The following is a 57,671-nucleotide window of genomic DNA, read 5'->3' as shown; positions in this document are numbered from 1 at the left end:
GTGTCCAGTGCACTGAAATTAATGCATGAAATTCAACAAACCCGCTACCCCGCCGATGAGTGGAATATTTACGCAGCCCAAGCATCCGACGGTGATAACTGGGCCGACGATTCACCTACCTGTAGGCAATTGTTAGAACAAAAAATATTGCCACTGGTGCGCTACTACAGCTATATCGAAATCACCAATCGCGCCCATCAAACCCTGTGGCGCGAATATGAATCCCTGCAACAGCATTACGACAACATCGCCGTGCAGCATATACGTCAAGCCGAAGATATTTACCCTGTCTTTAGGGAGCTATTCAAGAAACAAGCGGTTTAAGGGGGCACTATGGGGATAACTAAATCAACACCTTGGACACCACTGAGCGATGGTCCCGACTGGAGCTTCGAGCTACTTCAGGACTACCTCAAGGAAATTGAGCGGGTGGCAGCGCTCTATAAACTCAGCACTTACCCAAATCAAATTGAAGTCATCACAGCTGAACAGATGATGGATGCGTATGCTGGCATAGGCATGCCCATAGGTTACACCCATTGGTCTTTCGGCAAACGTTTTATCGAAACCGAGCAAGGTTACAAACGTGGCCAAATGGGGCTCGCCTATGAAATTGTGATTAACTCTAACCCCTGTATCGCTTACTTAATGGAAGAAAATACCATCACAATGCAGGCGCTGGTGATAGCTCACGCCTGTTTCGGACATAACAGCTTTTTTAAAAACAATTACTTATTTAAGACATGGACAGATGCGAGCTCGATTATTGACTACCTTGTCTTTGCTAAAAACTACATCAGTGACTGCGAGCAAAAATACGGTGTAGAACAAGTCGAAAGCGTCATAGACTCCTGTCATGCGCTAATGAACTATGGTGTCGATCGTTATAAACGTCCCTCTGAAATCTCATTCAGGGAAGAACAAGCAAGACAAAAGGATCGCGAGGCTTACCTTCAAAGCCAAGTAAATGATTTATGGCGCACCATTCCTACCCATCAACATGAGCAGTCTCAATCTAAAAAACGTCGTTTCCCCGCCGAACCGCAGGAAAATATTTTATATTTCATCGAGAAAAACGCTCCTTTGCTTGAACCATGGCAAAGGGAAATAATCCGTATTGTGCGTAAAATGGCGCAATATTTTTATCCGCAAAAACAAACTCAAGTGATGAATGAAGGCTGGGCAACCTTCTGGCATTACACTATCTTGAATCACTTATACGACGATGGCGTGGTTACTGACCGCTTCATGATCGAGTTTTTGCAAAGTCATACAGGCGTTGTGGCTCAACCCGATTACAACAGTCGTTATTACAGTGGCATCAACCCATACGCCTTAGGTTTTGCCATGTTCACCGATATTCGGCGTATTTGTGAAAATCCAACCGATGAAGATAAAGCTTGGTTTCCCGACATTGCTGGCAGCGATTGGATTGAAACCTTACACTTTGCGATGCAAAACTTTAAAGATGAAAGTTTTATTAGCCAATATCTCTCACCTAAAGTTATCCGCCAATTTAAATTGTTTGGTATCCATGATGATGAGAAACGCAATTATCTTTCGGTATCCGCGATCCACGATGAACGGGGCTATCAAGATATTCGCCAGTTACTATCACAACAATATAACCTGTCTAATATTGAGCCAAATATCCAAGTACATAATGTGGAAATCAACGGTGATCGATCCTTAACCTTACATTATGTGCCAAATAACGATATTCCCTTAGCCAACAGCCATAAAGAAGTATTAAAGCATTTACATCGATTATGGGGTTTCACTGTCACCTTAGAGCAAAAAAATGCAGATGCGAGTATTAGCGTCTTAGCATCCTGCCCTGAAGCCAATAAACCAGAATAATAAGCACAATAAAAAGGCCGTTTCCAATTGAAACGGCCTTTTTGTTTATTTAGCGCTATCTTAACGCGATATCACTCACAGAGATTAATGATCTTGAGCAATAGAAGCTGGCATATCTTCGCGTAATTGTAACCACATCTTACCGCTATTCATGCCATAGGTACGCATTAGCGCAGAGACATCGAGGTAATTTTTCGCCTGAGCCAACAGTTCTAATTCTTTGTAAAAGTTCAATGCTAATAAACGCGCATCTGAGCTGGTAAAGTAATAACGACCAACTCGACTATACAAACCTTTAAATCCGTTTAATATCAAAACGTAAAGTGGATTTCCAGACGAAAACGCTAAGGTGTGATGCAGTAAGTAGTCAAATTCAGCATAGGATTCAGCCGTATCTTCAAGCTGGTGAATCTTTGCAAGTACCTCCACAGCGGTATCCGGGTTATAACGCAAAGCACCGCGAAAATAGATAGCACTGACGTTCGTTCTAGCTGACAAGAGTTGGTCAACCAATACCGGAAAACCCTCGGGATTCAAATCAGCAATAGTCTCAAGGATGTTTAAGCCTGAGGTTTCCCAAAAGTTGTTAACCCGTGTTGGTTTGCCATGCTGAATTTTCAGCCAACCGTCACGCGCCAAGCGCTGTAACACCTCACGCAGAGTGGTGCGAGTCACACCAATCAATTCTGAAAGCTCACGTTCAGCCGGTAAAATGGACCCTGGAGGAAATTTGTTTTCCCAAATTGATCTCACAATATACTTCTCTGCAAAACTTGCAGGTCCTTTGGCATTGATAATCATCAGCCCACTTATCCAGTTGTTGTGCGTCGTAATGGTCACTGATCATACCAGAGCGGTAAAAAATGGAAACCATTCACTTAAAATCACTGTGTTATCGCCGTGTAAATGTCACAGAATCGTTCAAAAAAACGACCAAGGTCAATACAGGATGGGCCAATTTTGCCGCTTAGCTCCGCTTTTTGAAATGTCGGTATCAGTAACTCATTACATTAGCTTTCTCTTTAGGCTAGACTCATTTAACTAACGCAGGTATTGATAATAATCACGTGCAATTTTTAACATAATTAGAAGAGAGGCTGCCATGCCGGCGACAATGAGTCAGGCGTTTATTGGGAACTTCTTAGGAAATTCTCCTAAGTGGTACAAAACCGCAATACTGTCATTTTTAATTATCAATCCAATACTCTTTTTCTATGTCGACCCCTTTGTGGCTGGTTGGGTATTGGTGCTTGAATTTATTTTTACCTTAGCAATGGCATTAAAATGCTATCCATTACAGCCTGGCGGATTATTGGCAATTGAAGCCGTCGCGATCGGAATGACATCGGCAAGCCAAGTCTTACATGAAATAGAAGCCAACCTCGAAGTATTATTACTCTTGGTATTTATGGTCGCTGGTATATATTTCATGAAGCAATTGCTGCTATTTGGCTTCACGAAAATCATTACTAAAGTGCGCTCTAAAATTTTAGTGTCATTAATGTTTTGTTTGGCTTCAGCCTTTTTATCAGCCTTCTTAGATGCGTTAACGGTTATTGCCGTCATTATCGCGGTCGCTGTGGGTTTCTATTCTATTTACCACAAGGTCGCTTCTGGAAAAGATTTCGGCGCCGATCACGATCATACCTCTGAAGGTAAAAATGATGATGGTGAAGATCAGTTAAACGAAGAAGAACTCAGTGCATTCCGTGGTTTCCTACGTAATCTGTTAATGCATGCGGGTGTGGGTACTGCGCTGGGCGGCGTGTGTACTATGGTCGGTGAACCACAAAACCTTATTATCGCCGCGCAAGCAAATTGGCAATTTGGTGAATTCGCCGTGCGTATGTCACCCGTTACTGTTCCAGTATTAATCTCGGGTATCTTAACTTGTTACTTAGTTGAAAAATTTGGCATTTTTGGTTATGGCGCTAAGTTGCCAACGGCCGTTCATCGGATCTTATGTGAATATGCCGCCCATGAAGATGCGCGCCGTACCAATAAAGACAACATGAAGTTAATCGTCCAAGCCTTAGTAGGTGTCTGGTTGATCGCAGGACTTGCATTGCACTTAGCCTCAGTGGGCTTAATTGGTCTTTCTGTGATTATTTTAACCACAGCCTTTAACGGCGTTACCGATGAGCATGCCCTCGGTAAAGCTTTCGAAGAAGCACTGCCTTTTACCGCGTTATTAGCTGTCTTCTTTGCGGTTGTTGGCGTGATTATCGACCAGCACTTATTCGCACCAGTGATCCAATGGGCACTGAGTTATCAAGGCAATACTCAGTTGGTGATTTTCTATATCGCCAACGGATTGCTGTCTATGGTGAGTGATAACGTGTTCGTCGGCACTGTGTACATTAACGAAGTGAAAGCGGCATTGATTAACGGTCAAATCAGCCGTGATCAATTCGACTTGCTGGCCGTTGCGATTAATACTGGAACTAACTTACCTTCGGTTGCCACGCCCAATGGTCAAGCGGCGTTCTTATTCCTACTAACCTCAGCCCTAGCGCCACTTATCCGCTTATCCTATGGCAGAATGGTATGGATGGCATTGCCTTACACTATCGTGCTGTCTATCGTAGGTGTCATGGCGATTCAAACGGGTTTCTTAGAACAAGCCACCCAATATTTCTATGATTCCCAGATAATCATCCATCACAGCGCTAGTGAAGTTTTAGAGCCGATGACTGGACATTAATCTTCTTTATTGACTGAACTTTATTTAATAAGTAGAGTCCAAAAAACGCCCCATGTCTGAGGGCGTTTTTTGTTGATATGGAGCTCACTTTGACTGTAATGACTCGCTTTGCCCATTCCCGTCCATCTTGGTTTATTCTCGCAGGCACAGCCCTTGGGTTAGAAGCAGCCGCCCTGTATTTTCAATATGTCATGAAACTGGAACCTTGTGTCATGTGTATTTACCAAAGACTCGCTATTTTTGGTTTATTGGCAGCAGGCCTCATTGGCATGACAGCCCCCAAATATCGAATCGTCAGGATCTTAGCTGCCTTGCTCTGGGCCATCAGTGCAACTTGGGGATTAAAACTGGCCTTATCGCTCGTAGATATGCAAGCCAACCCATCCCCTTTTTCAACCTGTTCATTCTTACCTGAATTTCCAGCTTGGATGCCATTACACGAATGGTTCCCTGCCGTTATGATGCCTACTGGCATGTGTACTGATGTACCTTGGGTCTTTATGGGTGTAACGATGCCCGAATGGATGGTAGTGGCTTTCAGTGGCTTCTTAGTCGCTTGGTTACTCTTTATTGTGCCTGTCCTAAGTGGTTCAAATAAACCGTCTCTTTATAAATAACAAGTTTGAGATAAGGCAGGCATAAAACCTGCCTTTTTATTGACGATTGTATTCCACTTATCCCATTCAATCCTCGCAACTTAAACATATGCCAATAGCAAAACAGTGAGAAAGCGCTACACTGGCTCAATGAAAAGTGGTGATTTGGAAACTGGGGATTATGGGAAAAAGTTCGACATCTGAGCCACACACGCCATTGACCCAATGGCAGAACAGTTTGCCATTCAAATTTAGCCTTATTCAGCTCGTCATTGCCGCTATTTTGATTTGTAGTACAGCTTGGGTGATGCTAAGCATTCAACGCCAACAAGTTCTTGATCAGCAAGCCGTGTTAAACCAAAACTATGGCCAGTTGATTATCGCCAAACTGCAAGAAATGACTTCACAGGTTGAAACCGTAGTCGACTCTATTTCCAGTATTGCCAAACTTTACCACTATGATCATGAGCAACTGGTGAAAACCATTCCCACCTTGCTGAAACTTGATAGTCAACAACGCATCATCTCTGGCGGTGGCGTCTGGCCGGAACCCGGCGCGTTTAATCAGCAAAAATTTCGAGATAGCCTGTTTTGGGCACACAATGTAAACGATGAATTAGTCGCCATTGATTCCTATAACAAAGACACATTCCCAAGCTACCACACCGAAGAATGGTATCGCCCGACGCGCTATTTTCCTGCTGGTAAAATTTTCTGGTCAAAATCTTATTTCGATCCGACAACCCATGAGTCAATGATCACAGCCTCAGGCGCTATGTGGATGGACCATCAGTTTATTGGTGCCGCCACTGTGGATATCAGTTTAGAAAAGCTCAATGTGCTATTACGCAATACTATGATTAATGTCAGAGGCTATGTCATAGCCTTAGATCATCAAAACCAAGTACTCGCCTATCCAGATGCCAATAACGATCTTAAGCATCAAACCAATACCAATCATTCTTTCGTCACCTTCAATCATCTCGCCAGCCAACAGCCAGATTTCAGCCCCGTCGAAGTCGCATTGCAGAGTGCAGATAAAGCCTTTATAGAAGCGGCGATTGCCGAGCGCGTTTTTACCCAAGAACAGATGCAGCATCTAACGAGACTAAGTCATCAAAATGAGCGTGACATGTTAGCGGCCATCGTAAATAACAATGCCTTAAATCATTTTACTGCCCCGAAATTACTGACGTCGGTAACTTTGACCCATGATCCAATCCTTAAAACGGCATCTCTCGTTTCGGTATTTCTCATGCCAAATACCTATTGGAAGGTACTTGTCGTCACCCCAATTTCACCGCTGCAGGATACCGCTAAACATTTAATCGAAAAGGTCGGCGTTTATTTAGTCTGTATTCAACTATTAGGCTTAATTCTATTATTCTTACTCCAGCACCGACTATTTATTACCCCCATTATTGAAATCGTCCAAGCCTTAAAACGTAATGATTCCGCCTCTATCGAACTCAAAGCCAATAACAGCCATGACGAAATTGGTTTATTGGCAAAAACATTCCTGTCGCGTACTCGACAACTTGAAGTGGCAATGGCGAGCTTAGATGCGAGTAACCTGGCACTAGAACAGCAATTGCAGAGCCAAAACCTGTTTCAACTGGAGTTAAAGCGCCATAAAGAACAATTGAGGGCTTTACTTAAATTTTCTCAAAATCTCATCTATATCAAAGATCTTCACGGTAAATATATTCTCGTCAATGACAAATATTGTGAAATCTTAGGTATAGAACGCAGACGCATTATTGGCACTTCTGATTTTGAGATATTTCCCAGCCAATTTGCCCACGAGTATCAACAAAATGATCGACGCGTTCTGCATAATCATGAAGCCATAAACTTCGAAGAAGCTATTCCATCGCCCCTAGGCAATCTTATTTATATCGTGACTAAATTTAAGATCAAAGATGATGACGATACCGTTATTGCAGTCGGTGCTATTGCCTTTGATATCACCTTACAAAAAATTAAAGAGCAAGAACAAGAAAAGTTACTTTTAGGGCAAGTCGAGGCGCTTAATCACCTACAAGAACAAGTTCGCCTCAGTAATCAACATAACCATGAACTCCATCTGCTCCAAGACAAATCAACCCAATTACTTGAGAAGCATCATCAACTCAATCTCAGTCGTGAACAAAGCCAACAGCTAATGCAAAATTTTCTAGCTGAAATGATGACGCAAATTATGCATGAGCAAGATCAGCTACTCGCCAAAGTGTGCCAACTTCAGCCAATAGATAATGCTAACGACCAAAATCAGATCACCGAAATCATGGTGACTCAGGCAGATAAATTGCGACATATTGCCCAGTTATTAACGAATCATCAAAATGACATTCGGCCACTGCATCTCGCACAATTTATGCGCCATCTCTTAGGGTTGCTAAAGGTACAATTAGCTAAAACAAATGTGGAAATAGCGTTAAATTGCGAAGAAAACATCATTATTGATGGCCCTTCATGGCAATATTTGCAGCTGTTTTATCGTCTAATCACCAACACGTTGAATCATGCATTTAAAGCTCACAATGAACAGCGTGAAATAACCATTAATATCGACAAGTCGAGCGAAGAGTTACACATCAGTATTATCGATAATGGGATAGGTATGACAGAGCCGCAACTCGCACAGTTACGGCAAGAACTAGCGCAAGAACTCTGCCTTGGAACGCTGACCTGTATAAATCTGTGGCTTAAAAATGATCTCAATGGCAGCCTTAGCATAAGTAGCCACTTGAACCAAGGCACACACATTCAATGTCGTTGGCCACTGAGTACAGATTTAGAACCGTAATAAATAAAGGTGCGTTATTGATCTAACCATGCCTTGGCTTGGCTATGTTCATCGGCGGTAAATACCTTTACCGGACATGGCAGCATGCAGGCTAGCGCATTAACCATAGCATTTGTTTGAGTGGCATTGGCAATCATCACGACCCTTGAAAAATCACTTAAATGAAATAAACCTAAGACCGCATCATCCCACAGGGCCCCAACGGATATACCTTCAAATTCAGGGGAAAACTCGTACCAAAGGCGAATACTGGCGTGGTCTTGCAGCTTGGCTTCTATGGCGGGAACCAAATAGCCTTCAACATCCCCATGGTTAACACGGCCAGATGCGACCACAGCCAATATATCATCAGCATGACCCGAAGAAATCGTTAGCATTGAACACTCCTTATCAATACATGAAGGGAAAAATAGTTAAAGCTCATACACTAAAGATACACAGACAATGACATAAATGCGGGAAAGATGGGCTTTTTATTTTAAGCTAACACCATTTAATACATACACATCAGCAATGCAAATAACACTAAAAGGAGCTAATCCACAGCGATGACTCGCATAACCCAGCAACAAAACTTAGTCGCAGAACTCGATGAAAAATGGTGACCATACGAAATAACATGAAGTGAAGCAAAGAGCAGATATTTACCTCACACTCAAGGCTGCTACTGCTCGAGCTTAACAATAAGAGTGAGGAAACACATGGTACTCAAACGATGATGATTTACGCTGCTAAAAATTAGTATTAGTCCTGACTTACCTGAAATCACGCATTAATAGATAATCTAATTGCTATTCTGACTAAGCACTCACTTGAAGTTTAGCGATTTCTTGATCGAACAAATTCTTAATCAAACTAGAAAACTCGGTAATAAATAAAGTTTGTGCGGGAGTCGCTTTATGGTTGGCAACTGAAGCTAAAATCTCTTCTAAATCATACACAATTGCATCCACTTCACGGATAATCACATTACGTTGCGTAAAAGACAACGATGGATTTTGGCCACACACCATAATGATCTGTGCCGACAATTGCTCTTCAAATAATTCCATCACAGTATCGTCTGAAACTACCTCTGAACCTGGTGTTTCAAATAAGCCAAGATGTTCAGTTAAATACTGGACCAAATGCATGTAACCATCTTTATCTGTGACCATTTTTTACCCTTTAAACTCATTAACTTAATATTTATTGTGATGCTATTAATAGCACATCAGAAAATATCAAAGAAGCCAAAAGCTCGGCTTCTTATCAAGATCTCGCATACGCCACTTATTTAACTCTAGCCTATCTTCGATAACAGACGTATTGATCTATACCAATCTTATTGAAGTTACTGAGTTAAGGTTAGTACAAATGACACAGGAACAGCTTGACTAATGCTCGATAAACCCGCAATTTCACGTAATTTATCAATCCCAGCCACAAGATCAAACTCATTGGCATTAACAATTACCGGTTGAAAACTGTTCACTAAAAGTTTGTTATCAGAAACTTTAGTGATAATCACCGAAAAAGCCTTAGTTTGCGATTTGCCGTGTAACGCAATTTTTCCATCAATATCAAAAACTTTACTCTCACCGACGCCAAGATTTTTTAGTATCTTAGGGTCTACTTGTGATGACAGTTTCAGCTCTGGATACAAAGACACTTCAAATAACAAATTTTGCATCCGCTCATCGCGGACATCAATACCCGTTGCCACACCGATTAGTGGAATTGTTAATTCAAATTGACCGTTATCTTTTAGCGTACCTTTGAGTTGTTTAAAGTGATGGACTTCACCTATATCACCTTTCTTTACCGAAATAAAACTGACTCGCGAATCTTGTTCCATCACTTGCCATTGCGCGGCACAGCTAAAACTGGCCATAGCAGATAAGGCGACAATTCCCATCCATTTTTTCATCGTATCCGTCCTTAAATAGTGAGTTTAAAAGCCATGTCGTAAAGAAAATCGACATCCGCAACAGGCTAAAATCCTGCCCAGTTAAACGTGATCAACATCACCTAACTTAAGCTAAAGATACTCTGTTTATCCATTAGCGACCAGTAAACTATGATTCATACGCGCACTAACCATTTATCTAAGCTATTGGCAAAAGCCTGTTTATCTGCTTGAGAAAACGAATCAGGCCCGCCGGTGTGCACGCCAGAACCGCGCAAATCCTCCATAAAATCGCGCATCGTCAGCTTTTGTTTTATGTTATCGACGGTATAAAGCTCGCCACGGGGATTGAGCGCCAAGGCGCCCTTTTCAATGATTAAAGCCGCTAAGGGAATATCCGCGGTGATCACTAAATGCGTCGGTTCCACATGATCGACAATATATTGATCGGCCACATCAAATCCCGCACCGACTCGAATTTGGCTGATATAGGGAGATGGCGGTACGCGGATCATTTGATTAGCCACCAGCACCAGCGGCAGGGCTTTGCGCTCCGCCGCCCGGAACAGGATTTCTTTGATAGGATTGGGACACGCGTCCGCATCAACCCAAATTTTATAATCACTCAATGTCTTTTAACTCTGTTGTTAGGTTCACAAGCTCAGTTTTATGCCAAGCTATCGAACTATGCACCGTACTAAGGCGCTAAACGATCGATTTCCCACTCTGCATCATGGCGAGAATAAATAAAACGATCATGCAGCCTGTGTTCTCCACCCTGCCAAAATTCGATACTCGAAGGTCTCACTAAGTAACCGCCCCAAAAACTGGGTAAAGGCACATCGCCCTTGGCGAACTTTGCTTTCATTTCGAAGAATTTGCCTTCAAGTACTTGTCTAGCGCTGAGTTTACTCGACTGCTGCGATACCCAAGCCGCAATTTGGCTGTCCTTAGGACGGGTCATAAAGTATTTAAGCACTTCAGCGGTGGACAGTGCCTGCGCTTCACCGAGCACCGATACTTGACGCTCTAGAGGATGCCAAGGAAAATGCAAACTGACTTTATTATTAGCAGCAATTTGCTGTGCTTTGCGGCTGCCAAGGTTAGTAAAAAATACGAAACCTGTGTCATCAAAACGCTTAAGTAATACTATACGTTGAAAAGGTTGGCCGTGCTCATCCACCGTCGCCACACACATAGCGGTGGGATCGCTAAGCTCTGCATCCCTTGCCTGCGTCATCCACAGTTCAAACAAATCCATCGGGTTTTGCGGTAAGTCGGCACGTCTTAAGCCGCCTTTGGCATACTCGCGGCGGATATCACTGAGATCTGTCATAGGGTTTCCTTAAGCAAACGCCAAAAATTCACATGAGTTCAGGGATCAGCACTTCAGCCTGAAGCTGCTGATAGTGGCTAAAACCAATGTCATAACCTTGCTCGGTCGTTAATGAACACCGCCCTAAGCATAAATGGGCAGGAAATCCCTGCGTTGAGTCGTCGGTATTAAAGCGGATTGTGTCCCAACTGACAGGAGCAAACAAGGTTAATAGACGCGCTAATAGATCTTGCGGATACTGCGCTAAATCCAGATTCGTTTCAAAGCTCACATAGGAGCTAGCGCACGCATTCTCGCTTTGAGGCGTAATATGCAAAGTAACATAATATTTGCCCCAAAGACCGTTCATCGAAAAGCCTGACGGATCAAATAAATGGGCGTCAATCTCAAATTCAGGGAGTAAATCGTTAAGCTCGAGTGCGGCGCAAATCTCATCTTTACTCTGCGAGCCGCCATTAAGATAGTCGGCAAATTCGCCACGAATGTGGTACATCAACAGCTCACTGGTTTAATCATCATTTGGTGCTCGATAATCACTGTCAGAGCAGAAAAAATAGTGATGATGGCTGTCGAGATGGCCTACTCGAAAGGCTTTACCGGTGATACGTTGGCGCAGTTTGCCAATATCCTCGGCAAAGCTCGTGGTTTGCAGATGAGCTTGGTATTCGTTTTTACGCTGATAACTCACCAATGCCATGGCAGGCACGCCAAGCGCGCCGATAAAGTAACAAGCGGCGTCCACTAAGGTACTGTTACCACAGGTGAGCATGACAAATCTGTCGTGCCATACAAACAAGCTGGATTCACTCAACAGATAGGCATCACAGTCCGCATTACTTAACTGCGACAGTATCTCGGCGTGGGCACAGTTGACTAAGGCAGACCAAAAACTCACATCGAGTTCGCGTAAATTCGGCGCAGACGCCGTCACGATAATCTCGAGTTTTTTTTCTGAACCTTCAAAAAACATCAACCCTTTGACCTCATGATCGTCACTCATCCTTTACTTGATCCTAGAACAACGCGATTTTACACGACTAAAACGGCAATAAAAGCGAAAAATCTGTCCTTATAAAAACAAAAATCAGCCGAGGTTACCCAAGGCTGATTTATTTTAACACGCTATAAATTAAGAAAAATCTTCTAAATAGGTATAGCCTTTCAGCCCTAGTTGCAATTCTTCTAAAATTTGTGCGCGTTCACCTTCGGCGATATGCAGATTCACTAACTCTTCATAAGTGCGCATAAAGGCCACCGCATCTAAGTTAACGTAACGCAATACGTCAGCAACCGTGTCACCCGCCAATACCGATTCGATGTTAGTCACACCATTATCTTCGATGCGAACCACTGCTGAGTTTGTATCACCAAACAGGTTATGCATATCACCCAAGATTTCTTGGTATGCACCCACAAGGAAGAAACCAATCAGGTACGGGCTATCCGCACTCCATGCTGGCACTGGCAGCGTGGTTTCAATCCCTTGACCATCAACGTATTGATCGACAATACCGTCAGAGTCACAGGTGATATCGAGCATGACAGCACGGCGCTCAGGGGCTTTATCTAAGCCCGATAATGGCAATACTGGGAACACTTGGTCAATACCCCAAGCATCCGGTAATGACTGGAATAATGAGAAGTTAACAAAGAACTTATCGGCTAACTTTTCATTGAGTTCATCAATGATAGGTCTGTGATAACGGTTTTTCGCACTCAATAGCCCTTGCACTTCATGACACACGCGCAGGTTAGCTTGCTCAGCCCACGCACGCTCCGCTAAGGTCAATTGACCTAAAGCAAATAGCGAATGCGCTTCTTGTAAGTCACTTTGGCTATCGTGGTAAATCTCAATCAAAGCACGTTGATCGGCGCGGCCGCTGATCTCAGACCATGAATGCCACATGTTATGCAATAACTGTGGTGAATCTTCCGCTGGCGGTTGAATATCTTCAGGCTGATAAGCTTCAGTACCGATAACATCGGTGATAAGCACAGCATGGTGCGCCGTTAAGTAACGACCCGATTCTGAAATAATACGTGGCATAGGTTGCTCGTATTCATTACAGATGTCAGTCAATACGTTAACTATGTTGTTGGCGTATTCGGTCAGGCCATAGTTCATCGAGTTATTACTTTGGCTACGAGTGCCATCGTAATCCACCGCTAAACCACCACCGACGTCGAAGCAGTTAACGCTTGCGCCTAATTCACGTAATTCACAGTAGAAACGACCCGCTTCACTCACACCTTGGCGAATATCACGGATATTAGCGATTTGCGAACCTAAGTGGAAATGCAGCAATTGCAGCGAATCCAGCATATCGTGTTGCTTAAGTTGCTCTACAACCAACAAAATTTGCGCAGCAGATAAACCGAACTTAGATTTCTCACCGCCGCTCGCCTGCCACTTGCCTTTGCCTTGGAACGCTAAACGTGCACGTAGACCTAAACGCGGTGTCACACCCAGACGTTTAGATTCAGCTAACACCATTTTCAGTTCAGACAGTTTTTCTAAAACGATGTAAACCTTGTGGCCTAACTTTTCACCAATCAGTGCTAAACGGATATATTCATTATCTTTATAACCATTACATACAATGACTGAACTGGCTTTTTGCGCCATGGCTAACACAGCCATCAGCTCAGGCTTACTGCCCGCTTCTAAACCCAGTTGTGGTACTTCTTTTGATGCCTGACTCGCCAGAATCTCTTCCACCACAGTTTGCTGTTGGTTTACTTTAATCGGGTAAACCAGCAAATAGTCCGCCTGATACTCGTACTTCTGTATCGCTTGGTCGAATGCTTGGCACAAACTGTTCACTCTGTGGTGCAGGATCTGCGGAAAACGAACTAGTACAGGTAAAGCGACTCCCGCCTTAACCATGTCTTTGGCTAGCTCATTTAAGCCAATCTTGTAATCAGGATTTTTGGGGTCCGGTGACACAGTCACCTCACCTTGATCGCTAATCCCGTAAAAACCTTGGCTCCAGTGAGTAACATTGTACCCAGCACGAGCATCATCAATAGACCAATCATTCATTATTATTTAGCCCGTCTATTAAAAAATGGGTTAAACGGTTATGGCTTAATAGCACAACCGCCCGTTCGACAAACCCAGGCAAAGGGACACCTTACCTGACATACACGAAGGTAGATTTTACCTTCTCCTTAATGCCGCAACGTCACGCTAGTGTATGTGACATTGCTGCGATTTTCATTAATAGCGCAAGAGACAACGCATCTTAGCGCAATACATCGTATCATATTGAAGGGAAAGCTTATTCCCTTACCTCAGTAAAGCTATCTTTACTTGCCTCGCTTGCATTTATCCTCAGGCTAAAGGGCGCAAATACCGCCAAAAAGCCAAATAAGATCCTGAGTCGCATCCTTAAAACATCAAGCTAATAAGTAGCTTAAAGACGTTTGAAAGAGGTTAAGACCTTCAGAAACCGATAACACAAGTAGAAAACGAAAACCGATAACACTGAACTAGCGAAAACGCCAAACCAGCTTATCGCTAGGCAAGATTATTTTAACAGGGGACTATTGGCTTCTTCGCGGCCAGAATTGATGCGGATCAACGTGAGATGCTTAAGGCCAGTATCATCGTATGGTACGACAATCGAGCGTTGGCATTGTGACACTTTTAGGCAAAGTGCAAAAAATGGATGCTTGTGCATTAGCTAATAAAAACCCTCTTAACCCCATGTAAATCGATATGTTGTCAATTACACGGTTAATGACTGGTGAACCATAAAACCTTTATTACTCACGTAATATTTGTAATGTCTGCAACGAGCAAAGTCGTTGAACGGCGCAATTAAACCGCGCAATGTCACAGAATGCAAGCAAGAATCTCATTTAATCTTTTGCATTAAAATATAATAAACACTTGCTTAACAACCACCCGCCACCCATTGGTTTTAAATAGAGTAATATTAGTTAGTTAACTCATAAACGTCGTACAAGTCTGTTCAATATTTTTTATATCACCTTTGTCACTTTTATTGACATTTACCCCTGCAAATATCCCTGATTTTTGTGTGTCACTCAAGTGATGCACATTTGCCAATATTAAGTGAAGCCAAACAACCAATTATCACGGCGCCAAACCCGCCACAAATCAGTGGTTCCTCCGAGACACAATACGTGGTCAAGCCTGCGCTAAGTGACGACTCACACACGCTAAAATAAAGCTCAAAGACAATAATGCTGCAGTTTCAGCACCGAAGTGTATAATCGCAATCGAATCACATTCCATTATGCACAGAGAGATCCATGGTACAGATAGGTAAAACCTGCAAACTTGAGGTTGTAAAACAAGTCAGCTTTGGCGTGTATTTAAACGCCCACGAATTAGGGCAAGTACTGCTGCCAAACAAAGTCACCCCAAAAGACTGCCAAGTCGGTGATCTGCTTGACGTGTTTCTGTATCTAGATTCTGAAGATATCGTGATTGCTACCACTCGCCGTCCATTGGCACAGGTAGGCGAATTCGCCTACTTAAAAGCCGTTGCAACCGGCCCTTATGGCGCCTTTTTAGACTGGGGCTTAGATAAAGATTTATTACTGCCCTTCGGTGAGCAACATAAGCCTATCGAAGAAGGCCGCTCATATCTGGTCTATGTACACGCTAACCGCGCCGATGAACGCATCATGGCCTCATCAAAAATCGATAAGTTCCTCGATAAGACAGAGCCGGACTACACAGTCGGTGAGCAGGTCGATTTATATATCGGCGGCACCACAGATTTAGGCTACAAAGCCATTATTAATCATGCCCATTGGGGAGTGATTTACGAAAACGAAGTGTTCCAAAAACTGCGTTTCGGCCAAAGACTCAAAGGTTTCATCAAACAAGTGCGCCGAGATGGCAAAATCGATCTTGTGCTGCAACAAGGCAGTAAACAAGAGTTAGATAAGCACGCCCACATCATTCTGATCAAACTCAAACAGGCTGGCGGCTTCTTAGCCCTGACCGATAAAACCGATGCTGAAATCATTTACGATCAGCTTGGTATGAGTAAAAAAGCCTTCAAAAAAGCCATTGGTGGCTTGTTTAAGAATGGTCAACTGAGCATAGATAATGATGGTTTGCGTTTAACTGAAACCGCAGAATAATCAACTCTATTCAGGACTTAGCCTTAAAATTGTACAGTTTACCGCCACTAAGGCAGAGTTTGACTGACAACTCCTAGGATATTAAGCATGGCTCTGTTATAAACAAAGCCATGCTTTTTTCTTTGGAGCTTATATGGAACTCACGTTACACGAAGCCAGAGTCATCGGATGCCTGCTTGAGAAAGAAATCACCACCCCTGAGCAATATCCACTCTCGCTAAACTCTTTGACCTTAGCCTGCAATCAAAAAACCAGCCGCGAGCCGGTACTCGAACTCAGCGAAACCCAAGTGCAAATCGCCGTTGATTCCCTTAATCGGAAACGTTTAATCAGCGAACAGTCGGGATTTGGCAGCCGCGTCGTTAAATACAAGCACAGATTCTGCAATACCGAATTCAGCGAACTGCAACTGTCCCCCGCCGCACTCGCCATCGTCTGTTTGTTGCTATTACGTGGCCCACAAACGCCGGGAGAATTGCGCACCCGCAGCAATCGCCTACACGAGTTTAAAGACGTGATCGACGTGGAAGATTGCATCCGCCAATTGATGAACCGCGAAAAGCCTTTCTTAAAACAATTGCCCAGAGAAGCCGGCCGCCGCGAATCCCGTTATGTGGAATTATTCTCTGCAGCGTCATCGCACGAAAGTGCTAGCCAATCCCATAGAACAAGTCATACCTTAGCCCATGTCGCTGTGTCTGTAGACGCAGAGCCGCTTGAATTAGTGAACAGAGTGACAGAGCTTGAACAACAAGTCGCCGAACTGACGCAAAAGCTCGATGAATTAATCGCCTCATTGAGCTAATTAGCGATAGATAATGACTGATAAATACCGATGGATAATAAGTGCTATGTGAGCAACATGGCACTTATGGACCAATCCACTGTCTACCCAAGGGTGAGAAACTGAACCGCACCAACATAGTCGCGCCAAGCACCATAGCCCCTGAACCTAGCGCAAAAAAGAATAGAGACAGCACATGACCAATAATCCACCCAGCAGCTTCAACAACGTGTTTATTATCGCCATGTTTGAACTGCGCAAATTTTTATTTAATACCCGCGGGATCATCGCCTTGGTCGCCTTTGGTTTAGTTTGGGGTGTACTTCTGCTTTACCCCATTCAAAGTGCATCGGCCATGTTATTGCAGCCCAATGTAAAAGACATCATTGACAGTTTATTTGGCGCCAATACCCTCAATGTGCTCTTTGAGTGGCCCGTGGCCGAAATGGCGGTGTTTTGGTGCTTTGCGCTGTATTTGTTTCCACTGTTCAGTATTCTTATCGCCGCCGATCAGTTCTCATCGGATAAAACCCGCGGCACGCTGCGCTTTTTAACCATACGCACTAGCCGTGACAGCTTATTGTTCGGGCGTTTTCTCGGCCAAATTCTGATCCAAGGTTTACTGATCCTATTAACGATTATCGCCACTGTCGCCCTCGCGCTCAGCCGCGACAGCCAACTGATTTTATCTGCGTTAACGTCTGGCGCCTTAGTGGGCCTTAACCTCGTCATAGTGATCTTGCCCTACACGGCTGTGATGACTTTATTGTCCCTGTATGCGCGCACGGCACGCCAAGCTATGGTGTTTGCCACCATTTTATGGACAGTGATTTCCATCACTATCGTGGTGTTAGCGAATCAATCTAGCCTACTAGCACAACTCCAGTGGGTATTACCCGGTGCTCAACTGTCGGACATGCTCAATACCAATGGACTCAATAGCTTAGTCTATGCCCCTATTCCACTGTTACAAACCGCTGTGGCCCTCTTGCTCGGCAGAATTTATATGCAAAGGAGCTCGCTATGAGTCTGATCCAATGCCAAGGGCTGTCGAAGCTTTACGGCAGCAAAAAGGCGCTAAATGATGTGAGTTTCAGCCTTGAAGCGGGTGCCCCCATCGCCCTTGTCGGTCCCAATGGCGCGGGTAAAACCACACTTTTTAGCCTGTTATGCGGCTATTTATCACCCAGCTCTGGAACCATAACCCTACTCGGTGAAGCCCCCAATAGCCCTAAGCTCTTAGGCAAGATTGCCGCTTTGCCCCAGGATGCAGTACTCGATCCCAACTTGACGATTGTCAGTCAGTTAATATTTTTCGCTCGCCTGCAGGGCATGAATCTAGAGCAAGCAAAGCAAGAGGCACTGCGCGTGTTGGCCTTGGTCGATCTAATTGATGTTGCCGAGCAAAAACCGCCTAGCCTTAGCCACGGTATGAGTAAACGTGTATCGATTGCGCAGGCGCTGATTGGCTCGCCAGAATTAGTATTATTAGATGAACCGACGGCGGGACTCGATCCTGCCAATGCGAAAAAAGTCCGTGAACTGGTCAAAGCCTTATCACCCACCACGACCTTTATGATCAGCTCCCATAATCTCGATGAGCTCGAAAAGTTGTGCGATCAAGTGTTGTATTTAGATAAAGGCCAACTGAGTCAAGCAGTGTCAATGCATGCGTCGACCGACAGCGATTACCTGACGTTAACCATGCAAAACTGTGACAGCGATGCATTGCAAGCGGAAGTGGCAAAACTGGCGGGAGTGGTGAACATCAGCTCAAAACAAAGCAATGTGTTTATTATCCAGCTAGACGACACAAATACAGAAAAAGCGCACAACAATGATATTGAGATGCGCCTATTCGCCCTCTTCAATCAGCATCAATGGCAATACAAGATGCTGCTGAAAGGTCGCACTCTGGAAGAAACGCTCTTTTCATAGGCAAGCGTTAAAAGGGATTTCTCATCATCCAACGGTTGATTAGTGTTCAATCCATAGCTTAAGCGCAATACAGCTTGCGCTTAAGCCTTTTAACTAAGGTTTTTAACTAAACCTTTCAATAAGCCTTTAAATTAAGTCAGTCACTTCGCCCAGTAAAATCAGCCCACCACTCAATCCGACAAACTTGTTCTTACTTTAGCAACACACAATCACCAAAAGCTTCACAAGCCTGTCAATAAAACACCAATCAACCGCACTGAGCTTGCTATGGCTTTCAATCTCGGGACGAGCTTGTTATAACTCCCCTTCGATTGAACCTAAGCTGACTTCAGAGGTTTCTATGAACAAAGCACAACTTATCCAACGTATTGCCGCCGAGCTCAATGCATCGCAAGCGAGCACTAAACCTGTGGTTGAGCAGATACTGCAACAGATCCACGCCGCCTTGAGCGAAGGCGAGAAAATTTTCCTGCCACAATTTGGCACCTTTGAACTCAGATACCATGTCGCTAAAACAGGGCGTAATCCACAAACGGGCGAAGCCATAGAAATCGACGGTTACAATCAGCCCAGCTTTAAAGCCTCAACCGCATTGAAGCAGCAAATCAATCGCGGCGCTTAGCTTTAATGTGCAGTCACTCATTTGCGAGCATTAATCAGCAGCCTTGATATAAATAAGCCTCAACGTAATGTGAGGCTTATTTTTTTGTCTAAAGACATTAGCGGTAACGCTTAGATGAAAGCATTAAGCCGCTCAGCGGCTAAACATTAGTTAGGCACTGCCTATGCATTAGTCTCAACGCTTTGAAAAAGCGGTGAAGTATTAAGATAATCGGCGGCATTTTCTGCACTGGGATCATCAAGAAAAGGCACACTGCCGAGGAAAGGCGCTGACATCATCTCTTTAAGGCTCGTCAGATTCTCCGCAAACATACTCATATTCGGGTCGACACAATTGGCGACCCAACCTGCAATCTTAAGCCCATCGGCCAGTATTGCCTCTTGAGTGAGCAGCGCGTGATTTAAGCAACCGAGCTTCATGCCTACCACGAGTATCACTGGCAGTTCTAATCTCTGTACCACTTCCGATAAATATCGGCCCTCGCCTAAGGGCAAACGCCAGCCACCCGCACCCTCAATCAGACAAAAATCCGCTTGAGCAAATGCCGCTAAATCCAAACTTTCGATAATGGCTTCAGGTGCTAAACTCACGCCCACTTGGGCGGCAGCAATATGCGGCGCAATCGCAGGTTCAAAGGTAAAAGGATTAATGACAGGATAAGTAAGTTTCAGCGACGATGAAGTCATCAACTGCAGTGCATCGGCATTACGCAAGCCTTCGGAGGTTTGTGCGCAGCCCGAGGCGATGGGCTTAACACCTAAAGTCAACATAGTGTTAGCCGCAAGAATACTCACAGCAGAGTCAGCATTGGCTATGAGCCCTAAACGATTCACAGCGGTTAATAATGCCGCCGAAACCAAAGTCTTACCGCTATCGGTATCTGTACCTGTTACAAAATACATATTAGATCCTTATCTGTTGCTATGAGTTGTGCTTTGTTAAGCCCACTCTCCATAAGCTAAATGTCCATATAGCTAACGATCTCTATACGTAATGTTAAAAATCCAACGTTTTCTAGATATTAGTGCTAATTGATAATGCCATGACTAAAGGCATAATATGTGAACTTTAAAACCTACGCCGAGCACGTATTTGAACTATCTGGTAGGTTAAAGGCAAACCTTGGGGTAAACGTAGCGATTCAGCTTTGGCCTGCATGGCCTGCCAATCTTGACGACCACGCAGCCGTGGAGTGAATTCTGAAGCACTCACTGTTGAACCTGAAACCCGAGTTGTTGAACTGGCGACATGTACAGAAGCCCCCACACCTTTAATTGAATAGAGTAGTGCCTTAAGAGTGTCAAAATACACTGTCATAGGGACGAGTTGCACTTCAAGTAATTGCCATGTATCGAGTTTAAATGCAGCCTTGAGTGCTTGCATCGTCGAAAAGTCATTCACTCTTAACCCTAATTCAGCTAATTGATTCAAACTCCCCTGCGCTACGAGGCTCAAATGACACTCACCGTTCGGCTTAAGTACCCGCGCCATTTCGGCTACCGCAGCAGGAAAATCAGCACACCATTGCAGGGCTAGATTAGAGTAAATAACATCCATGCAGCCATTGGTAAAAGGTAAACACTGCGCATCGGCACATACGCCGAGATAATCGGGATAAGACTGTTTTAGCTTTTGTAGCATGCCAAGGGCAATATCCACGGCAAATACAGTTGTGGATGAATTTTGCGTAGAGAGATCCGCTGGTTGAGAGACACTGTGGTACCCAGAAAAATCCGTCCCAGGGCCAGCCCCTATGTCTAACAGATAACCTGCTGCCAAAAACTCACTGAGTAAACTGGCAGCGCTCAGGCGTTGTAATTGATTATGATCTTGGTAACTATGGGCCGCTGCGGAAAAACGTTCAGCAATTTGAGTCCCGTGCACATTGGACACAGTCCCCGCGAGAACGCCCCCATAAGAAACGCCCGCATTAAGCTCACTCAGCTTAAGATCGCAAGAAATAAACTTGTTTGACTCATGAGCAAACTCACTACAGCTTGGATCACTAGACTTTATCAGGCTTGGCATTTTAACTAACACTCAACCATAAAAACTTAACATTCAATAAAATAACGCGATCTATAGGGTACATTTATCTGTACTCATAGGCAGATTCTCGTTCACTGACAAGCGGGATACCAACACGACTGAGCACTTGGGCTAATTGCTCAACACAAACAGCAATATCTTCAGGGCTATGGGTCGCCGTTAAGGTAATGCGTAACCGCGCCGACCCTACAGGCACCGTTGGCGGGCGAATCGCCCCAACCCAAATGCCCGCGGCTCTTAACGCTTCGGCGACTTGCAGGGTTTGCTGCGCATCGCCAATGATCAACGGCTGAATTGCGGTATCCGAACCTAAAAGGGGCACGGCAGCATCGAGGCATAACTGTTTGAATAGCGAAATATTCTCAAGCAGCTTTTGCTGTAACTCAGGATGTGCAGTACAGTACCGAGTCGCAGCTAACGCTAATGCGGCATTGGCGGGCGATAAGGCGGTCGAATAAATATATTCACGGGCATTACTGACCAAAAAGTCGATCAGCGCCTGACTCCCCAAAACCGCTGCGCCTTGGCAACCTAATGCCTTACCAAAGGTCACCACTTGCACATCGATAAGCTTGGCGGCTTTATCTCTTACATCACTATTTTGATAGCCATCGAGCACCGCAAAACCATGGGCATCATCAACAATCAACCAAGTATTCTGTTGACGACAAAGCGCCGATAACTGCGTGATCGGCGCACAATCCCCGTCCATGCTAAACACGCTTTCTGTGATTAACGCCGATGCGTGATTTCGAGTCAGAAGCCGCTCAGCGCTCTCAAGCGAATTGTGTAAAAAACGTTTAAGCTGCGCGCCACTATCTTGTAAACCATCGATAATTGAGGCGTGCACAAGTTTATCGGCAATCACAGTATCTTGCTGATCAAACAAGGTTTTCATTAACGCAGTATTGGCACTAAAGCCCGAACAGAATAGTAATCCCGCTTCATGCCCCGTTAAGGCGCAGAGTTCACGTTCAAGTGTGACATGCGCATCACTGTACCCTGTCACTAAGGGCGATGCGCCGCTACCCACACCGTAGGTCTGCGCCCCAAGGTGCAGCGCTTCAACCAACTCAGGAACGCGGGATAAGCCTAAATAATCATTACTGCTAAAATTAACATAGGATCGCCCTTCGAACACAAAGCGCGGGCTCGAAGTGGGTGCATTAACATCAAAGCTGTGATCAACACTCAGCATTTTACGTTGCCGTAATAAACCTTGCTCACGTAAGGCTTGCTGACGGGCGGCAATTTTCATCTCGAGCAGAGAACTCATCGATTTAGCCTCAAGAATGATTGTCTTAAAAATGCTGCTTGAAAAATGGAGTGCGGCCAATAAAGCTATCGGCCGCAATCAAAATAGGCTGCAGCCAACAAGGTTTACAGGCTATTCGACCTGTTTGTCGGACAACATGCACTCAGTGATATTACAAAGCACCCGCGTCATAGAATTGTGCCGATGACTTATCTTGATAGGCCGCCGCTTTTGCTAAAACAGCACTTTCTTCTTCCAGTTTTGCCGCTGCGCCCTGCTCGGGACGTAAGCCTAAACGTCGAAATAGCCCCATATCATCGCTTTCTTCTGGGTTTGGTGTGGTCAGCAATTTACAACCATAGAAAATCGAGTTAGCGCCGGCAAAGAAACACATGGCCTGCAGCTCATCACTCATATTTTCGCGGCCTGCCGATAACCGCACGCGGGAAAGCGGCATTAAGATACGCGCCACGGCGATAGTACGCACAAATTCGAGTGGGTCTAGGTCGTCAAGCTTCTCAAACGGCGTGCCCGCCACTTTAACTAACATATTGATCGGCACTGAATCAGGATGCTGCGGTAAATTAGTCAGCTGTTGTAGTAAACCTGCGCGATCCGTCGCCTTTTCACCCATGCCGACAATCCCGCCCGAGCACACTTTCATGCCAGAAGCGCGCACATGTGTCAGTGTATCTAAACGATTTTGATAGGTACGTGTCGTGATCACATCGCCGTAATATTCAGGCGAAGTATCTAAATTATGGTTGTAATAATCTAAGCCAGCACTGGCTAAATCGTTCGCTTGATCTTCAGACAGCATGCCAAGCGTCATACAGGTTTCCATACCTAAGGCTTTAACTTCTTGCACCATTTGTTTAAGGTACGGCATGTCTTTTTCTTTTGGATTACGCCAAGCAGCGCCCATGCAAAAACGAGAGGCACCCGCAGCTTTAGCACTGCGTGCCTCGGTCAGCACAGTTTCCATTGCCAGCAAACGCTCTTTCTCTAGACCTGTGTCATAGCGAGCACTCTGCGGGCAATATTTACAATCCTCAGGGCAAGCACCGGTTTTAATCGATAATAAACGGCTAATTTGCACTTCATTAGGATCGTATACCTCACGGTGAATACTGTGGGCTTTAAATAATAAGTCATTCATCGGCAGCGCAAATAAGGCTTCGATTTCTTCCCGCTTCCAATCATGACGAACTTGCAACTGCGACATTGAACACCCTTTTTATTCTGTTTTTTATCTTGGCTAGGATAACCTCAGCCCTTAAACTGTCAACGCCAACCAGTGAACCCAGTTTACTAATGGCTACTTTATCACCAAAAAGTGAGCTTTTATGCGCAATTTACTCGATTTTGACTTTGATAGCGCCCATATTTGGCATCCTTACACCTCAATGACCCGATCTCTTCCTGTTTTTGGTGTACATAGTGCAAAGGGCTGCGAGCTTGAACTCGTCGATGGCCGCAAGTTGGTCGATGGTACTAGCTCGTGGTGGGCCTGTGTGCACGGCTATGCACATCCCAAGATATTAACCGCGATGGAAAAACAGTTGCATCAACTGAGCCATGTGATGTTTGGCGGTATCACCCATGAACCCGCCATTGAACTGTGTAAAAAACTTATCGCTATGACCTGCGAACCGCTGACAAAGGTCTTTTTGTGCGACTCTGGATCTATCTCAGTCGAAGTGGCAATTAAAATGGCGCTGCAATATTGGCAAGGTCAGAGTTGGCAAGGGCAAAGTGTACATGGAGAAGAGCGACCGCTAAAACAACGCATTCTTACCGTTAAGAAGGGTTACCACGGCGATACCTTTGCCGCGATGAGCGTATGCGATCCCGAAGGCGGCATGCACACTATGTTTGGCGATGCAGTAACCAAGCAATCATTTGTGCCCGCGCCACAAACCGCCTTTGGCAAAGCCTTACAAGCCGATGATTTAACCGCAATGCGCGACATATTAAGCATTAATCACCATAATATTGCCGCAGTGATTATAGAGCCGATAATGCAAGGCGCTGGCGGTATGCGTTTCTACAGCGCAGATTATTTAACGGGTCTTCGTGCCCTATGTGATGAATTTGATGTCCTGCTGATCTTAGATGAAATAGCCACTGGCTTTGGTCGAACAGGCAAGCTTTTTGCCTATGAACACGCCCATATTACCCCTGATATCTTATGTTTAGGCAAAGCGCTGACTGGCGGTTATATCAGCCTAGCGGCAACGCTATGTACCGATAAAGTTGCCCAAGGAATCAGCCAATCTCCCGCTGGCGTGTTTATGCATGGTCCGACATTTATGGGCAACCCGCTGGCCTGCGCGGCGGCGTGTGCGAGCTTAGACTTAATCAATCGCAATGAATGGCAAGCGCAAGTGGCCGCTATCGAGCAGCAAATGCGCGTTGAACTTAAGGATGCGATTGACTTACCCAGTGTTAAAGACGTGCGAGTGCTCGGCGCAGTGGGCGTGTTAGAGATGCACGAACCCGTCAATACCGCTGATTTACAGCAGCAATTTGTCGATTTAGGCGTCTGGGTGCGTCCCTTCGCCAACCTTATCTATATCATGCCGCCCTATATCATTAGCTCAGCACAATTAAGCCAACTCACCAGTGCGATGAAGCAAGTCGCAGCAGGTATTAGCGCGGTATCAAAAAATCTCGAGCCGCAACTTATCAGCCACGGTTGATGCTTTAACACTTGACCATCTTTTAGCTTAACGCTCTTTCAACTCAATAAGCCTTTAACGTCGAATAAACGAACCCCTGCGCACTGTGCGCTAAGGGTTCGAACGGCTTGGCTTATATCAGACTCAGCAGCCCTTCCCTTGTTCGAATCTCGCATCCTCTCGATAGATAAACGCGCTAAGGTTGCAATTGCAATATTGCTCACAATTTCCATTAAAACTCTGTAATTTAGCGCATTTATTTAATCCGCCAACTGGAAATTTTATCAAAGCCAACGATGCTTATATCACTCACTTTACACAACATATCTTTCGCCAAAAGCTGACAACAACTTGAGCAGAGGGAATGGCTTAAATCGCTACACAAAGAAAAGGAGATCATATGTTCAAACTCGCTGACATCCCCGTTAATCGAAAACTCGCACTACAGCTCATTATCGCCCTCGCAGGTGCCTTAATTTTACTCACTATTTCCGTCACAGCCCTCAAGCACAACCTGATGGCAGAGCGTGAAGCACGACTTAATGCCGTATTGTCCCTCGCCAGCAGCCGTATCCAAGCGTTGTCGCAATCACTGCCCCTAGAGCAAGCACAGCAAGCCGCTAAAGACATGTTGAACGACATGCGTTTTGATGGTGATAACTACTTGTTTGTGATTGATGAATCGAGGCACGTTATCGTTCATCCCATCAAAAAAGAACTGGTTGGCCAACAAATGGGTAATCGAGGCGAAGAGAATTATTGGTTCGAAATGGTCGAACTCGGCCGTGATGGCAAACAAGGATTAGTCGAATACCGCTGGACGACGGCGAATGGCAAATCAGCGCAGAAAATCTCACTTGTCATGGGATTTAAACCTTGGGGCTGGATCTTAGGCTCAGGTATGTTACTCCAAGATATCGAAGCCACCATTTGGAATGAATACCTCACCATGGGAGGCATTACATTTGTCATTATTGTGCTTATGGCTTGGCTAGGTTATGCCATTAGCCGCTCTATTACTCAGCCATTGGATGATGTGAATCTGGCTATGCTCGCCATCACAAAAGGTGATTTAACGACTCAGCTAAAAATCTATGGTAAAGATGAACTTGGCATCTTAGCCCACAATATAAACCAAAGCATAGACTCCATTCGTAGCACTTTACTTCAAGCGAGTCATAGCGCTGACAATGTTGCACAGGCCTCGGCTCGTATCGCCTCAACTGCAGAGGAAACTAATCAAGCGGTAAATAATCAGCGGGATCAACTCGCCCAACTTGCCACCGCCATGAATGAAATGAGCGCCACTATCGCCGATGTCGCGAATAATGCGGAGAGCACAGCCAAAGATACCAAAGAAGCCACTTGGGAAGCTGGCCTTGGCGACCAAGATGTTCACGCCAGCGTAGATGGTATTCATGCACTTGCCAAAGAAGTGGAGCAAGCGACGGATCAAGTAAATATGCTTAAAGAGGAAGTCATGCAGATCAGCGAGGTCACCTCTGTTATCAGCGCGATTTCAGACCAAACCAACTTGCTGGCACTGAATGCGGCAATTGAAGCCGCCCGCGCTGGCGAGCAAGGGCGAGGGTTCGCTGTAGTCGCCGATGAAGTGAGGCAACTTGCCAGTCGCACTAGGCAATCGACCGAAGAAATTCAAAACACGATTTCATTATTGCAACAACGGGCCGTGAGCGCCGCTAAGGCAATGGATGCAAGCCGTGCACTGGCAGAAAACAGTGTGAGTCAATCAGCAAAAGCGGGTAAGGATTTATCGCTTATCGTTGCTCATATAAAACATGTGAGTGACATGGCAACCCATATCGCCACCGCCGCAGAAGAACAAAGTGTGGTCGCAGAAGACATGAACAGAAACGTGTGCGGGATTAATAACTCAGCGCTCGAAGTCTCTGAATCGGCGACTTATTTGGCTCAAGAAAGTGAAAGTTTGGCCGAATTATCACTGAATTTAAACAATAAACTGGCCGTATTCAAACTCTAGTCATGTATTTAGTTACACCCACAAACCTGTGTCAAACCGTTTAGCCAAGATAAGCCGCATAAAAAATTGCGCGATTATCTTGGCATTTCGATAAACGTACCGACGTCACTAAACTCATGTTACCTAGCACGTATACCAAGCTTATTTTACCAAGCTAGAAATCAAGGCACGTAGCGCGGCAGGTTTTATCATTTTCGCCATATAGTGATAGCCGCGGCGTTGCACATCTTCCACCAACTCTTTGCGGGTATTAGCGGTGATCAAAATACCGGGTAAATCTTGTCCATAAAGCGCGCGAATACCGTCCATCGCATCGACGCCATTTTGGCCATCATCTAAATGGTAATCCGCGAGCACAATATCAGGCGCGACGCCTTTCAGTCCTAGTTTAATGCGTGCATCGGATAAATCTTTTGCACAGATAACCTCACACTGCCAGCGGCTTAATAGGCTTTCTAATCCAGCTAAAATGGCCTCTTCGTTGTCGATACACAACACTTTGATACCCGATAACGGCTGCAGCAGCGACGGTAACGCCTTCACTTGTGGCTGACGCACAGTTTCTCCAAGCGGTACACAAATGGAGAAGACCGAGCCGCGCCCTAAATGGGACGAAACCTGAATACCGTGTTCTAACACTTTACTGATGCGATCAGCAATCGCCAGACCTAAGCCCAAGCCGCTAACATTGTTGCTCTTAGGATTATTCAACCGCTTAAATTCTTTGAAAATTTCTTGGGTTTCTTTCTCATCAATACCACAACCCGTGTCTAACACTTGGATCTCAAGGTAATGACCGCGATAGCGACAACCAAACAAGACTCTGCCACCGCGAGCATAACGGTAAGCATTAGTTAAAAAGTTTTGCAGGACACGCCTTAACAGCGAAGGATCAGAATTAACGGTTGCGCTGCATGGGACCATCTTAAAACGAATTTGGTTATCCGCCGCCATCGCTTCAAATTCAACGGATAAGCCATTGATCAGTTCTGAAATCGCAAAGTCACGGCGATTGACATCCACCATACCTGAGTCGAGTTTAGAAATATCCAATAGGTCGGTGAGCAACTCGCCGGCAATTTTTAGCGAGCTATTCACATGGGATAAGGTGGTTCTGGCCTCACGATCTAGATTGGGATACTGAGATAACGACGCAGTAAACAGCCGCGCGGCATTAAGCGGCTGCATTAAATCATGGCCGACGGCGGCCAAGAAGCGACTCTTAGAAGCATTAGCGATTTCTTCCTGCGCTTTAGCCTCCAGTAACTCACTGTTCAACATGGCTAATTCATAGGTTCGCTCATTAACGCGGCTTTCTAAGGTTTCATTGGCTTCGAGCAGCGCGCGCTCCTGTTCGCGATACTGAGTAATGTCGGTAAAGGTCATCACAAAGCCGCCATCTGGCATAGGATTGCCTTGAATTTTAATCACTTTGCCGTCTCTGCGATGGCGCTCAGAAGTGTGCGGTGTGCCATTACGCATATGCTGCACCCGCTGCTCAACCTGCTGTTCTATTTCCCCTTCACCACAATAACCCCGCGCCGCATTAAAGCGGATCACTTCACTGATGGGCATGCCCTGCTGCAAAAATCCATCGGGATATTGATACAACTCCACATATTTGTAATTCCATGCCACAAGATTGAGATCGTTATCGATAACACTCATACCTTCATAGGCATGCTCAATCGCGCCGCGCAACATGTCTTGACTGAGCATGATTTTCGATGAGGCTTCATCGACCAGACTAAAGACTTCATCCAGCGCTAAATCGCGCCCTTGCAGCACGGAATCCATCACCAGCGCTGCGCTTGAAGCGCCAAGCACCCCCGCCAATAAACGTTCAGTGTGGGAAATCAATTCCGGCGGCGCCGCTTTATGCCAACTATCACTTTTTACCGCATCAATCGAGAAACGGCTAAAACTCTCATAGGCGCGTGTTGGGCTAACGAAACGACTCGCCAGTATCAGTAAGTCCTGCTGTGAAATCGGACCATTTTTCTTATTGGCGCTGTTTTTCAATTTGCCAGGGCTCACAAAAGCACTGGCCTGAATACGCTCAGCCACACCCGCTCTAAACCAAATAGAACCCAAAATATAACAGGCAATATTGGCAAAAAGAGCCGTCAGCGCATCACGCACATTAGGCGTTATCGCATCTAGCAGGCCTTTCTCGCTCGCGACACTAGACAAGAACGCCGATGAACTTTGCACATCTGTCATGCCCTGCAACATGATGTAGAACCACAGCGAAAAGCCCACGCCGAGCCCTAAAAATACCCCAGCACGATTGCCGTGTTTCCAATAGAGTCCACCGACTAAAGCTGGCGCGAGTTGGGCAAACGCACCAAAAGACAACATGCCTAAATGGGACAAGGAATCACTGTCTGATAATGCCAAATAGCTGCCATAGCCTAAGCCCAGAATAATCACGATGGCTAAGCGGCGGGCATTAAGTAACAGGTGCGAGAACTGACTGAAGTTTTTCTCGCGGATATGGCCTGTGCGCAGCATCACTGGCACCAGCCATTCGTTACTTACCATCACACTGATAGTCACCACCGCCACTATCACCATGCCAGTTGCCGCCGAAAGTGTGCCAAGTAATGCAATCACCGCCAGCAAAGGTTGATCTAACGCCAGCGGTAAATTAATCACATAGGTATCGGCCGACACTGAATCGCCGAGGATGATCTTCCCCGCCAAGGCGAGCGGTCCAACGAATAAACCGAAAAGTGCTAAATAAATGGGAAACAGCCAACGCCCTTTTGACAACACGGACTCATCGGCGCATTCCACCACCATTACATGGAACTGCCTTGGCATACATAAAAAGGCCGCCATTCCGACGAGTAACTCAGGCATTAAAGCTTCAATACGTGGATTGGGATAATTAATTAGTGACTGCGCATTGGCCTGCTGCCAAATATCCCCAAAACCATCGAACACTCCGAAACTGATGACGATGCCGACCAACAAAAATGCGGCAAGTTTCACCAGAGACTCAAAGGCAATCGCAAGCATCATGCCGGGATTATGCTCAGTCGCATCGAGTTTGCGAGTACCAAATAAAATGGCAAATATGGCTAACAGCGAAGTGATCAGTAACGGAATCGTCACGCCATCGAGGGGATCGTCTGCGGGTTGAAACAAATTAAGGCTGAACACCATCGCCTTAAGCTGCAGGGCGATATAGGGCATGATACCAAACAAGGCGATTAAGGTGACTAAGGCGGCTAAAGTTTGAGATTTGCCATAACGGGCAGCAATAAAGTCGGCCACAGAGGTGATATTTTGCGCCTTAGACACTAATACCATCTTGCGTAACATGCCAAAACCTAAAGTAAAAATCAGAATAGGGCCGATAAAAATCGGTAAGAAAGACCAAAAATCCTTAGCCGATTGCCCAACTGTGCCTAAAAAACTCCACGAGGAGCAATAAACCGCTAAGCTCAGACCATAGATCACGACCTGAAGCTTTTTAGTGATCTGAGTAAACCAACGCTCCGCCCCCCAAGCCAATAGGAATAAAAGCGAGACATAACAGACGGCAATAACGGCGACGACTAAGGTTAAATTCATACTTTGCTCTTTTTTCTGATTATTGTGCGATAAAACCTGTCTAAAATCTAGCCGGATTTTTAATGCAACAGACTAAATATAAAGGAAAATTTAACACTAGACCAAGGTCTAATGGAGTTGCCGCCCCCTTGCATACCATACTCAGTCCACGCAATTTTTCAAAAGGGAAGCCCTATGAGCTCGCAGTCTCTCTACAAAGTCTCCGGCAATATCGCTGCCAATGCACTTGTAAACAACGATAAATATAAAACAATGTACCAAGAGTCGATTGTCAATCCTGAAGGTTTCTGGAGAGAACACGGCAAGCGTATTGATTGGATTAAACCTTATACCAAAATTAAAAAAACCTCTTTTGATGACCATAACTTATCGATCAATTGGTTTTACGATGGCACCCTGAATGCTTCAGCCAACTGTTTAGACCGTCACTTAGCCGAGCACAGTGATCGCGTGGCGATTATTTGGGAAGGCGATAACGCCAGCGAACAACGCAAAATCACCTACGGTGAATTACATGCAGATGTGTGTAAGTTTGCCAACGCACTGCGCAGCCAAGGCGTGCGCCGCGGGGATATAGTCACAATTTACATGCCTATGGTGCCAGAAGCCGCAGTCGCTATGCTTGCCTGTGCCCGTATCGGCGCTGTGCACTCTGTGGTCTTCGGTGGTTTCTCACCGGATTCAATCGCCTCTCGCGTCATTGACGGTAAATCCAAAGTCATCATTACCTCCGATGAAGGTATGCGCGGTGGCCGTGCAATTCCATTAAAGCGCAATATCGATGATGCCTTAAAGCACCCTGATGTCACTACTATTGAAAAAGTTATAGTGCTGAAGCGTACTGGTGGCAAAGTAGATTGGGTAGAAGACCGTGATGTGTGGTGGCATTCACTGATGGAAACCGCATCAGAGCACTGCCAACCAGAAGAAATGGACGCCGAAGCACCGTTATTCTTGCTTTATACCTCAGGTTCAACTGGTAATCCCAAGGGCGTATTGCACACCACTGGCGGCTACATGGTTTATGCGTCTATGACCCATGAATATGTGTTCGACTACAAAGCGGGTGAAGTGTACTGGTGTACCGCAGATGTGGGTTGGATCACTGGCCACTCTTACATGGTTTACGGCCCCCTCGCCAATGGTGCGACTGTGCTTATCCATGAAGGTGTGCCGAATCATCCAAGCCCTGCCCGTTTAGGCGAAATGATTGACCGCCATAAAGTGAACATTCTATATACAGCGCCAACCTTAATTCGCGCGCTGATGGCCGAAGGTAAACAACACTTCGATAAGTTCGATGGTAGCAGCTTGAGGATCATGGGCTCGGTAGGCGAACCTATCAACCCAGAAGCATGGCGTTGGTACCATGAAGTCATAGGTCATGAGCATTGCCCTATCGTCGATACTTGGTGGCAAACTGAAACGGGCGGCATTTTGATCACGCCACTGCCAGGCGCGACCGATACTAAACCCGGCTCAGCTACCCGTCCGTTCTTTGGCGTTCAACCCGCCTTAGTGGATAACATGGGGAATATTTTAGAAGGTGAGAACGAAGGTAACTTAGTGTTACTCGATTCTTGGCCGGGCCAAATGCGTACTGTGTATGGCGACCATGAACGATTTGTACTGACCTACTTTAAAACCTTCCGTGGCATGTATTTTACCGGTGACGGCGCACGCCGTGATGAAGATGGCTACTACTGGATCACTGGCCGCGTCGATGACGTAATCAACGTATCCGGCCACAGATTAGGTACAGCAGAGGTTGAAAGTGCGCTGGTATCACACGAACTGGTTGCCGAGGCTGCAGTAGTTGGCTACCCACATGATATTAAAGGCCAAGGTATTTATGCGTATGTCACGCTAACCCGCGGCACTGAAGAAACCGAAGAGCTACGTCAAGAGCTGCGTCAATGGGTTCGTAAAGAAATTGGTGCGCTGGCAACGCCAGATCTCATCCAATGGGCGACGGGCTTACCTAAGACTCGTTCGGGCAAGATCATGCGCCGCTTCCTGCGTAAGATTGCCGCTAACGAAGTGACTAACTTAGGGGATGCATCAACCTTGGCAGATCCAGCTGTGATCGAGACCTTGATTGAATCACGCTTAAATCGTACTGAGTAATATCCGAGTTAAGAATAACGTCCACAACGCTTAGTCTATGCCCAATAGGCTAAGCGTAACCTGAACCTCCCTTTTTAAACCTCAGGTTAAAAGTGAACCCTGTTGAGAGAGTGTGTGTGATTGCTCCTTTCTCTAGCTTGCCCCTCCAACCAGGGGCATTTTTTTTGCCTGTTATGTTAAGCTTGCAGCCTCACTTTTATTCAGCATAGATTTTTTATCAGCGTGTCAGTCAAACTCAGAGACTATCAACAGCAAGCGGTTAATGCCGCCATCGCCCATTTTAGGCAAAGCCAAGCTTCCGCCGTACTCGTATTACCCACAGGCGCGGGCAAAAGCATAGTGATCGCCGAACTGGCGCGCATCGCCAAAGGCAGAGTCTTAGTGCTCACCCATGTGAAAGAATTAGTTGCACAAAATGCAGAGAAAGTCGGTTTACTGACAACCGAAGCCAGTATTTATGCGGCGGGACTCAATCAAAAAGCCACCGACGGAAAAACCGTCGTTGCCAGTATTCAATCGGCAGCGCGGGGATTAACGCAGTTCGATCAGCCGTTCTCGTTAGTCATTATTGATGAATGCCACAGAGTCAGCCTAGAAAAAACCAGCCAATATCAGCAAGTACTCAAGCATTTACGCACGAAAAATCCCCAATTAAGATTGCTCGGTCTCACCGCCACGCCCTATCGCCTTGGCACTGGCTGGATTTATCAGCAACACTATCACGGCAAAGTAGGGTCTCCCGAACATGCCGTGTTCGAACATTGTGTGTTCGAGCTGCCCATAAGGCCGCTCATTAAGCAAGGTTACCTCACAGCGCCAACCCTGTTTGATGGCCTAAGTGCCCAGTACGACTTCAGCCAACTTAAAGCAAACGAGAATGGCGAATATGCCGAAGCCGAGGTTAACGATTTACTGGGACATTACGGCCGCGCGACCACTGCGATTGTGAAACAACTCATTGAACTGAGCCAACATAGAAAAGGTATTATCATTTTTGCGGCAACGGTACGTCACGCCAATGAGATTTTTAACATACTCAACCAAGCTCACGCTGCGCAGAGCGCCATTATCACGGCACAAACGCACGACAATGAACGTGACGCGACGATTGAACGCTTTAAAGCCCAAGAGCTTAAGTTTTTAGTCAACGTGGCTGTGTTGACGACAGGCTTCGACGCGCCCCATGTGGATTTGATTGCTATTTTGCGCCCTACCGCTTCAGTCAGTCTGTTTCAACAAATGATCGGCCGTGGATTGCGAATCGCTGAAGGCAAAAAAGATTGTCTTATCATCGACTATGCTGCCAATGGTTATGACTTGTATTTCCCTGAGGTCGGCCAAGCGAAACCCAACAGTAAATCGGTCCCCGTGCAAGTGCATTGCCCAGTATGCGATTTTGCCAATATATTCTGGGGACTCACGGACGACGATGGCGACATTATCGAACACTTTGGTCGCCGCTGTCAGGGCATAGTCGAACAGCAAGGTAAAAAGCTGCAGTGCGACTTTCGATTTAGATCTAAATCTTGCCCTGATTGCGGCAAAGAGAATGATATCGCGGCGCGCATTTGCCAGCACTGCCAATCGACCCTCATCGATCCCGATAAACGCCTACGCCAAGTGCTCAGCCAGCAGCACCATCATTTATTCCGCTGCCAGCATATGAGCCTCATCGACGATGACGGCAATCTGAAAGTGCAGTACCTTGATATCGACGGTAATGAATTCAATCGCCGCTTTAAATTACAAACGCCGGCCCAGTGGCGAGCCCTATATGCCTTATTCATCTTTCCCCATAGCCGTACACCGGGATTAAAACCGAAAAAGTACACTAAGGTGACAGAGTTAATCAGCGATGCGGATAAATTCCGCATGCCCGATCTCTTGCTGCTGAAGAAACATAAAAAAGGCTGGGATCTGCTCGAAAGCTATTTTGATTATCAAGGTCGCTATCAAACTGAAAATAAACGCGGCTGACATTATCAATTCACTTAGGCCTATGGTATAAAACGACTAAAGTAATCCTAAGGAGCTATTATGTTCGTTGTTATTTTTGGCCGTCCAGGCTGTCCTTATTGCGTTCGTGCTGTGCAATTATCTGAGCAACTCGTTGAAAAACGTGATGACTTTAAGTTCAGATATGTCGATATCCATGCAGAAGGCATCTCTAAAGCAGATTTAGAAAAAACTGTCGGTAAGCCAGTTGAAACAGTACCGCAGATTTTTGTCGATGAGAAGCACATCGGTGGGTGCACAGATTTCGAGCAATATGTTCGTGAAAACAATCTGTTAGATTAAGCGCTATAGATATGTGATCCGCTTAATGCAAAAGGAGACCTAAGGTCTCCTTTTTAGTCTTTATCACAACCCTGTGGGATTAGAGCTTTCCATAAGATAGTGCTCGGTATAAAACTGCCTAGAAAGCCCCCCTGAATCCAGCGCACCGTTGTCATCATCACTGCACATAATGTCAGCTTTAATATAATCACCAAACTCAAGATACGTTTCTTTTTAAAGATGCAGCATTAGTCGAACTTGCTAATGCCAATAATTATGTTAGAAAAATATTTTGCAGTGGAATAAGTAAAATGAAGATATTAAATTCGGTACTCAGTATTGGAGTTTAACGAGGGACATTCAGGAGGAAATTTGAGAGAGATACAGCTGAAAAAATAAGTGGTGGGTCGTGAAGGATTCGAACCTTCGACCAATTGGTTAAAAGCCAACTGCTCTACCGACTGAGCTAACGACCCATCTAGTGTTGCACTGATTTATGCACTTTCAGTAAAGTGGTGTGTCATTAAGGATTAGAACCATTCGACTGATTGGTTAAAAGCCAACTGCCCTCGCTTTATAAAAAAAGCGACTGAGCTAACGACTAATCTAAGTATTGCGATAAAACGATTCACTTAGTGTGGCATTCATAATGCAGATAATAAGTGGTGGGTCGTGAAGGATTCGAACCTTCGACCAATTGGTTAAAAGCCAACTGCTCTACCGACTGAGCTAACGACCCATCGAGGTATAACGCTGATTTATGCACTTTCAGTAAAGTGGTGTGTCATTAAGGATTAGAACCATTCGACTGATTGGTTAAAAGCCAACTGCCCTCGCTTTATAAAAAAAGCGACTGAGCTAACGACCCATCTGGTGTTGCGCTGATTTATACACTTTCAGTAAAGTGGTGGGTCGTGAAGGATTCGAACCTTCGACCAATTGGTTAAAAGCCAACTGCTCTACCGACTGAGCTAACGACCCATCGAGGTATAACGCTCATTTATGCACTTTCAGTAAAGTGGTGGGTCGTGAAGGATTCGAACCTTCGACCAATTGGTTAAAAGCCAACTGCTCTACCGACTGAGCTAACGACCCATCTGGTGTTGCGCTGATTTATACACTTTCAGTAAAGTGGTGGGTCGTGAAGGATTCGAACCTTCGACCAATTGGTTAAAAGCCAACTGCTCTACCGACTGAGCTAACGACCCATCTAGGTATTACGATAAAAATGTTCACTTATTTTGGCATCAACAATGCGAATAATAAGTGGTGGGTCGTGAAGGATTCGAACCTTCGACCAATTGGTTAAAAGCCAACTGCTCTACCGACTGAGCTAACGACCCATTGTACTACTAACTATCTCACTAAATACCACTAACTTATTCTATTCATTAGAGTAAGTGGTGGGTCGTGAAGGATTCGAACCTTCGACCAATTGGTTAAAAGCCAACTGCTCTACCGACTGAGCTAACGACCCATTTACTGGTATTTCACGCCCCGAACGACCTCGCCGCTCTGAGGGCGCCTATAATACCTTTTTCATCTTCTCATGCAAGCGCAAATTCCCAATTTTTTGTCGTTTGCATGAAAAACAGACTAAGAGTATGTTTTTTAGTTAATTACGCTTTAATTGCAGCCAGTTGCTGCTGTGCAATGCGTGCTGCGGCGCTGTTTGCGTAATCTTTGACAACTTGTTGGTAGTATTGCATCGCACCAGCTTTATCACCGGTTTTCTCGGCGATCATGCCAAGCTTCACTAAACTATCGCCACGTTTATTAGAATCACTAAAACGATCAACCACAGTTTTGAAGGCTTGTTTGGCTTCTGCAAATTCGCTCTTATTAAATAATAGCTGTCCTAACCAATAGTTCGCATTCGCAGCATACACAGAGTCTGGATATTGTTTGATAAAAGCACGGAAGGCAGGAATAGCATCGTCATACTTACGCTCTTTTAAGACTAAGTTAACGGCATTTTCATAACTTGCAGTTTCACTTAAACTACTTGCGGCAGCATTGGTCGATACCACAGAGGGGATTGATGTCGCTGCAGCTGCAGGTGCGGCAGATGCCTTTGAGGATAAATTAGCAAGCTCATCATATAACTGACGCTGACGCTCTTGCATCTGCTCAATCTGATAATTCTGTTGTTCGGTTAAACCGCGTAAATCGAGAACTTCCTGCTGCAGTGTATCAAGACGACGTTGCATCTCGAGCTCACTTTGTTGTCTCGATTTTACAATACGTTCGATACGAGCAAGTCTGTCATCACCCGAACCACCAGCAATATCTTCCACAGGAGCAGGCGCTGCAACTGCAGCGCCCGCACCAAGGAACATTGCCGTAATTAAGACGGCACGTTTCATTGTGTTACTCTCCGAGATTCAATCTTAGTAAACTAAAACTGCACGACGGTTTTTGCCAAAACCTTCATCAGTGCGAGAAAAATCAAGTGGTTTTTCTTCGCCATAGCTGACTACGCTCATTTGGCTTGGCTGTACGCCCATACCTTGTAGGTATTTAGCAACGGCTTTAGCACGACGTTCGCCCAGAGCAATGTTGTACTCAGGAGTGCCACGCTCGTCCGCATGACCTTCAATCAGTACGCGCACACTTGGGTGCTCAACTAAGTAAGTACCATGAGCTTCTAATACAGCGGCGAATTCAGTTTGAACTTCACTGCGGTCGAAATCGAAGTAAATGATGTGTTCTTTTCTCAACTCTTCTAACTGCTGACGTTGCTGCTCTTCAGATGACAACATAGCACCCACACCACCAGTTTGAATGCCACCATTCAGTTCGCTACCTGAACCGTTTGTTGAGCCCATTGCATCAGTTTCTGATTCTGAAGTTGAGCTACATGCACTAATAGCCATAATTGGAAGTGCTACCAACATAGCTTTTAACAACTTATTCAGATCCATTACGTGTTCCTTATAAAATTAAATGTGATTAAATCAAGGTATAACATTAGAGAAACGGAGACCAAGAAGGTGATTTCACCTCGCCTTGACCCACGGGTAATCTCGCTTTAAAGCGTCCATCCGTAGAAACAGCTGCTAATACTTGCTTACCTTGGTGTGTAGTGCCATATATGACCATAGTACCATTAGGCGCCACACTTGGGGATTCATCCAAGCGTGTAGAGGTTAGCACCTGCATAAAACGCGTATTTAAATCCATACGCGCAATATTAAACTTACCGTTAGTACGGTTAACAAAAATCATACTACGCCCATCTGGCGTAATTGAACCGCCAAGGTTCCATTCACCTTCAAATGTTTCACGACTCACTTTACCTGAACTTAACTCTACGCGATAAATTTGCGGTCTACCACCACGTTCAGAGGTGAAAATCAACGACTTCCCATCAGGATACCATGATGGTTCAGTATCGATAGCATAGTGATTGGTAATACGCTTAATCGCTTTTGTCGCAATATCGATAACATAGATCTCAGGCTGACCGTCCTTAGACAGCGTCACAGCCAAAGATTTGCCATCAGGAGAGAAGGCCGGCGCACCGTTAATACCTGGGAAAGAGCTCACTTTAGTGCGCACTTGGGTATAAAGGTCTTGTACGAAAATCTCTGCTTTTTTATTTTCAAAGCTAACATACGCCAAACGACGCCCATCAGGCGACCAAGTAGGTGACATTAATGGCTCAGGTGAGCGCAGTAACATTTGCTCGTTAAAACCATCATAGTCCGCAACCATCAACTGATAAGGTGCTTTTTGAGTATGATTGACCACGACGTAGGAGATCCGCGTTAAGAATGCACCGCGAATACCGGTTAACTTTTCATAGACGATATCGCTAATTCTATGACCATATTGACGAAATTGCGCTGCTGAAATCACAGTTTGGCGACTGTCCATCAAAAATTCTGTAGCACTGACTGAGCCTTTCAATGCTTGGTTTTGTGCTTTAACTAAATCGATTAAATCAAAGCTCACCAAATACTGATCGGTTCCGTAAGGTTTCACAGTACCTAACACCACAGCTTCTGCGCCAACGCTAGACCATGAACTAGGTTGAAACTGAGCCAAAGCACCAATATTACGCTGAGGTAGTCCGAGCTCGTCTAAAGGTTTAAAGGTACCGCTACGAGCTAAGTCAGACATCACCACATCAGCAATCGCTTGTGGCGGTGCGCCAGGACCTTGCCATACAAAAGGCATCACAGCGATGGGACGCGCTGCGTCAACACCTTCTGTGATCACAATATCCAATGCCGCTTTCGCGGGGGTGGTGCACAGCATAACTGCCAGTGCTAACCATTTTGCCAATATTTTCATGGTGCTCCTTTAATTAAACGTTGGTTCAACGATTAAGTTAATTTCTTTCATCAAGTTATAAACCGCAGGATCCGGAGACACAGGCAGTTTGCCCGCTTTCAAAATCGCCGCTTTTGCTGCACGACAAACGTTGGGATCACCACCTTTTGTTTGGCTGCTGATCACAAACCCATCATTCGCTAAACGCACAGAGACAGTACAAGTCTTTCCACGCATAGATTCATCCACTACCAAATTACGTTGAATAGTTGATTTTATCATTGCCTGATACTTACCGACTTCACTCTGCATCTGCTTATTCATGGTTTGCGACAGCGCCGCTTGCTCAGCCGCTAATGCATCAGCCATTTCCTGCTCTTGATCGGCAAGGGCTTTAGCATCCGCTTTAGCTTTAGCATCCGCTTTAGCTTTAGCATCCGCTTTAGCTTTGGCATCTGCTTTAGCTTTGGCATCTGCTTTAGCTTTGGCATCTGCTTTAGCTTTGGCATCTGCCTCCGCTTTAGCTTCCGCATCTGCTTTTTGCTTACGGTCAGTTTCAGCTTTCACTGCAGCAGCTTCTTCAACCTTACGTTTTTCAGCGGCTTTTTGTGCGGCGTCTTCAGCAACCTTACGCTCCTGCTCTTTCAGCTTACGGTCGGCTTCGGCTTTGACCGCCTTTTCCTTTTCCTGCTGCTGTTTCACCTGGGCTAATTTGGTCGCTTCATTGGCTTTTTGAATCTCAATTTCCTGCTGCTTACGTTCTTGCTCTAGCTGTTTAATCTGAGCTTGTTCGCGCTCGCGTGCCTGTTTCGCTTCTTGAGCTTTGCGTTCAAGCTCGGCTTGACGTTCTTGCTCACGGCGTTCGGCATCACGCTTTTCTTGCTTAAGTTTCTCAACTTGATTAGCCACTTTTTGCTGATCAACCATAACCGCTTTGATTGCTGGTGTGCTAACTTGTTGCATAGGCTCAGGTTTGTGAGAAAAATCTATTCCTAACGCCAGAATAATTATCACGCCAATATGAATACCCGCTGAAATTGACAGAGGTAATGTTACATCTGACTTATCTGCCACCTATTTCTCCTTGGGTGAATCCGTCATCAAACCGACTGATGGCACGCCAGCTTGCTGCAGTGTCACCATCAACTGAATCACTTTATCGTAAGGAATATTTCTATCGGCTTTAACCACAACAGGACGCTCAGGTTCAGTCACGATAAGTGCAGCCACTTCCGTTGCCAATTCTTCCAAATCCATAGGCACATTCGTTGAACCGCCTTTATTGAGGAAGTAATCACCGTCACCATCGATAGAAGCAACAATGGGCGGCTTACTGTCATTGGGTAACACTTCTGCCGCCCCTTGAGGCAGCTCAACTTTGACCCCTTGGGTCACTATGGGTGCTGTTACCATAAAAATAATTAACAGCACGAGCATGACATCGATATAAGGCACCACGTTGATTTCAGCAACGGGGCGGCGACGTTTGCGCTGATAAGCTGGTTGCATTATGCCCCTTCCTTCTCACTGTATGCTTGGCGATGCAAAATGCTGGAGAACTCTTCCATAAAGTTTGCGTAAGCCATTTCTAATTTATCGACTTGAGTCGAGAAACGGTTGTACGCAATTACCGCTGGAATTGCAGCAAATAAACCCATAGCCGTTGCAATCAAAGCTTCAGCAATACCGGGCGCAACCATAGCTAAGGTCGCGTTTTCCATCGAACCAATAGCGATAAAAGAATTCATGATCCCCCATACCGTACCAAATAAACCGATATAAGGGCTAGTGGAACCAATCGTTGCTAATAACGGTAAGTTAGCTTCTAACTTTTCCATTTCGCGAGACAAGGTCACACGCATAGCTCGCGATGTACCATCCATGACGGCATCGGGCACTTTGCTATTTAATTTATTCAGGCGTGAATATTCCTTAAAGCCAGTCACAAATAATGACTCTAAACCGCTATTATCTGGACGAGATGATAATTCTTTATACAAACGGTTTAAATCAACACCAGACCAAAATTTGTCTTCAAACTTCGCCGATTTACTTTTTGCGGATGTCAGTAAGCTACGGCGTTGTAAAATCACCGTCCAAGACATCACCGACAAGCAAAGTAAAGTGAACATAACAAATTTCACTAATAAACTGGCTTGTAAAAATAACCCAACAATCGACATATCAGCTTGCACTGTCAAACTCCTGCACAATATTTAAGGGAATAGCTCGGGGACGCATACGTGATAGCGCAACACAAACAACCAGCACTGTGCCTTCACAATAACAGTCTCCCTGTTTATCGACCAAGCGTTGATGAAAGATCAACGAGGCCTTTTTCAACTCTATGACCTTAGTTTCAACAATAAGGTTCTGTTCAAAACGTGCTGCTTTGCGAAAATCGAGTTCCGCACGCTTTACGACAAAAGCAGTGTCGTCGGCTAATAACGCAGTCTGACTCACGCCAAGGGCTTTTAGCCACTCGGTTCGCGCGCGCTCAAAAAAGTTGAGGTAGTTCGAATGATAGACAACGCCACCAGCGTCGGTGTCTTCGTAATAGACTGAAATTGGCCAATGAAACATCATTTGAAAATAAGCAAATTTTGGTTGAAAAATTGACGCTTACTATACCTAGGGAAACAAGACTTGTGAATGACCCGATGAAGATATAGATAGGAATAGCGCGGGTTTCAGATGAATAGGGGCAATTGTAAAAGAGAATGGGGTCAAACGACCCCATTTTATTAACATAGTTAGTTATTTTGCGATAGCTTGTGGCAAGATTAAGCCAAAACTCTGCCACAAGAAACTGTAGATGTCGGCAAATTCGTCGATCTTCATCGCCGTGGGCTTACCCGCTCCATGACCAGCATTTGACTCGATACGCATAATGACTGGTTTATTGCCCTGCTGTTTCTCCTGCAGCATGGCCGCAAACTTGAAACTGTGTAATGGCACAACACGATCATCATGATCCGCAGTCATTACCATAGTCGCAGGATAAGCTTGCGCTTTTACATTGTGATAGGGCGAATAAGCCAATAGCGCAGGGAATTGCTCTGCTTTATCGGCACTGCCGTATTCACTCGTCCAAGCCCAACCAATAGTGAACTTGTGGAAACGCAGCATATCCAACACGCCCACCGCAGGTAATACGGCAGCAAAGAGTTCAGGACGTTGGGTCACAGCAGCGCCCATCAACAGACCACCATTACTGCGGCCATAGGCACCGAGTTTAGAGCTGTTGGTGTATTTTTCGCTGACCAGATACTCAGCAGCAGCAAAATAGTCATCAAACACATTTTGCTTTTTGTCGAACATCCCCGCTTGATGCCAGCTTTCGCCATACTCAGCACCGCCACGTAAACTCGGTACGGCATAAATGCCACCCATGTCTAACCAAGCGATATTGGCAGGGCTAAAACGTGGTGTCATCGAAATGGCAAAACCACCATAGGCATAAAGTAATGTCGGATTTTGACCGTTTTTCACTAAGCCCTTTTTATAGGAGAGCATCATAGGCACACGCGTACCGTCTTTGCTGCTATAGAAAACCTGTTCAGAAACATAGTCATCGGGATTAAACGAGACTTTGGGTTTAGCAATGACGGTTGAACCGCCAGTTTTAAAATCAAACTTATAGGTGGTTTCAGGCTGAATATAACTATTGAACACATAATAGAAATAATCTTTGCTGGCTTTACCAAAAGGCCCTGCCACATTGCCAAGACCAGGCAATGTCACATCTTGACGCTTCTGACCACCCATACTGTAAATCGATAATTGGCCTAACACATCATGTAAATAACTCACCACTAAATGGTCATTAATAATGGCGACATTATTAATCGGATCTTTAGACTCAGGAATAATCGTTTGCCATTGCGATTTATCACTATTGCGGGTGTCAATCGCAATCACTTTACCATTAGGCGCCTCTAAATCGGTTTTGAAATAAAACACTGAACCATCATTACCGAGAAACTCATATTCAGCTTCTAATTTGAGGATCAATTCCACCACTTGGGATTTAGGCTCAAATAACGATTTATAGAAGAAACGATTACGCTTATCCGTACCTTGAGAAATCGACAGTAATAAGTATTCACCTTTCTCAGAGACATCAATACCAAAGCCCCAATCTTTATTCTGTGGACGCTCATAAATCAATAGATCTTGATGTTGGTCTGTGCCTAATTTGTGGTAATACACTTTTTGGTTAAAATTAACGTCAGCTAAGACATCCCCCCCTGCAGGGGCATCATAACGGGCGTAGAACACACCTTGGTTTTCTTTATCCCACACTGCGCTAGAAAATTTAATCCATTTCAGTTCATCGGCCAGTTTCTTACCGGTTGCAATATCAACGAACTGCCATTGTTGCCAATCTGAGCCAGAATTTGAAACGCCATAGGCTAAAATTTTACCGTCATTACTCACTGCCACGCCGGATAAGGCAACAGTGCCATCCGCAGACAGTTTATTTGGGTCAAGAACAGGCTTTTCAACACCATCTAAACCTTTAACATACAAAACCGATTGTGCCTGTAGGCCATCATTGCGGTAGTAAAATTGGTTGTCGCCGTTTTCAAACGGGGCAGAGACTTTTTCGTAATTCCAAAGTTCTGTAATACGTTCGACCACAGCTTGTTTATTGGGGATCTTAGCGAGGTAGGCTTGACCAAAGTCTTGTTGTTCTTTTACCCACTCTTCAGTTTCAGGCGTATTGGCCTCCAGATGACGATAAGGGTCGGCCACTGCAACACCATGAATGGTTTCGACGAGGTCATCTTTTTCAGTGACAGGGTAAACGAGTTTAGTTGCGCTTGCCTGCTCAGTCGAATTTTGCTCAGGTGCATTGCCACTTTGGCAGGCACCGAGTGCCATCCCCAATGTGGCCACTAACAAACCTTGCTTTGCAAGGCGAAATCTTAATACCATCGTGTTGTCGTCCTTCTTATGGTTTCGGGCTTAAGGCCTTTTCAGCAAGTACTATACAAGCAAAAAAAATCATGGCAATGGCGTAACTTAATATGAAGTTTTTTAAGCTGTATCGTGAATTTAACAAAATAGCAGCAAGGATAAGCTTATTGAAGTGTATTATTATGCATTAATAGTGAGTTATAAGTTATTAATCAAGGTAAATAGTGACTTAAGTGATATAAATCACCTTTACACTCATTAGAATTACTAATGTTTACGGGCAATTTTTCTCGTTTGTTTTACAACAGGTTTCCCAATAGAATGTGCTTGTTTTCAGGAGATAACTGCTTGCAGATATCGAAAACAAAGAACTTTTAAACTGGTGTGTTCCCAACACTTCAGTTTCTTTTCTGGTTCTTATGCTTGACTTCCTTCCTTCAATTTGTTGATTGCAAATGCATTATTTTTGCGGCCCGCTTAGTTTAAGCGGGCTTTTTTTTAGCATTTCAAACACAATCCTGATTATTGCAACGGCCAAGTTTTATACATCATCGATATTACTCGTACTTATCCCACTCTCGCTTTCTGCAGTACTTGTTGAGGTGGATATGTCATCACTACAAATTAAAAAATCTCATTATTTTTACCCATACTCGCAAATTGAGCGAATCATTCGATTAAAGTGGCATACTGCCTGAACTCTCCTTCTTTTAAAAACGACAATGCCAAGTCATAAACTTGGCATTGAAAAATACTTAAAACCTAGGTAAAACAAACACTACAAAGGTTTACTGATCCGTATAACAACACGACGGTTACGCGCCCTTTCATCCATATCATCATTGGAAGCCACGTGACGACGCTCACCATGCCCGAATGTGACAATACGATCTTGAGGAATACCACTGGCAACAAAGAACTCTTTTACCGACGCAGCTCGTGTATCCGACACTTTCTGGTTTACTGAACGGCCACCATAACTGTCGGTATACGCATCCACCAGCACTAACTCTACCAAGGGATCATAGGCTAAATATTCTTGCACCCGAGACAGTTGTTGCTGGGAGAAACGAGTTAAATCGGTACCGCCTTCATCGTAATTTAATACAGTAAAAGCAATATCTTCAAAGCTATAGGGCAATAAATGCGCTAGACAAGCTTTAAACTCAGTATATTTACGGCCAAAATTAGCTGAAGACAAACCCACAGCTATCTTATTCGACTCATTATACCAATCAGCATAGTAAAACGTTGGTTCCATACCGCGACTCAACTCTGCCAACATAGACCAAGCTGCGCGCTTAGGCACTTCCCCGTTAAAGTACTTTTGATAATGTAATGAAGTGATCTCTTTCGATACCACACCAGGACGCCACTGCGGCGCGCGGCTAATTAATTTCGCCTGCGTCACTTGATCAGGTTTTACCCACATATCTAAGGTAAAAGTCATATTCTGCTGTTTACCCGCTTCACTGGTAAAAATCGCTTTACCGTAAGAAGGAATATCATGCTCAAGGCGACAGACGATGGGAGTATTTTCACTCACTCGCCACTGGGAATCACTTAAAGAGGCGACATAATGGCGCAACTCTGCCATTGCAGTTGCTGGAACGCATAAAATTGATACTAATATCAGTTTTCGCCACATAGCCTTTACTCATGTTTAATCGGTTACATGGCTTTATCGGCAAACTATTTAGTTCCTTTAGCTCATAAAACCACCAATCAAGCATGACACACCCCAACACATTTAGCATAATAGCGCCCTGTGAATTTTCTTGAGTACTTTATGAGTGACATTTGCGACGCGAACAAATTGAAATACCGATTTCGAGGCTACTTTCCCGTAGTCATTGATGTCGAAACTGCGGGCTTCAACTCTCAAACCGATGCGTTGCTAGAAATTGCCGTCACCCTACTAAAAATGGACAATGAAGGTGTGATAGGAATCGATAAAACCCTACACTTCCACATTGAGCCCTTTGAAGGCGCAAATTTAGAACCCGAAGCGTTAGCATTCAACGGTATTGATCCCACTAATCCGTTACGGGGAGCGGTGAGCGAGAAAGAAGCCTTTTTGGAAATCTTTAAAGCCGTGAAGAAAGCCCAAAAAGCCTCCGACTGCCATCGTAGTATCATAGTGGCGCACAATGCGGCATTCGATCATGGTTTTGTGAGTAAGGCGATAGAACGTTGCGACTTAAAACGCTCGCCGTTTCATCCTTTTGCCACCTTTGACACAGCAACGCTCGCCGGACTCGCCATTGGTCATACCGTACTTGCCAAGGCATGCATTATGGCGGGTATTCCCTTCGATAATAAAGAAGCCCATTCGGCGCTATATGATACCGAACGTACCGCGGAGCTTTTTTGTCATATCGTGAATCGTTGGAAATCATTAGGTGGCTGGCCATTACTGGCTGTGGATGCACAGGATGCAGAAAGCGGTACTGTGGAATAAATTTAACAGTTAACAATAGATCTTAAGCAATGAAAAAACAAAAAAGCTGCCATTGGCAGCTTTTTTCATTTAACAGGCGACTGTGATTAGAAAAGTACTAATTACAGTGAGCTTGCGTTTTCAGACAGGTAAGCAGCAACACCTTCAGTGCTTGCATTCATACCTTTATCGCCTTTTTCCCAGCCAGCAGGACAAACATCACCGTGCTCTTCATGGAATTGCAGTGCATCGATCATACGTAGCATTTCATCAACGTTACGGCCTAATGGCAGATCGTTAACGACTTGGTGACGAACCATGCCTTCTTTGTCGATCAAGAATGAACCACGGAAAGCCACACCCGCTTCTGGATGCTCAACATCGTATGCTTTACAGATTTCATGTTTAACGTCAGCCACTAGCGTGTATTTAACTTGGCCAATACCGCCTTTTTCAACTGGGGTGTTACGCCATGCATTGTGGGTAAACTGAGAATCGATAGACACACCAATCACTTCTACGCCACGCTTAGTGAACTCTTCCATACGGTGATCAAAAGCGATCAACTCTGATGGGCAAACGAAAGTGAAGTCAAGTGGATAGAAGAATACGACGGCTGGTTTGCCTTTGATGGCTGCAGTCAAGTTAAAGCTATCAACGATTTCGCCAGAACCTAATACAGCTGCAGCAGTAAAATCAGGAGCCTGACGGCCTACTAATACGCTCATTTTATATCTCCATCTATGAGTTGAACTAAGTGTAAGGCAAGATGCCTTCTAGCCAGTATGTTCTCAACCTAGGTCAAGTTAAATCCTTACTGATTAAAAGGTGTTCTTACCAATCAAATCCTTAGGCATTATAAGTCGTGTGCTGTGCCTTACAACCTATTTAAGACCAATATCACATTTTTCAAGGGTATTTCCGTTTTGCCTGACTAAGGATAGAGCAATCTGCGTATCCAGTGTGCGGAGCAATCCACATTCAGCTAACAGACAAAACCCAGCATGATCACATTTTCAGATATTTTTCAGATAAGCCCTCGGCAAACTGGACATCCACTGCCTTTGCAGTCGAAAATAGCTCCTTTGGCTTAAAGAATTAAGAAAATTGATAATGAATGCAGTCGTAATTGCAGTGTGCTTAATGTTAGCACTCAGTTTAGCTAGGGTGAATGTGGTTATTGCCCTGACCGTGAGCGCCCTCGTGGCGGGATTGGTAGGCGGAATGGATCTGCACCAAACTATAGATGCCTTTAATACAGGCTTAGGTGGCGGCGCACAAATTGCGCTCAGTTATGCATTATTAGGTGCTTTCGCTGTCGCACTATCGCATTCAGGCTTAACGACGCTGATTTCTAGAAGCATCATTAGTAGCCTTGGACAAGATCCTAATCCCACAAACACTAACTGGGTACGCTGGTTACTGCTGTTATCGCTACTCGTTATGTCGATGGCTTCACAGAATATTTTACCGATCCATATCGCCTTCATTCCGATTTTAGTGCCACCACTCTTACATGTGATGACCAAACTGAACATCGACCGCCGCCTTGTGGCTTGTGTTCTAACCTTCGGCCTAGTCACCACCTATATGATTTTACCGATTGGTTTTGGTGGCATTTTCTTAAATGATATTCTGCTTTCCAACTTAACCAGCAATGGCTTAGCCGCTGCTCGCGAGCAAATTCCGCCAGCCATGTTAATCCCTGCCGCGGGTATGGTCGTAGGGTTACTCACTGCAGTATTCATCAGTTACCGTAAACCTCGGACTTACGACGAGGCAAAAGTGTTGGTCGCTGAACCTGAAGAAAATCTCAACAAACGCAATATCATCATTGCTGCACTGGCGATATTAGCCACTCTCGTCGTACAGCTCGAAACTGACTCTATGATTTTTGGCGCCTTAGTCGGCTTCATGATTTTCAGTTTTTCGGGTGCCTTGAAGCATGTCGCCGACCAAGATATTTTCAACCAAGGTGTGCGCATGATGGCCAATATCGGCTTTATCATGATTTCAGCCGCAGGCTTTGCCGCAGTAGTGAAAGAAACCGGTGAAGTGGGTACGCTTGTGGCCTCGCTTAGTGAGATTATTGGTAACAATAAAGCCCTCGCAGCCTTTTTGATGCTACTGGTTGGTCTACTGATCACTATGGGAATTGGGTCGTCTTTCTCCACCATTCCAATTATCGCGACGATATATGTACCATTGGCATTGAGTTTTGGTTTTTCAGTAGCCGCCACAATCGCGTTAGTCGGCACTGCCGCCGCGCTGGGTGATGCGGGCTCGCCAGCATCAGATTCCACCTTAGGTCCCACTGCAGGTTTGAATGCCGATGGTCAACACGATCACATTCGTGACAGCGTGATCCCAACATTTATCCACTACAATATTCCACTATTAGTGTTTGGTTGGATTGCGGCCATGGTGTTGTAAGTGTTATCGCAGATGTTTATATTACCGTATTAGAAAGTAAAAACAGCGCGGCATTCTCCGCGCTGTTTTTTATCTCGGTATTCACTTTATTGCGGGCAGCAGGTTAACTCACTGATTCACTCGATAACTCACGTAATAATGAACGTAATAATTAACGTGATAATTAAGATGTCGGGTCAAGTTTGCGACTCCCTTGCTTATTCTTTTTATCCTCATATAACGCTTTATCCGCCGCTTGTAGCACTGCCTCAAAGGAAGCATAATCTTGCGAATCAGCTACACCGCAGGAGACTGTCAGCACATTTAAAAACTGCCGCTCTGCGACCGCCTGACGTAAATGTTCAGCCAACAATAAGGCCCGTTCAAAAGTACAATTAGCCAAGATGACGACAAACTCATCACCGCCGGTTCTGATTAACAAATCATTTTCTCGAAATACACTGCGCATCGCATCAACAATTTGCATGATCGCCATATCCCCGAGTTTATGCCCATAGGTATCATTAATGGTTTTGATTTTGTCGCCATCCACGCAGATCACCGCGTAATGCCCCTTAGTTGCGACATCAAACACTGTGGTCTCATAGACTTTCTTATTATAGGTTCGAGTAAAAGCATCCAATAACATCGCTTCACTAAACCGTTGACGCTCAGTACGAAGTTTCCTAAAACGATTGATATTAATTTGAACGAAGAAGATCACGATAGATAACAAAAACCACAGGGGCAAATTCCACACAATGAAACGAAATATACTGATTTTATATGTCAGTGAAGTCATGTTATCTAAATGATTTGTCATCGAATAAAACAAGAACTCCGGCGTCAGTTCAGCCCAAAGGCTATCTGTCGTGATCACCAACTCAGTACCATAATCCGTTTTCTGCAATTCAACATGTTTATTACGCATAAAAACCGACGTCATTAAGGCCGTGTCGGCAATAACATCACCGATGAAATGATTAGGATCATTAGATGATGAAATCGGTGATGCCATCGATAAAATGACTTTCCCACTGACTTCATCTTGATAAGGAATGGATAATACGATTCCATCGGCTAAGGACTCTGGGGTCGCGTCTTTCGCGCAATAGTGCAGACTCTGACAAAACTCATTCGTTGAAGTACGGTCTTTAATCAGCCGCGCTTTTACGTCCTCAGGAATTGGGGTGGCAAAATACATGGCATCACTGCGATAAAGTCCCACATACAGGAATATATCTTCGGCATTGGTCTTTTTACTGGAATAGAGATAATCAAAGTAGCGTAAGACTTGTTCTTCTTCTGCGGAAAGCACTCCCCCTTGCGGCAGCATTAATCTGGAAGGGTCAAGTTGAAAAAGCGCTAAAGAGGATTTATTGAAATCAATAATATCGTGCAGAGATAAGCTTTTACCGAGCAGTTCAATATAACTCGGTGTAAGTTGCTCGTTTTTTACAAAAGACACAAAGGATTTATGCTCTCTATCGATTTTAATCGGTAATAGAATAAGTAGGAGTACGACAAACAAGAGGGTCGCAAATTCAAATGATCGACGCAATAATAACCAGTTGAGAGCCGAATTTCCCATAATTCCTCTTAATCCCTGTTCTACCGACAATGTACCTTGCACAAAACGTAAACTGCGATCAATAACATTGCAAAATAAGCCAATAAAAACAACTTCAATAGATAATTATTATTTAGCTTATTCTAAACTTTAGCAGCTTAAGATAAAGTTGTTATTTCTGTATTGAACAAAAACAAAAAGGGAGCCTAGGCTCCCTTACTGACCACATCCGCTCAATTGAGCATCAGCAACTCAGATTATTTAGCAACTTTGGCTATTTAGTACCAAAGATTTTATCGCCCGCATCACCCAGACCTGGCAGGATATAACCTTTCTCGTTTAAGCATCTATCGATAGCGGCAGTATATAATTCAATATCCGGATGCGCCGCTTCTAAGGCTTTAATGCCTTCAGGCGCAGCCACTAGCACTAAGGCCTTAATTGAAGTACAACCGCGCTTTTTCAATAAATCAACGGTCGCAATCATAGAACCCCCTGTCGCCAACATAGGATCGACAACTAAGGCGATACGCTCGTTCATGTCGCTGGCCAGCTTCTCAAAATAAGGCACTGGCTCAAGGGTCTCTTCATCACGGTAAATACCGACAACTGAGATACGCGCACTTGGAATGTGCTCGAGTACGCCGTCCATCATACCCAAACCCGCACGTAAAATTGGTACAACAGTGACTTTTTTACCTTTGATTTGATCGACTTCAACCGGACCATTCCAGCCTTCAATCGTCACCGTTTCAGTTTCGAAATCTGCGGTAGCTTCATAGGTTAATAAACTACCCACTTCGGCGGCTAGTTCACGGAAACGTTTAGTGCTAATGTCACCTTCGCGCATTAAACCGATTTTGTGACGCACTAAAGGATGTTTAACCTCGACAACTTTCATTTTTCTCTCCTGCTTATTTTTCGGCGTATTATTTTAGGCAAATTTTTCAGATTCTAGTTGATTTGTTTACTAGGTAAAACAGAAAGTTTTGCCATTCGGTCTAATCGTGAGCTATCTCCCAAGAATAATCCCCAATCGTCTAAGATACCTACTGTGATTTACTATTTTGTGACCAAATTCAAGACCTCTAAAAATAGAATATTTCGTATTCAGACCAAAAAAACTCCGCCGAGGGGCATAAATCCAAATCATGACTTTCGACCCCTAGCACAAGCTGGTAGAATACCGCCGCATAAAATCCAATAACGATGTACCCGAGAGGATCCCTCCGTGAGCACACCTACCCCACTGAGCTATAAAGATGCCGGCGTTGATATTGATGCAGGTAATGCACTGGTAAGTAACATTAAAGCAGCCGTTAAACGTACCCGTCGTCCAGAAGTTATGGGCAACTTAGGTGGTTTTGGCGCCCTGTGTGAAATCCCCACTAAATACAAACAACCGGTTTTAGTGTCTGGCACCGACGGTGTTGGGACTAAATTACGTTTAGCTATCGACTATAAAAAACATGACACTGTCGGCATAGACTTAGTCGCCATGTGTGTGAACGATCTGATCGTTCAAGGCGCTGAGCCACTGTTTTTCCTCGATTACTACGCAACAGGCAAGCTCGATGTTGAAACGGCAACGTCCGTTGTCAACGGCATCGGCGAAGGTTGTTTCCAATCTGGTTGTGCGTTAATTGGCGGTGAAACCGCTGAAATGCCAGGCATGTATGAAGGTGAAGATTACGACCTAGCGGGTTTCTGCGTGGGTGTAGTTGAAAAAGCCGACATTATTGACGGTAGCAAAGTGGCAGCGGGTGATGCACTTATTGCATTAGCCTCAAGCGGCCCTCATTCAAATGGTTACTCTTTAGTACGTAAAGTATTAGAAGTGAGCCAAGCAGACCCTCAACAAGATCTCAACGGCAAACCGCTGATTGAACATCTACTTGAGCCAACCAAAATTTACGTAAAATCATTGCTCAAACTGATTGAAGCATCTGATGTCCATGCGATGGCGCACATTACTGGCGGCGGCTTCTGGGAAAACATCCCGCGCGTACTGCCAGATAATTTAAAAGCGGTTATCCAAGGCGATTCATGGCAATGGCCCGCTGTTTTCAGTTGGTTAATGGAAAATGGCAACATTGCAGAATACGAAATGTATCGCACCTTCAACTGTGGCGTCGGCATGTTAGTTGCGCTGCCAGCCGATAAAGTGGATGCAGCACTTGCATTACTGGCTGCAGAAGGCGAACAAGCATGGCTTATCGGTGCTATCGCACATCGTGAAGGCAATGAAGAGCAAGTGGAGATCCTGTAATGCCCCAGAGCTGTCGCGTAGTTGTATTAATTTCCGGAAATGGCAGTAACCTGCAAGCGGTTATCGACGGTTGCGACGATAATCTGCAGGCCGAAGTTGTCGGAGTCATCAGTAATAAACCCGATGCCTATGGCCTAGTGCGCGCCCATCATGGCGAAATTGATACCAGCTGCGTGATAGCTCACCAAGGTGAATCTCGCTCTGAATACGATGCACGTTTAATGACAGTGATTGAAAAGTATCAGCCCGATTTAATCGTGTTGGCGGGATTTATGCGGATCTTAACTGATGATTTAGTGAATCATTACCTAGGTCGCATGATCAATATTCATCCTTCGCTGCTACCTAAATACACTGGCTTAAACACCCATCAACGTGCCATAGACGCGAACGATAGCGAACATGGTGCCAGCGTGCATTTTGTCACGCCAGAGCTGGATGCAGGCCCGGTGATTTTACAGGCCAAAGTGCCTGTTTATGAAGACGATACGGCGGATATGCTCGCCGCCCGCGTGCATGAGCAAGAACATGCCATTTATCCGCTCGTGGTGAAATGGTTTAGCCAGCAACGTCTTAACATGCAAAATGGCCAAGCCTATCTCGATGGCAACCTTATCGGCCCAAGCGGTTACGCGCCCGATTAGTTCCACTTGACAGTAAGTTGTACCAATTAAAAAAATAGAGACCTTCGGGTCTCTATTTTTTTAACTATTTTCAACAAAAGCATTGTTTTCTGAGGCAATGTGGCATTAGATAACTTAACGAAAAAGTGATTTTTGATCGGCATGACAAGAGACTATTAGATGAAAAATATTATCTGCGATATCGATGGTGTACTACTGCACGACAATAAACTGATCCCCGGCAGCGACAAATTTATCCAGCGCATTTTAGAGCAAGGCAATCCGTTAGTAATATTGACTAACTATCCCGTACAAACGGGTAAGGATCTGCAAAACCGTTTAAGTGCCGCCGGTATTGATATTCCTGAAGAATGCTTTTACACCTCTGCCATGGCAACCGCCGACTTTTTAAAACACCAAGAAGGCAGTAAGGCCTATGTCATTGGCGAAGGCGCCCTCACCCACGAACTCTACAAAGCGGGCTTTACCATCACCGACATCAACCCCGACTTTGTGATTGTCGGTGAAACCCGCTCATACAACTGGGAGATGATCCATAAAGCGGCAGGCTTCATCGCACGCGGCGCGCGCTTTATTGCCACCAATCCCGATACCCACGGTCCAGCCTACAGCCCAGCCTGTGGTGCACTCTGTTCACCTATTGAGCGTATTACCGGTAAAAAACCTTTCTACGTGGGCAAACCGAGCGCTTGGATTATTCGCTCTGCACTTAATCATATCGATGGGCACTCGGAAGACACTGTCATCATAGGCGACAATATGCGTACCGATATTTTAGCGGGCTTCCAAGCTGGGCTTGAAACCATTCTGGTCACCAGTGGTGTGAGTAAGCTCGAAGATATCGACAAAGAACCCTTCCGCCCGAACCATGTGTTTGCCTGCGCTGGCGATATAGATGTTGTTTAAACAATTATCTAAACCTTTGTCTAACCCTGCGTAGCCAGTCATTCTGCAAGTCATTCCAACATTACCTATGCAACACGCCTCGCCCAAAGGCGTATTGCATAGGGTAAAGCAACATTAAGTAACATATTCGCCTTCTTCTCAGCCTTGTGGCTCACAGCGGCTTGCTTCATGATAAGCCTCGCTTCTGATTGATTAACATAAATCTAAAATACCTTAATTAAAACAACAGTAGGATTAACCTATGCGACGTCTGTATCCCCTCTGTGCGTTGGCGATGCTCAGTGCCTGTAGTCCGAATGCACCAGAGCCTGATGGCAACAGCACTTTGGCTGAACTCAAACCAGTGCAGTTTAATGAAGCGCGCTTTAGAAATGATATTAAAGCCCTGTCATCCGATGAATTTGAAGGCCGTGCGCCCACCACTCACGGTGAAAAACTCACCTTGGATTATTTGACCAAAGCCTTTACAGAGATGGGACTCAAGGGCGCGTACCAAGGCAGCTTTTTACAACCTGTGCCTATGGTGAGCTATACAGCAGATGAAGCGCAGCAAGTCACGCTGGCAGGATTACCCTTTAAATACCGAAAAGATCTAGTGCTCAGCAGTCGCCACGATAACGGTGGTATTAGTATTGAGAACGCACCATTAGTCTTCGTCGGCTATGGGGTGAACGCCCCTGAATATGGTTGGAATGATTACCAAGATCTCGACATGAAAGGCAAAATCGCGGTGATCTTAGTGAACGATCCTGGCTTTGCTCGCCCTGACTCGGGGAAATTCAACGGCAAAGCCATGACCTATTACGGCCGTTGGAGCTACAAATTTGAAGAGGCCAGTCGTCAAGGCGCACTCGGCGCACTGATTATCCATGATACCGAGCCTGCCTCTTACCCTTGGTCCGTGATAGAAAATAGTTGGACTGGACCACAGCAAGATCTGGTCCTCAGTAAAGCAGAACAAGATAGCCGTATCCAAGTCGAAGGCTGGCTTACATTGGACGCGGCTACACAACTGTTCGATAAAGCCGGTTTATCACTGCCTAATTTAATGGCGCGCGCCGCCGACAGCTCAATCAATTTACCCCTTGAACAAACGGCCAACATCGCCTTTAAAAATAAAGCCGAATACGCGAATAGCTACAATGTGGTCGCCACACTCCCCGGCAGCACACAAGCCGACGAACAAATCCTCTACACCGCCCATTGGGATCACATAGGTAAAGACGAGACGAAAGCAGGCGATCAAATTTATAACGGCGCCATGGATAATGCCTCGGGCACTGCCGGCATTCTCGAAATCGCCAGACAATTAGCCGACAATGCCAAACAAGGCCATGGTTTAGCGCGCTCGGTTACCTTTATCGCTACCACAGGTGAAGAACAGGGCTTACTCGGTTCACGCTATTACGCCGCTAATCCACTTTATCCTATCGACAAAACCGTGGCAGTGTTAAACCTCGACAGCACGAATATCTATGGCAAAACCAAAGACTTTACCATCGTCGGCAAAGGTAAATCTGAGTTAGAAACTTATCTTATCGATGCGGCTAAACAACAAAACCGCATCGCCATGGGTGAGAAAAATCCCGCTTCGGGCGGTTTCTTCCGTTCAGATCATTTCAGCTTTGCCAAACTAGGCGTGCCCGCCGTCTTTGCTGGCGGCGGTAGCGACCCCGTTGATGAAGCCACGGGTGCTTATAAAACCCAGATGCAAGCGACAATGAAGGGCTGTTATCACAATGTCTGCGATGAATACCGTGAAGACTGGGATTTAAGCGGCGCGCTGCAAGACTTGCAAATCTACTACCAAGTCACACGCACATTGGGCAACAGTAAAGATTGGCCGGGATACTATCAAGGTACAGAATTAAATAGCCTGCGCCCAGCCAAAACGACGCTTGTAACGGACGCAAAATAACAGGCTGAGTGAGTGGCTTCTTACGAGAGGCAGCTGGGTTAGTCCTCTCTTATTGCCGCCTGCTAGTCGCACCTGCGAAATAAAGCGCCAGCTGAATAGAGCGCCAAACAAGACCTACAAGCACGTGAACCATTCACGTGCTTTTTGTTTTCAGCTCACAAACAATGCCGTTATCGCGAAATATCCATCCTGCCACACAATTCTGAATAGTCTTATGCCATTGGTTGATGTCAAACTCGGCGCATTAATTGATTAAAAATAAAACACTTAAACGAGCCAACTCATTATTTATGGTCTTTTTTAACGGTTTTTCTGTCATCGACACTTTTTTAAAACTCATTGTGAATTCCCCAAAACCCCTCACACCAAATCAGACAATAAAAACAAATCATCAAAAATAACGTGAATTAAATGAATTATTCTCAAATAAAATCATTAAACACAAACATCTAAATCAACAAAATCACCAATAAACAGATAAAACATCAAAAATAGTATTTGGCAAAACGCTAAATAGCTGGCACATTAAACCTCAATTGAGACATCCTCAAATGACAGACAGTGTGGGAGTTGTACTATGTGTTCAATCTTTTCGATTTTAGATATCCAATCTGATGCCAAAGAACTGCGCCAAGTCGCGCTAGAAATGTCTAAGCTCATGCGCCACCGTGGCCCTG

The 57,671-nt window shown here is 45.1% G+C and carries 47 protein-coding genes, 8 tRNA genes and 1 pseudogene (2 of these 56 only partly in view); 22 read left to right on the top strand and 34 right to left on the bottom strand.

Translation table 11 applies throughout. From position 1 onward, the window contains the following. A protein-coding gene (locus L5M40_RS07625; RefSeq protein WP_263175982.1) for a YeaH/YhbH family protein crosses the window boundary here: on the top strand, window positions 1-324 show its end. The gene continues 945 nt to the left of window position 1, outside the view; only the last 324 of its 1,269 coding nucleotides appear in the window; the start codon falls outside the window, past its left edge; it ends in the stop codon at window positions 322-324. A 9-nt stretch (window positions 325-333) separates the two neighbouring features. Next, window positions 334-1,860 (top strand): SpoVR family protein, encoded by a 1,527-nt coding sequence (locus L5M40_RS07620; RefSeq protein WP_113938762.1) that lies wholly within the window; start codon window positions 334-336, stop codon window positions 1,858-1,860. A gap of 84 nt (window positions 1,861-1,944) precedes the next feature. On the opposite strand, the gene fadR is transcribed toward L5M40_RS07620, so the two are convergent. Beyond that, on the bottom strand, window positions 1,945-2,661 hold the full coding sequence (fadR, locus tag L5M40_RS07615) for a fatty acid metabolism transcriptional regulator FadR (protein WP_028760321.1): 717 nt from the start codon (window positions 2,659-2,661) through the stop codon (window positions 1,945-1,947). 301 nt (window positions 2,662-2,962) lie between these two features. On the opposite strand from fadR, the gene nhaB reads away from it, so the two are divergent. The 3 genes from nhaB to L5M40_RS07600 all read left to right on the top strand — a co-directional run bounded on the left by nhaB (window position 2,963) and on the right by L5M40_RS07600 (window position 7,969). Next, window positions 2,963-4,564, top strand: a complete 1,602-nt coding sequence (nhaB, locus tag L5M40_RS07610) for a sodium/proton antiporter NhaB (RefSeq protein WP_028760322.1) — start codon at window positions 2,963-2,965, stop codon at window positions 4,562-4,564. Window positions 4,565-4,653: 89 nt separating this feature from the next. After that, entirely contained in the window at window positions 4,654-5,181 is a 528-nt protein-coding gene (dsbB, locus tag L5M40_RS07605) for a disulfide bond formation protein DsbB (protein ID WP_263175981.1), read from the top strand. Between the two features lie 160 nt (window positions 5,182-5,341). Then, complete coding sequence (locus L5M40_RS07600; protein WP_263256475.1) at window positions 5,342-7,969, top strand: PAS domain-containing protein; 2,628 nt, start codon at window positions 5,342-5,344, stop codon at window positions 7,967-7,969. Window positions 7,970-7,983: 14 nt separating this feature from the next. On the opposite strand, the gene L5M40_RS07595 is transcribed toward L5M40_RS07600, so the two are convergent. From L5M40_RS07595 to L5M40_RS07560, 8 genes and pseudogenes are all read right to left on the bottom strand, one after another. Further along, window positions 7,984-8,346 (bottom strand): STAS/SEC14 domain-containing protein, encoded by a 363-nt coding sequence (locus L5M40_RS07595; protein WP_028760325.1) that lies wholly within the window; start codon window positions 8,344-8,346, stop codon window positions 7,984-7,986. A 423-nt stretch (window positions 8,347-8,769) separates the two neighbouring features. Next, the gene (locus L5M40_RS07590; RefSeq protein WP_028760326.1) at window positions 8,770-9,126 is read right to left on the bottom strand and encodes a DUF3802 family protein; all 357 of its coding nucleotides are present in this window, start codon (window positions 9,124-9,126) and stop codon (window positions 8,770-8,772) included. 176 nt (window positions 9,127-9,302) lie between these two features. Then, window positions 9,303-9,878, bottom strand: coding sequence for a YceI family protein (locus tag L5M40_RS07585; RefSeq protein ID WP_028760327.1), 576 nt, complete (start codon window positions 9,876-9,878; stop codon window positions 9,303-9,305). A gap of 155 nt (window positions 9,879-10,033) precedes the next feature. After that, window positions 10,034-10,486 (bottom strand): YaiI/YqxD family protein, encoded by a 453-nt coding sequence (locus tag L5M40_RS07580; RefSeq protein WP_006081277.1) that lies wholly within the window; start codon window positions 10,484-10,486, stop codon window positions 10,034-10,036. 68 nt (window positions 10,487-10,554) lie between these two features. Beyond that, window positions 10,555-11,193, bottom strand: a complete 639-nt coding sequence (pdxH, locus tag L5M40_RS07575) for a pyridoxamine 5'-phosphate oxidase (protein WP_131523902.1) — start codon at window positions 11,191-11,193, stop codon at window positions 10,555-10,557. A gap of 28 nt (window positions 11,194-11,221) precedes the next feature. Next, a pseudogene (locus L5M40_RS07570) lies at window positions 11,222-12,163 on the bottom strand (adenosylmethionine decarboxylase). 159 nt (window positions 12,164-12,322) lie between these two features. Continuing rightward, a complete protein-coding gene (speA, locus tag L5M40_RS07565) occupies window positions 12,323-14,236 on the bottom strand; it encodes a biosynthetic arginine decarboxylase (protein WP_028760330.1) in 1,914 nt (637 codons plus the stop codon). A 487-nt stretch (window positions 14,237-14,723) separates the two neighbouring features. Then, window positions 14,724-14,876, bottom strand: coding sequence for a hypothetical protein (locus L5M40_RS07560; protein WP_011846564.1), 153 nt, complete (start codon window positions 14,874-14,876; stop codon window positions 14,724-14,726). Window positions 14,877-15,474: 598 nt separating this feature from the next. On the opposite strand from L5M40_RS07560, the gene L5M40_RS07555 reads away from it, so the two are divergent. From L5M40_RS07555 to L5M40_RS07535, 5 genes are all read left to right on the top strand, one after another. Continuing rightward, on the top strand, window positions 15,475-16,317 hold the full coding sequence (locus L5M40_RS07555) for a S1 RNA-binding domain-containing protein (RefSeq protein ID WP_105252833.1): 843 nt from the start codon (window positions 15,475-15,477) through the stop codon (window positions 16,315-16,317). A gap of 133 nt (window positions 16,318-16,450) precedes the next feature. Continuing rightward, a complete protein-coding gene (locus L5M40_RS07550) occupies window positions 16,451-17,122 on the top strand; it encodes a YceH family protein (RefSeq protein ID WP_263256474.1) in 672 nt (223 codons plus the stop codon). Between the two features lie 175 nt (window positions 17,123-17,297). After that, a complete protein-coding gene (locus L5M40_RS07545; RefSeq protein ID WP_263256473.1) occupies window positions 17,298-18,128 on the top strand; it encodes an ABC transporter permease subunit in 831 nt (276 codons plus the stop codon). After that, window positions 18,125-19,039: an ABC transporter ATP-binding protein gene (locus tag L5M40_RS07540; RefSeq protein ID WP_263256472.1), complete on the top strand. Its 915-nt coding sequence runs from the start codon at window positions 18,125-18,127 to the stop codon at window positions 19,037-19,039. The genes L5M40_RS07545 and L5M40_RS07540 overlap by 4 nt, the downstream gene beginning before the upstream one ends. A 322-nt stretch (window positions 19,040-19,361) precedes the next feature. Next, window positions 19,362-19,661, top strand: a complete 300-nt coding sequence (locus tag L5M40_RS07535; RefSeq protein WP_263205702.1) for an HU family DNA-binding protein — start codon at window positions 19,362-19,364, stop codon at window positions 19,659-19,661. A gap of 161 nt (window positions 19,662-19,822) precedes the next feature. On the opposite strand, the gene bioD is transcribed toward L5M40_RS07535, so the two are convergent. The 4 genes from bioD to bioB form a co-directional block, all read right to left on the bottom strand. Then, window positions 19,823-20,563, bottom strand: coding sequence for a dethiobiotin synthase (gene bioD / locus L5M40_RS07530; protein WP_263205517.1), 741 nt, complete (start codon window positions 20,561-20,563; stop codon window positions 19,823-19,825). Window positions 20,564-20,729: 166 nt separating this feature from the next. After that, a complete protein-coding gene (locus L5M40_RS07525) occupies window positions 20,730-21,689 on the bottom strand; it encodes a methyltransferase domain-containing protein (RefSeq protein WP_263205519.1) in 960 nt (319 codons plus the stop codon). Window positions 21,690-21,753: 64 nt separating this feature from the next. Beyond that, on the bottom strand, window positions 21,754-22,986 hold the full coding sequence (locus L5M40_RS07520) for an aminotransferase class I/II-fold pyridoxal phosphate-dependent enzyme (RefSeq protein WP_263256471.1): 1,233 nt from the start codon (window positions 22,984-22,986) through the stop codon (window positions 21,754-21,756). 151 nt (window positions 22,987-23,137) lie between these two features. Then, window positions 23,138-24,190 (bottom strand): biotin synthase BioB, encoded by a 1,053-nt coding sequence (gene bioB, locus L5M40_RS07515; protein WP_263177323.1) that lies wholly within the window; start codon window positions 24,188-24,190, stop codon window positions 23,138-23,140. Between the two features lie 121 nt (window positions 24,191-24,311). Between bioB and bioA the strand changes: the two genes are divergently transcribed. Together bioA and L5M40_RS07505 are read left to right on the top strand one after the other, a co-directional pair. Beyond that, window positions 24,312-25,667, top strand: a complete 1,356-nt coding sequence (bioA, locus tag L5M40_RS07510; protein ID WP_263177324.1) for an adenosylmethionine--8-amino-7-oxononanoate transaminase — start codon at window positions 24,312-24,314, stop codon at window positions 25,665-25,667. A 379-nt stretch (window positions 25,668-26,046) separates the two neighbouring features. After that, window positions 26,047-27,648, top strand: a complete 1,602-nt coding sequence (locus tag L5M40_RS07505; RefSeq protein ID WP_173496542.1) for a methyl-accepting chemotaxis protein — start codon at window positions 26,047-26,049, stop codon at window positions 27,646-27,648. 141 nt (window positions 27,649-27,789) lie between these two features. Here L5M40_RS07505 and L5M40_RS07500 read toward each other — a convergent pair whose 3' ends face one another. Continuing rightward, the gene (locus tag L5M40_RS07500) at window positions 27,790-31,230 is read right to left on the bottom strand and encodes a PAS domain-containing hybrid sensor histidine kinase/response regulator (RefSeq protein WP_168823909.1); all 3,441 of its coding nucleotides are present in this window, start codon (window positions 31,228-31,230) and stop codon (window positions 27,790-27,792) included. A 174-nt stretch (window positions 31,231-31,404) separates the two neighbouring features. Here L5M40_RS07500 and acs point away from each other — a divergent pair, with 174 nt between their 5' ends. The 3 genes from acs to L5M40_RS07485 all read left to right on the top strand — a co-directional run bounded on the left by acs (window position 31,405) and on the right by L5M40_RS07485 (window position 35,655). Next, on the top strand, window positions 31,405-33,357 hold the full coding sequence (acs, locus tag L5M40_RS07495) for an acetate--CoA ligase (protein ID WP_263177326.1): 1,953 nt from the start codon (window positions 31,405-31,407) through the stop codon (window positions 33,355-33,357). A 222-nt stretch (window positions 33,358-33,579) separates the two neighbouring features. Then, window positions 33,580-35,334 carry a DEAD/DEAH box helicase gene (locus tag L5M40_RS07490; protein ID WP_263177327.1) on the top strand — a complete coding sequence of 585 codons (1,755 nt, stop codon included), beginning with the start codon at window positions 33,580-33,582 and terminating at the stop codon, window positions 35,332-35,334. Window positions 35,335-35,394: 60 nt separating this feature from the next. Next, complete coding sequence (locus tag L5M40_RS07485; protein ID WP_028760344.1) at window positions 35,395-35,655, top strand: GrxA family glutaredoxin; 261 nt, start codon at window positions 35,395-35,397, stop codon at window positions 35,653-35,655. 379 nt (window positions 35,656-36,034) lie between these two features. Here the strand turns inward: L5M40_RS07485 and L5M40_RS07475 are convergent. The 17 genes from L5M40_RS07475 to motY form a co-directional block, all read right to left on the bottom strand. Next, a tRNA-Lys gene (locus L5M40_RS07475) sits at window positions 36,035-36,110 on the bottom strand. A 187-nt stretch (window positions 36,111-36,297) separates the two neighbouring features. Further along, window positions 36,298-36,373, bottom strand: a tRNA-Lys gene (locus tag L5M40_RS07470). Between the two features lie 38 nt (window positions 36,374-36,411). Further along, a tRNA-Lys gene (locus L5M40_RS07465) sits at window positions 36,412-36,502 on the bottom strand. Window positions 36,503-36,539: 37 nt separating this feature from the next. Then, window positions 36,540-36,615: transfer RNA gene (locus L5M40_RS07460), tRNA-Lys, on the bottom strand. A 38-nt stretch (window positions 36,616-36,653) separates the two neighbouring features. Continuing rightward, window positions 36,654-36,729 (bottom strand) — tRNA-Lys (locus tag L5M40_RS07455). Window positions 36,730-36,766: 37 nt separating this feature from the next. Next, window positions 36,767-36,842 (bottom strand) — tRNA-Lys (locus L5M40_RS07450). A gap of 59 nt (window positions 36,843-36,901) precedes the next feature. Beyond that, a tRNA-Lys gene (locus L5M40_RS07445) sits at window positions 36,902-36,977 on the bottom strand. Window positions 36,978-37,035: 58 nt separating this feature from the next. After that, window positions 37,036-37,111 (bottom strand) — tRNA-Lys (locus L5M40_RS07440). 142 nt (window positions 37,112-37,253) lie between these two features. Beyond that, window positions 37,254-38,000, bottom strand: a complete 747-nt coding sequence (gene ybgF, locus L5M40_RS07435; RefSeq protein ID WP_028760345.1) for a tol-pal system protein YbgF — start codon at window positions 37,998-38,000, stop codon at window positions 37,254-37,256. 24 nt (window positions 38,001-38,024) lie between these two features. Continuing rightward, entirely contained in the window at window positions 38,025-38,558 is a 534-nt protein-coding gene (gene pal / locus L5M40_RS07430) for a peptidoglycan-associated lipoprotein Pal (RefSeq protein WP_028760346.1), read from the bottom strand. Between the two features lie 46 nt (window positions 38,559-38,604). After that, the gene (gene tolB, locus L5M40_RS07425) at window positions 38,605-39,933 is read right to left on the bottom strand and encodes a Tol-Pal system beta propeller repeat protein TolB (RefSeq protein WP_219234548.1); all 1,329 of its coding nucleotides are present in this window, start codon (window positions 39,931-39,933) and stop codon (window positions 38,605-38,607) included. Between the two features lie 9 nt (window positions 39,934-39,942). Further along, window positions 39,943-40,986, bottom strand: coding sequence for a cell envelope integrity protein TolA (tolA, locus tag L5M40_RS07420; RefSeq protein ID WP_263256469.1), 1,044 nt, complete (start codon window positions 40,984-40,986; stop codon window positions 39,943-39,945). Continuing rightward, entirely contained in the window at window positions 40,987-41,421 is a 435-nt protein-coding gene (gene tolR / locus L5M40_RS07415; protein WP_113938780.1) for a protein TolR, read from the bottom strand. Continuing rightward, window positions 41,421-42,107, bottom strand: coding sequence for a protein TolQ (gene tolQ / locus L5M40_RS07410; protein ID WP_028760350.1), 687 nt, complete (start codon window positions 42,105-42,107; stop codon window positions 41,421-41,423). The genes tolR and tolQ overlap by 1 nt, the downstream gene beginning before the upstream one ends. Beyond that, window positions 42,097-42,498 (bottom strand): tol-pal system-associated acyl-CoA thioesterase, encoded by a 402-nt coding sequence (gene ybgC / locus L5M40_RS07405; RefSeq protein ID WP_006081251.1) that lies wholly within the window; start codon window positions 42,496-42,498, stop codon window positions 42,097-42,099. The genes tolQ and ybgC overlap by 11 nt, the downstream gene beginning before the upstream one ends. Window positions 42,499-42,669: 171 nt before the next feature. Beyond that, window positions 42,670-44,853: a prolyl oligopeptidase family serine peptidase gene (locus tag L5M40_RS07400; protein ID WP_263256467.1), complete on the bottom strand. Its 2,184-nt coding sequence runs from the start codon at window positions 44,851-44,853 to the stop codon at window positions 42,670-42,672. Window positions 44,854-45,613: 760 nt separating this feature from the next. Beyond that, on the bottom strand, window positions 45,614-46,483 hold the full coding sequence (gene motY, locus L5M40_RS07395; protein WP_113938782.1) for a flagellar protein MotY: 870 nt from the start codon (window positions 46,481-46,483) through the stop codon (window positions 45,614-45,616). Window positions 46,484-46,624: 141 nt separating this feature from the next. Here motY and rnt point away from each other — a divergent pair, with 141 nt between their 5' ends. Beyond that, entirely contained in the window at window positions 46,625-47,296 is a 672-nt protein-coding gene (rnt, locus tag L5M40_RS07390) for a ribonuclease T (RefSeq protein WP_105252848.1), read from the top strand. A gap of 101 nt (window positions 47,297-47,397) precedes the next feature. Here the strand turns inward: rnt and L5M40_RS07385 are convergent, their stop codons facing one another. Continuing rightward, window positions 47,398-48,003 carry a peroxiredoxin C gene (locus tag L5M40_RS07385; protein ID WP_006081247.1) on the bottom strand — a complete coding sequence of 202 codons (606 nt, stop codon included), beginning with the start codon at window positions 48,001-48,003 and terminating at the stop codon, window positions 47,398-47,400. Window positions 48,004-48,388: 385 nt separating this feature from the next. Between L5M40_RS07385 and L5M40_RS07380 the strand changes: the two genes are divergently transcribed. Further along, window positions 48,389-49,708 carry a Na+/H+ antiporter family protein gene (locus tag L5M40_RS07380; protein ID WP_028760354.1) on the top strand — a complete coding sequence of 440 codons (1,320 nt, stop codon included), beginning with the start codon at window positions 48,389-48,391 and terminating at the stop codon, window positions 49,706-49,708. A gap of 163 nt (window positions 49,709-49,871) precedes the next feature. Here L5M40_RS07380 and L5M40_RS07375 read toward each other — a convergent pair whose 3' ends face one another. Together L5M40_RS07375 and upp are read right to left on the bottom strand one after the other, a co-directional pair. Further along, window positions 49,872-51,278, bottom strand: a complete 1,407-nt coding sequence (locus tag L5M40_RS07375; RefSeq protein ID WP_263256465.1) for a GGDEF domain-containing protein — start codon at window positions 51,276-51,278, stop codon at window positions 49,872-49,874. 253 nt (window positions 51,279-51,531) lie between these two features. After that, window positions 51,532-52,158, bottom strand: a complete 627-nt coding sequence (gene upp, locus L5M40_RS07370; RefSeq protein WP_011789711.1) for a uracil phosphoribosyltransferase — start codon at window positions 52,156-52,158, stop codon at window positions 51,532-51,534. Between the two features lie 330 nt (window positions 52,159-52,488). On the opposite strand from upp, the gene purM reads away from it, so the two are divergent. The 5 genes from purM to asnB all read left to right on the top strand — a co-directional run. After that, the gene (gene purM / locus L5M40_RS07365; RefSeq protein ID WP_113938786.1) at window positions 52,489-53,526 is read left to right on the top strand and encodes a phosphoribosylformylglycinamidine cyclo-ligase; all 1,038 of its coding nucleotides are present in this window, start codon (window positions 52,489-52,491) and stop codon (window positions 53,524-53,526) included. Then, complete coding sequence (gene purN, locus L5M40_RS07360; RefSeq protein WP_263256464.1) at window positions 53,526-54,170, top strand: phosphoribosylglycinamide formyltransferase; 645 nt, start codon at window positions 53,526-53,528, stop codon at window positions 54,168-54,170. Before purM ends, purN begins: the two co-directional genes overlap by 1 nt. A gap of 159 nt (window positions 54,171-54,329) precedes the next feature. Then, complete coding sequence (locus tag L5M40_RS07355; RefSeq protein ID WP_028760358.1) at window positions 54,330-55,076, top strand: HAD-IIA family hydrolase; 747 nt, start codon at window positions 54,330-54,332, stop codon at window positions 55,074-55,076. 241 nt (window positions 55,077-55,317) lie between these two features. Continuing rightward, window positions 55,318-56,994: a M28 family metallopeptidase gene (locus L5M40_RS07350; protein WP_263256463.1), complete on the top strand. Its 1,677-nt coding sequence runs from the start codon at window positions 55,318-55,320 to the stop codon at window positions 56,992-56,994. 577 nt (window positions 56,995-57,571) lie between these two features. Further along, window positions 57,572-57,671, top strand: partial view of an asparagine synthase B gene (gene asnB / locus L5M40_RS07345; RefSeq protein ID WP_105252850.1) — the 5' end (the start) only. The gene runs 1,565 nt beyond the window's last position; 100 of the gene's 1,665 nt are visible here — the first part of the coding sequence; the start codon lies at window positions 57,572-57,574; its stop codon lies off the right edge, out of view.

It is taken from the genome of Shewanella sp. SM68 (genome assembly GCF_025653925.1).
Classification (GTDB): domain Bacteria; phylum Pseudomonadota; class Gammaproteobacteria; order Enterobacterales; family Shewanellaceae; genus Shewanella; species Shewanella oncorhynchi.
Note: the sequence above shows the minus strand (reverse complement) of the source record. Positions and strands in the feature narration are given on the sequence as shown.

What these genes read in the sequence shown, in the direction of transcription:
- L5M40_RS07525 (WP_263205519.1), bottom strand. Translation starts at nt 21,689, where the DNA reads ATGCCAAGCCTGATAAAGTCTAGTGATCCAAGCTGTAGTGAGTTTGCT.
- L5M40_RS07585 (WP_028760327.1), bottom strand. Translation starts at nt 9,878, where the DNA reads ATGAAAAAATGGATGGGAATTGTCGCCTTATCTGCTATGGCCAGTTTT.
- acs (WP_263177326.1), top strand. Translation starts at nt 31,405, where the DNA reads ATGAGCTCGCAGTCTCTCTACAAAGTCTCCGGCAATATCGCTGCCAAT.
- bioB (WP_263177323.1), bottom strand. Translation starts at nt 24,190, where the DNA reads ATGTCGCAGTTGCAAGTTCGTCATGATTGGAAGCGGGAAGAAATCGAA.
- nhaB (WP_028760322.1), top strand. Translation starts at nt 2,963, where the DNA reads ATGCCGGCGACAATGAGTCAGGCGTTTATTGGGAACTTCTTAGGAAAT.
- L5M40_RS07485 (WP_028760344.1), top strand. Translation starts at nt 35,395, where the DNA reads ATGTTCGTTGTTATTTTTGGCCGTCCAGGCTGTCCTTATTGCGTTCGT.
- tolR (WP_113938780.1), bottom strand. Translation starts at nt 41,421, where the DNA reads ATGCAACCAGCTTATCAGCGCAAACGTCGCCGCCCCGTTGCTGAAATC.
- L5M40_RS07590 (WP_028760326.1), bottom strand. Translation starts at nt 9,126, where the DNA reads ATGGTCACAGATAAAGATGGTTACATGCATTTGGTCCAGTATTTAACT.
- L5M40_RS07555 (WP_105252833.1), top strand. Translation starts at nt 15,475, where the DNA reads ATGGTACAGATAGGTAAAACCTGCAAACTTGAGGTTGTAAAACAAGTC.
- bioD (WP_263205517.1), bottom strand. Translation starts at nt 20,563, where the DNA reads ATGTATTTTGTAACAGGTACAGATACCGATAGCGGTAAGACTTTGGTT.
- L5M40_RS07620 (WP_113938762.1), top strand. Translation starts at nt 334, where the DNA reads ATGGGGATAACTAAATCAACACCTTGGACACCACTGAGCGATGGTCCC.
- upp (WP_011789711.1), bottom strand. Translation starts at nt 52,158, where the DNA reads ATGAAAGTTGTCGAGGTTAAACATCCTTTAGTGCGTCACAAAATCGGT.
- L5M40_RS07500 (WP_168823909.1), bottom strand. Translation starts at nt 31,230, where the DNA reads ATGAATTTAACCTTAGTCGTCGCCGTTATTGCCGTCTGTTATGTCTCG.
- L5M40_RS07350 (WP_263256463.1), top strand. Translation starts at nt 55,318, where the DNA reads ATGCGACGTCTGTATCCCCTCTGTGCGTTGGCGATGCTCAGTGCCTGT.
- tolB (WP_219234548.1), bottom strand. Translation starts at nt 39,933, where the DNA reads ATGAAAATATTGGCAAAATGGTTAGCACTGGCAGTTATGCTGTGCACC.
- fadR (WP_028760321.1), bottom strand. Translation starts at nt 2,661, where the DNA reads ATGATTATCAATGCCAAAGGACCTGCAAGTTTTGCAGAGAAGTATATT.
- L5M40_RS07355 (WP_028760358.1), top strand. Translation starts at nt 54,330, where the DNA reads ATGAAAAATATTATCTGCGATATCGATGGTGTACTACTGCACGACAAT.
- L5M40_RS07600 (WP_263256475.1), top strand. Translation starts at nt 5,342, where the DNA reads ATGGGAAAAAGTTCGACATCTGAGCCACACACGCCATTGACCCAATGG.
- L5M40_RS07595 (WP_028760325.1), bottom strand. Translation starts at nt 8,346, where the DNA reads ATGCTAACGATTTCTTCGGGTCATGCTGATGATATATTGGCTGTGGTC.
- L5M40_RS07380 (WP_028760354.1), top strand. Translation starts at nt 48,389, where the DNA reads ATGAATGCAGTCGTAATTGCAGTGTGCTTAATGTTAGCACTCAGTTTA.
- L5M40_RS07540 (WP_263256472.1), top strand. Translation starts at nt 18,125, where the DNA reads ATGAGTCTGATCCAATGCCAAGGGCTGTCGAAGCTTTACGGCAGCAAA.
- L5M40_RS07385 (WP_006081247.1), bottom strand. Translation starts at nt 48,003, where the DNA reads ATGAGCGTATTAGTAGGCCGTCAGGCTCCTGATTTTACTGCTGCAGCT.
- L5M40_RS07505 (WP_173496542.1), top strand. Translation starts at nt 26,047, where the DNA reads ATGTTCAAACTCGCTGACATCCCCGTTAATCGAAAACTCGCACTACAG.
- L5M40_RS07520 (WP_263256471.1), bottom strand. Translation starts at nt 22,986, where the DNA reads ATGAGTTCTCTGCTCGAGATGAAAATTGCCGCCCGTCAGCAAGCCTTA.
- rnt (WP_105252848.1), top strand. Translation starts at nt 46,625, where the DNA reads ATGAGTGACATTTGCGACGCGAACAAATTGAAATACCGATTTCGAGGC.
- bioA (WP_263177324.1), top strand. Translation starts at nt 24,312, where the DNA reads ATGCGCAATTTACTCGATTTTGACTTTGATAGCGCCCATATTTGGCAT.
- ybgC (WP_006081251.1), bottom strand. Translation starts at nt 42,498, where the DNA reads ATGATGTTTCATTGGCCAATTTCAGTCTATTACGAAGACACCGACGCT.
- ybgF (WP_028760345.1), bottom strand. Translation starts at nt 38,000, where the DNA reads ATGAAACGTGCCGTCTTAATTACGGCAATGTTCCTTGGTGCGGGCGCT.
- pal (WP_028760346.1), bottom strand. Translation starts at nt 38,558, where the DNA reads ATGGATCTGAATAAGTTGTTAAAAGCTATGTTGGTAGCACTTCCAATT.
- L5M40_RS07560 (WP_011846564.1), bottom strand. Translation starts at nt 14,876, where the DNA reads ATGCACAAGCATCCATTTTTTGCACTTTGCCTAAAAGTGTCACAATGC.
- motY (WP_113938782.1), bottom strand. Translation starts at nt 46,483, where the DNA reads ATGTGGCGAAAACTGATATTAGTATCAATTTTATGCGTTCCAGCAACT.
- L5M40_RS07545 (WP_263256473.1), top strand. Translation starts at nt 17,298, where the DNA reads ATGACCAATAATCCACCCAGCAGCTTCAACAACGTGTTTATTATCGCC.
- pdxH (WP_131523902.1), bottom strand. Translation starts at nt 11,193, where the DNA reads ATGACAGATCTCAGTGATATCCGCCGCGAGTATGCCAAAGGCGGCTTA.
- purN (WP_263256464.1), top strand. Translation starts at nt 53,526, where the DNA reads ATGCCCCAGAGCTGTCGCGTAGTTGTATTAATTTCCGGAAATGGCAGT.
- L5M40_RS07550 (WP_263256474.1), top strand. Translation starts at nt 16,451, where the DNA reads ATGGAACTCACGTTACACGAAGCCAGAGTCATCGGATGCCTGCTTGAG.
- L5M40_RS07375 (WP_263256465.1), bottom strand. Translation starts at nt 51,278, where the DNA reads ATGGGAAATTCGGCTCTCAACTGGTTATTATTGCGTCGATCATTTGAA.
- speA (WP_028760330.1), bottom strand. Translation starts at nt 14,236, where the DNA reads ATGAATGATTGGTCTATTGATGATGCTCGTGCTGGGTACAATGTTACT.
- L5M40_RS07400 (WP_263256467.1), bottom strand. Translation starts at nt 44,853, where the DNA reads ATGGTATTAAGATTTCGCCTTGCAAAGCAAGGTTTGTTAGTGGCCACA.